The organism is Streptomyces sp. NPDC055103 (assembly GCF_053607625.1).
In genome coordinates this window covers 1-56586 of record NZ_JBSGTX010000020.1, presented here as the reverse complement: position 1 = coordinate 56586, position 56586 = coordinate 1, and the positions used below count along the sequence as shown (strand labels likewise).

The 56586-nt window shown below is 74.1% G+C and carries 48 protein-coding genes and 1 riboswitch (1 of these 49 only partly in view); of the genes, 19 read left to right on the top strand and 29 right to left on the bottom strand.

What is annotated here, in order from left to right; translation table 11 throughout:
* On the top strand, nt 1-57 hold the final stretch of the coding sequence (locus tag ACWFR1_RS15300) for an SDR family NAD(P)-dependent oxidoreductase (protein WP_453550932.1). It extends 297 nt beyond the left edge of the window; 57 of the gene's 354 nt are visible here — the last part of the coding sequence; its start codon lies beyond the left edge, outside the window; it ends in the stop codon at nt 55-57.
* Here the strand turns inward: ACWFR1_RS15300 and ACWFR1_RS15295 are convergent.
* On the bottom strand, nt 3-446 hold the full coding sequence (locus tag ACWFR1_RS15295) for an N-acetyltransferase family protein (protein WP_453550929.1): 444 nt from the start codon (nt 444-446) through the stop codon (nt 3-5). The two genes, ACWFR1_RS15300 and ACWFR1_RS15295, sit on opposite strands and share 55 nt — an antisense overlap.
* 88 nt (nt 447-534) lie before the next feature.
* Nucleotides 535-2400: an endonuclease/exonuclease/phosphatase family protein gene (locus ACWFR1_RS15290; RefSeq protein ID WP_453550927.1), complete on the bottom strand. Its 1866-nt coding sequence runs from the start codon at nt 2398-2400 to the stop codon at nt 535-537.
* Between the two features lie 216 nt (nt 2401-2616).
* Here ACWFR1_RS15290 and ACWFR1_RS15285 point away from each other — a divergent pair, with 216 nt between their 5' ends.
* From ACWFR1_RS15285 to ACWFR1_RS15270, 4 genes are all read left to right on the top strand, one after another.
* A complete protein-coding gene (locus ACWFR1_RS15285) occupies nt 2617-4110 on the top strand; it encodes a hypothetical protein (protein ID WP_453550925.1) in 1494 nt (497 codons plus the stop codon).
* A gap of 341 nt (nt 4111-4451) precedes the next feature.
* Nucleotides 4452-5900 carry an alkaline phosphatase PhoX gene (locus ACWFR1_RS15280; RefSeq protein WP_453550923.1) on the top strand — a complete coding sequence of 483 codons (1449 nt, stop codon included), beginning with the start codon at nt 4452-4454 and terminating at the stop codon, nt 5898-5900.
* 182 nt (nt 5901-6082) lie between these two features.
* Nucleotides 6083-6787 (top strand): GntR family transcriptional regulator, encoded by a 705-nt coding sequence (locus ACWFR1_RS15275; protein WP_453550921.1) that lies wholly within the window; start codon nt 6083-6085, stop codon nt 6785-6787.
* Nucleotides 6788-6876: 89 nt separating this feature from the next.
* Nucleotides 6877-7896 carry a 1-aminocyclopropane-1-carboxylate deaminase gene (locus tag ACWFR1_RS15270; RefSeq protein WP_453550919.1) on the top strand — a complete coding sequence of 340 codons (1020 nt, stop codon included), beginning with the start codon at nt 6877-6879 and terminating at the stop codon, nt 7894-7896.
* A gap of 21 nt (nt 7897-7917) precedes the next feature.
* Here ACWFR1_RS15270 and ACWFR1_RS15265 read toward each other — a convergent pair whose 3' ends face one another.
* Together ACWFR1_RS15265 and ACWFR1_RS15260 are read right to left on the bottom strand one after the other, a co-directional pair.
* Complete coding sequence (locus ACWFR1_RS15265) at nt 7918-9165, bottom strand: TerD family protein (protein WP_453550917.1); 1248 nt, start codon at nt 9163-9165, stop codon at nt 7918-7920.
* A 36-nt stretch (nt 9166-9201) separates the two neighbouring features.
* A complete protein-coding gene (locus ACWFR1_RS15260; RefSeq protein ID WP_453550915.1) occupies nt 9202-9441 on the bottom strand; it encodes a hypothetical protein in 240 nt (79 codons plus the stop codon).
* 55 nt (nt 9442-9496) lie between these two features.
* Between ACWFR1_RS15260 and ACWFR1_RS15255 the strand changes: the two genes are divergently transcribed.
* The gene (locus ACWFR1_RS15255) at nt 9497-10471 is read left to right on the top strand and encodes an AraC family transcriptional regulator (protein ID WP_453550913.1); all 975 of its coding nucleotides are present in this window, start codon (nt 9497-9499) and stop codon (nt 10469-10471) included.
* Nucleotides 10472-10654: 183 nt separating this feature from the next.
* Here ACWFR1_RS15255 and ACWFR1_RS15250 read toward each other — a convergent pair whose 3' ends face one another.
* Nucleotides 10655-11464, bottom strand: a complete 810-nt coding sequence (locus ACWFR1_RS15250; protein ID WP_453550911.1) for an NAD-dependent epimerase/dehydratase family protein — start codon at nt 11462-11464, stop codon at nt 10655-10657.
* A gap of 198 nt (nt 11465-11662) precedes the next feature.
* On the opposite strand from ACWFR1_RS15250, the gene ACWFR1_RS15245 reads away from it, so the two are divergent.
* A complete protein-coding gene (locus ACWFR1_RS15245) occupies nt 11663-12595 on the top strand; it encodes a 5-dehydro-4-deoxyglucarate dehydratase (protein ID WP_453550908.1) in 933 nt (310 codons plus the stop codon).
* A gap of 17 nt (nt 12596-12612) precedes the next feature.
* On the top strand, nt 12613-13746 hold the full coding sequence (locus ACWFR1_RS15240; protein WP_453551054.1) for a hypothetical protein: 1134 nt from the start codon (nt 12613-12615) through the stop codon (nt 13744-13746).
* On the opposite strand, the gene ACWFR1_RS15235 is transcribed toward ACWFR1_RS15240, so the two are convergent.
* From ACWFR1_RS15235 to ACWFR1_RS15200, 8 genes are all read right to left on the bottom strand, one after another.
* Complete coding sequence (locus ACWFR1_RS15235) at nt 13743-14438, bottom strand: GntR family transcriptional regulator (RefSeq protein ID WP_453550906.1); 696 nt, start codon at nt 14436-14438, stop codon at nt 13743-13745. The two genes, ACWFR1_RS15240 and ACWFR1_RS15235, sit on opposite strands and share 4 nt — an antisense overlap.
* A gap of 154 nt (nt 14439-14592) precedes the next feature.
* Nucleotides 14593-15855 carry an amidohydrolase gene (locus ACWFR1_RS15230; protein WP_453550904.1) on the bottom strand — a complete coding sequence of 421 codons (1263 nt, stop codon included), beginning with the start codon at nt 15853-15855 and terminating at the stop codon, nt 14593-14595.
* Nucleotides 15856-15929: 74 nt separating this feature from the next.
* The gene (locus ACWFR1_RS15225; RefSeq protein ID WP_453550902.1) at nt 15930-18773 is read right to left on the bottom strand and encodes a SpoIIE family protein phosphatase; all 2844 of its coding nucleotides are present in this window, start codon (nt 18771-18773) and stop codon (nt 15930-15932) included.
* Complete coding sequence (locus ACWFR1_RS15220) at nt 18770-20836, bottom strand: SpoIIE family protein phosphatase (protein ID WP_453550900.1); 2067 nt, start codon at nt 20834-20836, stop codon at nt 18770-18772. Before ACWFR1_RS15220 ends, ACWFR1_RS15225 begins: the two co-directional genes overlap by 4 nt.
* A gap of 20 nt (nt 20837-20856) precedes the next feature.
* Nucleotides 20857-22209 (bottom strand): MFS transporter, encoded by a 1353-nt coding sequence (locus tag ACWFR1_RS15215; RefSeq protein ID WP_453550898.1) that lies wholly within the window; start codon nt 22207-22209, stop codon nt 20857-20859.
* A 103-nt stretch (nt 22210-22312) separates the two neighbouring features.
* Nucleotides 22313-24376 (bottom strand): hypothetical protein, encoded by a 2064-nt coding sequence (locus tag ACWFR1_RS15210; protein WP_453550895.1) that lies wholly within the window; start codon nt 24374-24376, stop codon nt 22313-22315.
* The gene (locus tag ACWFR1_RS15205) at nt 24373-24843 is read right to left on the bottom strand and encodes a hypothetical protein (RefSeq protein WP_453550893.1); all 471 of its coding nucleotides are present in this window, start codon (nt 24841-24843) and stop codon (nt 24373-24375) included. Before ACWFR1_RS15205 ends, ACWFR1_RS15210 begins: the two co-directional genes overlap by 4 nt.
* A gap of 156 nt (nt 24844-24999) precedes the next feature.
* Nucleotides 25000-26448: a peptidoglycan D,D-transpeptidase FtsI family protein gene (locus ACWFR1_RS15200; protein ID WP_453550890.1), complete on the bottom strand. Its 1449-nt coding sequence runs from the start codon at nt 26446-26448 to the stop codon at nt 25000-25002.
* 101 nt (nt 26449-26549) lie between these two features.
* Between ACWFR1_RS15200 and ACWFR1_RS15195 the strand changes: the two genes are divergently transcribed.
* Entirely contained in the window at nt 26550-26933 is a 384-nt protein-coding gene (locus ACWFR1_RS15195; RefSeq protein WP_453550888.1) for a hypothetical protein, read from the top strand.
* Between the two features lie 30 nt (nt 26934-26963).
* On the opposite strand, the gene ACWFR1_RS15190 is transcribed toward ACWFR1_RS15195, so the two are convergent.
* Genes ACWFR1_RS15190 through ACWFR1_RS15180 form a run of 3 tightly spaced genes read right to left on the bottom strand, consistent with a single transcriptional unit; the run spans nt 26964 to nt 29904 of the window.
* Nucleotides 26964-27611, bottom strand: coding sequence for a response regulator transcription factor (locus ACWFR1_RS15190; RefSeq protein WP_453551052.1), 648 nt, complete (start codon nt 27609-27611; stop codon nt 26964-26966).
* Between the two features lie 59 nt (nt 27612-27670).
* Nucleotides 27671-28912, bottom strand: coding sequence for a sensor histidine kinase (locus tag ACWFR1_RS15185; protein ID WP_453550886.1), 1242 nt, complete (start codon nt 28910-28912; stop codon nt 27671-27673).
* On the bottom strand, nt 28909-29904 hold the full coding sequence (locus ACWFR1_RS15180) for a hypothetical protein (RefSeq protein WP_453550883.1): 996 nt from the start codon (nt 29902-29904) through the stop codon (nt 28909-28911). Before ACWFR1_RS15180 ends, ACWFR1_RS15185 begins: the two co-directional genes overlap by 4 nt.
* A 198-nt stretch (nt 29905-30102) precedes the next feature.
* On the opposite strand from ACWFR1_RS15180, the gene ACWFR1_RS15175 reads away from it, so the two are divergent.
* A complete protein-coding gene (locus ACWFR1_RS15175) occupies nt 30103-30600 on the top strand; it encodes a cupin domain-containing protein (protein WP_453550881.1) in 498 nt (165 codons plus the stop codon).
* A 9-nt stretch (nt 30601-30609) separates the two neighbouring features.
* On the opposite strand, the gene ACWFR1_RS15170 is transcribed toward ACWFR1_RS15175, so the two are convergent.
* Nucleotides 30610-31380 carry an IclR family transcriptional regulator gene (locus ACWFR1_RS15170; protein WP_453550878.1) on the bottom strand — a complete coding sequence of 257 codons (771 nt, stop codon included), beginning with the start codon at nt 31378-31380 and terminating at the stop codon, nt 30610-30612.
* 158 nt (nt 31381-31538) lie between these two features.
* Here ACWFR1_RS15170 and ACWFR1_RS15165 point away from each other — a divergent pair, with 158 nt between their 5' ends.
* Entirely contained in the window at nt 31539-33044 is a 1506-nt protein-coding gene (locus tag ACWFR1_RS15165; RefSeq protein ID WP_453550877.1) for an aldehyde dehydrogenase (NADP(+)), read from the top strand.
* 65 nt (nt 33045-33109) lie between these two features.
* On the opposite strand, the gene ACWFR1_RS15160 is transcribed toward ACWFR1_RS15165, so the two are convergent.
* On the bottom strand, nt 33110-33400 hold the full coding sequence (locus ACWFR1_RS15160) for a hypothetical protein (protein WP_453550875.1): 291 nt from the start codon (nt 33398-33400) through the stop codon (nt 33110-33112).
* A gap of 231 nt (nt 33401-33631) precedes the next feature.
* Between ACWFR1_RS15160 and ACWFR1_RS15155 the strand changes: the two genes are divergently transcribed.
* The 3 genes from ACWFR1_RS15155 to ACWFR1_RS15145 all read left to right on the top strand — a co-directional run bounded on the left by ACWFR1_RS15155 (nt 33632) and on the right by ACWFR1_RS15145 (nt 36073).
* Complete coding sequence (locus ACWFR1_RS15155; protein WP_453550872.1) at nt 33632-34117, top strand: N-acetyltransferase family protein; 486 nt, start codon at nt 33632-33634, stop codon at nt 34115-34117.
* Nucleotides 34118-34182: 65 nt separating this feature from the next.
* The gene (locus ACWFR1_RS15150) at nt 34183-34893 is read left to right on the top strand and encodes a DsbA family oxidoreductase (protein ID WP_453550870.1); all 711 of its coding nucleotides are present in this window, start codon (nt 34183-34185) and stop codon (nt 34891-34893) included.
* 121 nt (nt 34894-35014) lie between these two features.
* A complete protein-coding gene (locus ACWFR1_RS15145; protein WP_453550867.1) occupies nt 35015-36073 on the top strand; it encodes an aminotransferase class V-fold PLP-dependent enzyme in 1059 nt (352 codons plus the stop codon).
* Between the two features lie 40 nt (nt 36074-36113).
* Here the strand turns inward: ACWFR1_RS15145 and ACWFR1_RS15140 are convergent, their stop codons facing one another.
* The gene (locus ACWFR1_RS15140; RefSeq protein ID WP_453550864.1) at nt 36114-36659 is read right to left on the bottom strand and encodes a MarR family winged helix-turn-helix transcriptional regulator; all 546 of its coding nucleotides are present in this window, start codon (nt 36657-36659) and stop codon (nt 36114-36116) included.
* Between the two features lie 114 nt (nt 36660-36773).
* On the opposite strand from ACWFR1_RS15140, the gene ACWFR1_RS15135 reads away from it, so the two are divergent.
* On the top strand, nt 36774-37841 hold the full coding sequence (locus ACWFR1_RS15135) for an alkene reductase (protein WP_453550862.1): 1068 nt from the start codon (nt 36774-36776) through the stop codon (nt 37839-37841).
* A gap of 116 nt (nt 37842-37957) precedes the next feature.
* Here ACWFR1_RS15135 and ACWFR1_RS15130 read toward each other — a convergent pair whose 3' ends face one another.
* Nucleotides 37958-39058, bottom strand: a complete 1101-nt coding sequence (locus ACWFR1_RS15130; RefSeq protein ID WP_453551050.1) for a pyridoxal-phosphate-dependent aminotransferase family protein — start codon at nt 39056-39058, stop codon at nt 37958-37960.
* A 366-nt stretch (nt 39059-39424) separates the two neighbouring features.
* Nucleotides 39425-40624, bottom strand: coding sequence for an RNA-guided endonuclease InsQ/TnpB family protein (locus ACWFR1_RS15125; protein ID WP_453550860.1), 1200 nt, complete (start codon nt 40622-40624; stop codon nt 39425-39427).
* A gap of 155 nt (nt 40625-40779) precedes the next feature.
* On the opposite strand from ACWFR1_RS15125, the gene ACWFR1_RS15120 reads away from it, so the two are divergent.
* On the top strand, nt 40780-41865 hold the full coding sequence (locus ACWFR1_RS15120; protein ID WP_453550858.1) for an amidohydrolase family protein: 1086 nt from the start codon (nt 40780-40782) through the stop codon (nt 41863-41865).
* Between the two features lie 113 nt (nt 41866-41978).
* Here ACWFR1_RS15120 and ACWFR1_RS15115 read toward each other — a convergent pair whose 3' ends face one another.
* Nucleotides 41979-42545 carry a GNAT family N-acetyltransferase gene (locus tag ACWFR1_RS15115; protein ID WP_453550856.1) on the bottom strand — a complete coding sequence of 189 codons (567 nt, stop codon included), beginning with the start codon at nt 42543-42545 and terminating at the stop codon, nt 41979-41981.
* Nucleotides 42542-44707: a penicillin acylase family protein gene (locus ACWFR1_RS15110; RefSeq protein ID WP_453550854.1), complete on the bottom strand. Its 2166-nt coding sequence runs from the start codon at nt 44705-44707 to the stop codon at nt 42542-42544. Before ACWFR1_RS15110 ends, ACWFR1_RS15115 begins: the two co-directional genes overlap by 4 nt.
* Nucleotides 44708-44797: 90 nt before the next feature.
* Between ACWFR1_RS15110 and ACWFR1_RS15105 the strand changes: the two genes are divergently transcribed.
* Both ACWFR1_RS15105 and ACWFR1_RS15100 read left to right on the top strand, forming a co-directional pair.
* Nucleotides 44798-45517, top strand: a complete 720-nt coding sequence (locus tag ACWFR1_RS15105) for a siderophore-interacting protein (RefSeq protein ID WP_453550851.1) — start codon at nt 44798-44800, stop codon at nt 45515-45517.
* A 311-nt stretch (nt 45518-45828) separates the two neighbouring features.
* Nucleotides 45829-46851 (top strand): SCO1860 family LAETG-anchored protein, encoded by a 1023-nt coding sequence (locus tag ACWFR1_RS15100; RefSeq protein WP_453550849.1) that lies wholly within the window; start codon nt 45829-45831, stop codon nt 46849-46851.
* A 140-nt stretch (nt 46852-46991) separates the two neighbouring features.
* Here ACWFR1_RS15100 and cobC read toward each other — a convergent pair whose 3' ends face one another.
* Entirely contained in the window at nt 46992-48815 is a 1824-nt protein-coding gene (cobC, locus tag ACWFR1_RS15095) for an Rv2231c family pyridoxal phosphate-dependent protein CobC (protein WP_453550847.1), read from the bottom strand.
* A 24-nt stretch (nt 48816-48839) separates the two neighbouring features.
* Here cobC and ACWFR1_RS15090 point away from each other — a divergent pair, with 24 nt between their 5' ends.
* Nucleotides 48840-49568, top strand: a complete 729-nt coding sequence (locus ACWFR1_RS15090) for a ZIP family metal transporter (RefSeq protein WP_453550845.1) — start codon at nt 48840-48842, stop codon at nt 49566-49568.
* A 2-nt stretch (nt 49569-49570) separates the two neighbouring features.
* Here ACWFR1_RS15090 and ACWFR1_RS15085 read toward each other — a convergent pair whose 3' ends face one another.
* The 5 genes from ACWFR1_RS15085 to ACWFR1_RS15065 all read right to left on the bottom strand — a co-directional run bounded on the left by ACWFR1_RS15085 (nt 49571) and on the right by ACWFR1_RS15065 (nt 56324).
* On the bottom strand, nt 49571-50968 hold the full coding sequence (locus ACWFR1_RS15085; RefSeq protein ID WP_453550842.1) for a cobyrinate a,c-diamide synthase: 1398 nt from the start codon (nt 50966-50968) through the stop codon (nt 49571-49573).
* Nucleotides 50962-51570, bottom strand: coding sequence for a cob(I)yrinic acid a,c-diamide adenosyltransferase (gene cobO, locus ACWFR1_RS15080; protein WP_453550840.1), 609 nt, complete (start codon nt 51568-51570; stop codon nt 50962-50964). The genes ACWFR1_RS15085 and cobO overlap by 7 nt, the downstream gene beginning before the upstream one ends.
* Nucleotides 51570-53654 carry a putative cobaltochelatase gene (locus tag ACWFR1_RS15075; protein WP_453550837.1) on the bottom strand — a complete coding sequence of 695 codons (2085 nt, stop codon included), beginning with the start codon at nt 53652-53654 and terminating at the stop codon, nt 51570-51572. The genes cobO and ACWFR1_RS15075 overlap by 1 nt, the downstream gene beginning before the upstream one ends.
* A gap of 190 nt (nt 53655-53844) precedes the next feature.
* Nucleotides 53845-55353, bottom strand: a complete 1509-nt coding sequence (locus tag ACWFR1_RS15070) for a cobyric acid synthase (RefSeq protein ID WP_453550835.1) — start codon at nt 55351-55353, stop codon at nt 53845-53847.
* The gene (locus tag ACWFR1_RS15065; protein ID WP_453550833.1) at nt 55350-56324 is read right to left on the bottom strand and encodes a cobalamin biosynthesis protein; all 975 of its coding nucleotides are present in this window, start codon (nt 56322-56324) and stop codon (nt 55350-55352) included. The genes ACWFR1_RS15070 and ACWFR1_RS15065 overlap by 4 nt, the downstream gene beginning before the upstream one ends.
* 31 nt (nt 56325-56355) lie before the next feature.
* Nucleotides 56356-56501, bottom strand: a riboswitch (cobalamin riboswitch).
* Between the last annotated feature and the right edge of the window lie 85 nt (nt 56502-56586).

Here is a 56586-nt window from a genome sequence, read left to right as displayed (position 1 = left end):
GCTCAGAAGCGCAGTTTGAAGCCGTCGTGGCTGCGTGCGAAGCCCAGTGAGGCGTAGAAGCGGTGGGCCTCGGTCCGTCGCTTGTCGCTGGTCAGCTGGACGAGCGCGCAGCCGCGTGCGCGTGCCCGCGCCACGGCCCGCTCCATCAGCTCCCGGCCGAGTCCGCCGCCCCGCCGGTCGGCCCTGATCCGGACCGCTTCGAGCAGGGCCCGCTCGGCGCCGCCCTTGCCGAGTCCGGGGATGTACGTGATCTGGAGGCAGCCGAGGACGAGTTCGCCGTCCGCGAGGACCAGCATCTCGTTGCGCGGGTCGGCCTCGATGTCCGCGAAGGCCCGCTCGTACGCCTCGGTGACGACGACCGAGCCGGGGTCCACCACCTTCTCCTCGTCGGCGAGGAGGGCGAGGACGGCGGGCAGTTCGGCGCGGGTGGCGGGGCGAAGGATCACGGCGCGGAGTCTCGCACGGGCGGCGCCCCACCGGGTCCGGCGGTACACGCCCGCGCCGAGGCTCGACGCGGGCGTGTGACGGGGGCACTTACGGGCGGAAGCGCAGGACCTGCGGGTCGTGGTCGCTGTCCTGGTCGGCGAACTCGGCGTTGACGTGGACGCTGTCGTACTCGAAGTGGTGCACGCCCGGGCTCGTCAGGATCTGGTCGAGGACCTGGCTGTTGCCCTGGTAGACGTACGAGTACCGCTCGGAGCGCGGCAGCGACTTCACCGCCGGGTACAGCGCGCCGCCGTCCGTCAGCGCCTCCGTCGTCCCGGAGAACTCGAAGTCGTTGATGTCGCCGACGACGAGGACGTCCGCCTGCTTCTCGATCGCGGCGATGTCCTTCACGAAGGCGTTCACGGCCTGAGCCTGAAGCAGGCGGTCCGCTTCGGAGGAACGGTTCGGCGGCTGGTGGTGCGAGGTCAGGCCCTCGTCGCCGCCCTTCGAGCCGAAGTGGTTGGCGATCACGAAGACCGTACGGCCGCGGAAGACGAACTCGCCCGCGAGCGGCTTGCGGCTGTTGCCCCAGGCGGTGTTCGCCGGGTCGATCCGGCCGGGCGAGAGGGTCAGCGCGGCGCGGCCCTTCGCACCCGTCACCGCGGTGGCGGTGGTGGCGTCGCCACCCGCGCGGTCCGTGAAGGAGACCCGCTCGGGGTTGAAGAGGAAGACCTGGCGGATGTTGCCGCCGGGCTGGCCGCCGTCCTTGTTGTTCTGCGGGTCGATCGAGCGCCACTCGTACGCCGGGCCGCCGGCCGCGACGATCGCGTCCGTGAACTTCTTGACCGTCTGGTCGGCGGCGACCGTACCGTCGTTCTTGGCGCCGTTGTTGTCCTGGATCTCCTCCAGGGCCAGGATGTCCGGCGAGGCGAGGTTGTCGACGACCGCCTTCGCGAGGGCGTCGAACTTCTCCTGCGGGTCGCTCGGGTCGAGGTTCTCGACGTTGTACGTCGCCACGGCCAGCTCGTTCTTGTGCTGCTTGTCCGTGGTCTCGCGCTCCAGGCCGCCGTCCTCGACCGTGCCGAGGGTGCGCGCGGTCAGCGTGTAGCCGCCGAACTGGTTGAAGTCGAGCGGGCCCTCGGTCGTGCCCGTCAGCTGGTCGCCGACGTTCGCCTTCGGGAAGGGCTGCTGGGCGAGCGGGGTCAGCGACTGGATCTGGAGCCGGCCGGTGTTCTGGGACTCGTACGAGCCGTAGACCGTGCCGCCGCGCCAGTTGCGGTTCTCGAACGGCTTCACCGTCACCCACAGCTCCGCGTACGGGTCGGTGGCGCCGACCACCCGCGAGGAGCCGATCCGGACGTTGGTGCCCTCCAGGGACTCGTAGTAGTCCAGGGCGTACGTCTCCGGGTCGAGCGTCAGACCGTTGATCGAGCCGGCGGCGGCCGGGTCGCCCTCCGGGGCGTACGCGTCGGGGACGGACCAGGCGGAGATCGTCACCGGGGCCGGGACCGGGTTGCCCTTCGAGACCACCGTGATCACCGGCTTGGAGAGCTGCGTCAGCGACTGGTTGCCGGAGTTCAGGCCGCCCGGGACGTACTCGGTGACCGTGCCGTTCAGGCTGACCGCGTCGCCGACGGCGACCGTCGGGACCGAGCTGGTGAAGACGAACAGGCCCTCACTGGTGGCCGGGTTCGCGTCGGCCTCGGGGTCCTGGATCCAGAAACCGCGCGAGCCGTAGGTGCGGACACCGGTGACGATGCCCGTGACGCCGGCGACCTGCTTGCCCACGAGCGGGGAGACGCGGGTCGTGCCCTGGATGTCGTGGATCCGGACGCCGGCGGCGCTCTCGTCGGCGGCGGCGCTCGTCGAACCGGCGAGGAGTCCGGCGGCGATTGCTGCGGCGACCACGGCGGAGACGGTCAAGGGGCCTCCCCGGCGCAGCGAGGGGACAGATCTCGGTATGGAGGAAGGCATCAGGGCTCCGGAGGGTGCTTGGAGGATCGGCAGATGAATCTACGCGCGTCAATCTCTTGCGAGAGGGGGGAACTTGTCAAGAGTCGACGGGTGTACGAAGGCTGACAGATCCATGAACCGGCGGACGTCCCCCCGGATGCGTCTACGCTGAGTACCGCTCTTTCGCCACACTCCCCCACCCCCGTCCCACCCGTACGCGTCGAGGAGACACCCCACATGTCAGCGGAGCAGCCCACCCTTCCCCCCGTTCGGCTTCCCGCGGACGCGGAGCTGGCGCGGGACGCCCTGGCCGCGCCCCTCCTCGCCCGTGCCGTGCGGCTCGCCCTCTGGGCCGGACCCGAGACGCGGGTCGGCGCGGGCGGCGAGCTCGTCGACGAGCAACTGCCGGAGGCCGTCGACGTCCTGGACCTCACCGTCGGGGCCGACGGCACGTCCCTCGAAGGCGCCGAGTCCTTCGAGGAGTCCGTCGAGGAGGCCGAGATCCTCGCGGCCGACGCCTGGCGGCTCGCCGTCGACACCGGCCTCGTCGCCGTCGAGGACGGCGCGGACGACGAGACCCCCGGCGGGGCGGGGCCCGGCGAGAACCTGGCGCTGATCACCGGCGGTTCACCCCAGGACGTCCTCGGGATCTGGCTGGACGGCTTCGACGCGGTCTTCACCGACGCCCTCGTGCCCGTCCTCGACGACCTGGACACCCTCGTCGGCGAGGACGGCGAGATCGACCTGGAGTCGCTGGACTGGGACCCTGAGATGGAGGGCGAGTTCCTGGAGGGCGTGCTCGGCAACCTCTACCTCCTCACCGTCAGCGAGGGCGGCCCCGGCGAGGGACCCGTGCCGCTGCCCGCGCTCGCCGCGTCGATGGTCGTCCCCGACGACATGGGCGAACCGACCGACGACGTCCTGGAGCAGGTCTCGGACGCGATGATGCGGCTCGACGAGCAGTTCCGCCTCCTGGAGGCCATCGGGCTCGTCGAGTACCAGCCCGTCGACGAGGCCCTGATGGCCGAGGAGGGTGAGGAGCCCGCCGCGCCGGTCGACGACGACGACGTCTCGCGGTACGGCATGGTCCGGCTCACCCCGCTCGGGCTCTACGGCGTCCGGGCCCGGATGCTCGACGTCGGCGTGGACGCGCCCGCCGTCGGCGACCTCGCCGACAAGGGCGCCGACGCGCTCCTCGGCGGGATCGCCGGATACCCCGAGGCCGCCGCCCGTGCCGAGACCGCCGCGTGGCTCTCCGGCCGTGACGTCGTGACCGCGGCGCGGGAGCTGCTGGCCGCGGCGCGGGGCGCGGACGCGGGTTCGCCGCTGCGCCGCCTCCACTGCCAGCAGGCGCTCGCCCTGGTGGGCACCGAGGCGGAGCCCGCGGTCCGCGAGGTCCTGGACGACCCGGAGCTCGGCGGCCTGGCGCGGGTCTGGCTCGCGGAGCGCGGCGCGGCGGACGTGCCCGCGCCGTCGGAGTCGATGATCTTCTGGCTGGCGATCGACACGATCGCGGCGCAGCTCGACGCGGACGGCGACCTGGAGGAGCTCCAGGAGCTGATCGAGGGGCTCACGGGCCGGCACAGCGGCTTCTTCGAAGCGGCGTGGCGGGTGGAGCACCCGGCGACGGCGGAGGTCCTGGAGGCGATGGGCCGCCTGCACCGTGACAAGACGGCGGCGAAGGAGGCCCGCAAGTCGGCCTTCAAGGCCCGGTCGCGGTCTGGGTCCTGAGGATCCGGGGGCGACGGGTTCGGGGCGGGGTCCTGAGGGTGGGGGCGGCGGCGGGTTTCGGCCGGTGTCCTGAGCGTTCGGGCGTCTGAGGATTCGGGTCCGGTTCCCGGGGGTTCGGGCTTCGGCGGGACCCGGCGGGTTCCGGACGGTCCGGGCTTCAGTGGGACCCGGCGGGTCCCTGACGGTTCGGGCGGCGACGGGTCCCGGCCGGGTTCCGACGGTTCGGGTGGCGGTCTCTCGTGTGTTGCCCGGCGGGCGTTTCCGCCGTGTTCAGCTTCTGTTCGCGGGGGCGCGGCAGGGTGACCGGCGAGATCCGGCCGTCACAGGGAGACCCGCACACCATGCCTCTCAACCGCAGAGAGTTCACCAAGCAGTCCGCCGTCGCTGGTGCGGGGCTCGCCCTCACCGGTGTCGTCGGCGCTCTCGCCACCGCGCCCGAGGCGCTCGCCTCGGACGAGCCGGAGGCGTACGGAGCCGGGGACGGCCAGGATCACGGCCAGGGCCACGGGCACGGCCACGCGCTCGGTTACGGGCCGCTCGTCGCCGACCCCGAGGGTCTCGTCGCCCTCCCCGCCGGGTTCTCGTACCGCGTCGTCACGCACAGCGGCGTCACGCACCTGGAGAGCGGCGAGTTCACGCCGTCCAACCACGACGGCACCGCGGCCTTCGCCGGCCCGCGCGGCACCACGTACCTGGTGAACAACCACGAGCTCAAGGGCCCCCGCTCCAAGTGGGCCCACCCGGTCCCGCTCACCGAGGGCCTCGTCTACGACCCGGCCGCCGCCGGCGGCTGCACGGTCGTCGAGGTGCACCGCGACGGCACCGTCGCCGAGTGGGTCGGCATCGCCGGCACCTCCACCAACTGCGCGGGCGGCGCCACGGCCTGGGGCACCTGGCTCACCGGCGAGGAGAACTCCGACCTCGCGGGCGTCAACGGCATGACCAAGGACCACGGCTACATCTTCGAGGTCGACCCGCGCGACCGGCGCGCCAACCGCGACCCGCAGCCGATCAAGGCCTTCGGCCGCTACGACCACGAGGCCGTCGTCATCGACCCCCGGCGCGGCCACGCCTACCTCACCGAGGACGCCTCGAAGCCCAACGGCCTGCTCTTCCGCTGGGTGCCGCCGGAGGGCTTCGAGCACGGGCGCGGCAGGCTCCGTACGCTCGCCGACGACGCCGGCGTCCTCCAGGCCTTCAAGTGCACCGACTCCGGCGGCCGCTTCGTCGACGACCTGTCCCGCGCCACCCGGATCGGCACCGTCTACGGCGTCGACTGGGTCGACGTCCCCGACCGCGACGGCCGCACCGTCCCCGTCCGCCGGCAGTTCGGCCCGACCGAGGTCACCCGCGCCCGCAAGCTGGAGGGCATGTGGTGGGCCGACGGCGGCGCCTACGTCGTCTCCTCCTACGCGCGCGACGAGAGCCCGGGCGCCGCGCACGACGGCCAGGTCTGGTTCTACGACCCCAAGCGCCGCACCCTCACCCTGAAGGTGCTGCTCGGCGTGAACGCGGCCCCCGACGAGGACGGCGCCTACGACGGCCCCGACAACATCACCGTCTCCCCGTACGGCGGGATCGTCATCGCCGAGGACGGCGAGGGCGTGCAGCACCTCTTCGGTGCCACCGACTCCGGCCGGACGTACCCGATCGCCCGTAACGACCTCAACGACAGCGAGTTCACCGGGGTCTGCTTCTCGCCCGACGGCGACACACTCTTCGCCAGCGTCCAGAACCCGGGCATCCTGATCGCGATCACCGGCCCCTGGCGCCGCCAGCCCCGCCGCTGAGCCCCGGGGAGGGGCGGACCCCGGGGGCCCGGCCGCCCGAGCCCCCGGGCCCGGCCGCCCGAGCCCCCGGGACCGGCCGCCCGGGGCCGGCTCTCCGAGCCCCCGGCTGCCCTTTCGGCCCTCGGGGTGTGCCTCTCTGACCGCTGGTCAGGTCCATGGGCTGACATCTAACATGTCAGCCCATGGACGCACTGAGGCCCGTGGGCCGGACCCTTCTGCGCGACCGGGCGTACGAGGCGCTCCGCGAGGCCATCGTTCGCGGTGACCTCGCCCCCGGAGCCCCGCTGAAGGACGCCGACCTCGCGGAGCTCCTCGGGCTCTCGCGCGCACCCGTGCGCGAAGCCCTGGCCCGGCTCTGCGCCGAGGGGCTCGTCGAGTCCAAACCGCAGAGCTACACCCGGGTCACCCGGCCGGTCAGCCGGGTGGTCCGCGACGCCGCCTCCGTCGTGCGCGTGATGCACGAACTCGCCGCGCGCACCGGCGTACCGCTGCTCGGCCCCGAGGGCGTCCGGGCCATGCGCGAGGCCAACGAGCGCTTCGCGGCCGCCGTCCGCGACTCCGACGTCGAGGCCGCGCTCCGCGCCGACGACGAGCTCCACCAGATCCTCGTCGTCGCCAGCGGCAACCACGCGGCCGCCGCCACCATCGCCCGCTACACCCCGCTCATCCGCCGCGTCGAGCGGCGGCTCTTCGGCGACTCCGGCAGCTGCGGATCGGCCGAGCTGCACGCCCGGCTGATCGACGCGTGCGCGAGCGGGGACGCGGAGGCTGCGGTCCGGATCACCACGGAGATCTGGGCGGCGCTCGAACAACTCGCGGACGACGCCGTCGAGGTGGCCGAGGTCACCGGCATCCCGGCCCCCGCCGTTCCGCAGGACACCCCCTAGGGGCGCCCTGTCGATCGGCCGGGGGCCCGACCGGCTCGCGGGGCGATCGACAGGACCTCCCCGTCAGCCCTCAACCACCGGGAGCCGTTGTGCCGATCTCCGATTTCGAACGCTACCCGCTCCTCTTCGGGCCCTCCCCGGTCCACCCCCTGGAACGGCTCACCCACCACCTCGGCGGCGCCACGCTCTGGGCCAAGCGCGAGGACTGCAACTCCGGTGTCGCGTACGGCGGGAACAAGACCCGCAAGCTGGAGTACCTGGTCGCCGACGCCCTCGCGCAGGGCTGCGACACCCTCGTCTCCATAGGCGGGGTCCAGTCCAACCACACCCGCCAGGTCGCCGCCGTCGCCGCCCGCGCCGGGCTGCGCTGCGTCCTCGTGCAGGAGAGCTGGGTCGACTGGCCGGACTCCGTCTACGACAAGGTCGGCAACATCCTGATCAGCCGCCTCGCCGGCGCCGACGTGCGACTCGTGCGGGCGGGCTTCGGCATCGGCTTCAAGGAGAGCTGGGAGCAGGCCCTGCGGGAGGTCGAGGAGGGCGGCGGGAAGCCGTACGCGATCCCGGCGGGCGCCTCCGACCACCGGCTCGGCGGCCTCGGCTTCGCGAACTGGGCGTACGAGGTGGCCGAGCAGGAGCGTGAGCTCGGCGTCTTCTTCGACACGGTGGTCGTCTGCTCGGTGACCGGCTCCACCCAGGCCGGGATGGTCGCGGGCTTCGCCGCGCTCGCCGAGGAGGGCGGCCCGGCCCGCCGGATCATCGGCGTCGACGCCTCGGCGAAGCCCGGCCCGACGCACGAGCAGATCACCCGCATCGCCCGCGACACCGCCGCGCTCATCGGCGTCGAGCGGGAGGTGACGGCGGCCGACGTCGAGCTGGACGAGCGCTACCACGCCGGGGTGTACGGCGTCCCGGACGAGGCCACCCTCGACGCGATGCGGCTCGCCGCCCGCACCGAGGGCATGGTCACCGACCCCGTCTACGAGGGGAAGTCGATGGCGGGCCTGGTCGACCTGGTGGAGCGGGGGGAGATCGGCCGGGACTCGACCGTGCTCTACGCCCACCTCGGCGGCCAGCCCGCCCTCAACGCCTACAGCGCCCTGTTCTCGTAGCGGCGCGGGGGAGCCGGCCGCTCAGAGCGACTGGGCGGCCGGCTTCACCATGCCCCGGACCGTCCGCGACTTCACGAACTCGCCCATCGCCGTCATCTCCCACTCGCCGGTGAACTGCTTGATCAGCTTGGCCATCATCACGCCGGTCTGCGGCTCGGCGGAGGTCAGGTCGAAGCGGACCAGCTCCTCGCCGGTCGCGGCGTCGATCAGCCGGCAGTAGGCCTTGGCGACGTCGGTGAACTTCTGGCCGGAGAAGGAGTTGACCGTGAAGACCAGGCCGGTGGTGTCGGCGGGCAGCCGGCCGAGGTCGACGACGATCACCTCGTCGTCGCCCGCGCCCTCGCCCGTGAGGTTGTCGCCGGAGTGCTTGATCGAGCCGTTGAGGATGGACAGCTTGCCGAAGTAGCAGCTGTCGAGGTGGTTGCGCTGCGGCCCGTACGCGATGACGGAGGCGTCCAGGTCGATGTCCTTGCCGCGGTAGGCGGGCTCCCAGCCGAGGCCCATCTTGACCTGGGAGAGCAGCGGCCGGCCGCCCTTGACCAGGGACACCGTCTGGTTCTTCTGGAGGCTGACCCGGCCCTTGTCGAGGTTGATCTTGCCGGTGGAGACGGGGGCCCCGGCGGGGGCCGCCGGGGGAGCGGCCGGGGCCGGGGGCGCCGAGGCCGCGATCCGCGGGTCCAGCGGGGCGGCGACGGGCGGCGCGGGCGGGACCGGCGGGGCGACGGGGGCCGCGGCGACGGGCGCCGGGGCCGGGGCGGCGGCGGGCTCGTCGTCCACGGAGACGCCGAAGTCCGTCGCGATGCCGGCCAGCCCGTTCGCGTACCCCTGGCCCACGGCGCGGGCCTTCCACGCGCCGTTGCGCAGGTAGACCTCGACGACGACCAGCGCCGTCTCCGTGCCGAGCCGCGGCGGGGTGAAGGTGGCGAGGACGGTGCCGTCGTCCGCGTTGCGCAGGGTCGCCGTGGGCTCGACGCCCTGGAAGGTCTGGCCCGCGGCGTCGGGGCTCGCCGTGACGACGATCCTCTCGATGCCGGCCGGGATCGAGGCGGTGTCGACCACGATCGCGTCGGGCGCGGTGCCGCCGCCGGAGCGGTAGGTCACACCGGGCCCCGCGGGCTGGTTGTAGAAGATGAAGTCGTCGTCCGAGCGCACCTTGCCGTTGGCGCCGAGCAGCAGGCCCGAGACGTCGAGCCGCACCGGGGCGGCGACGTCCACCGCCACGCGCGCGGCGGTGAGAGGGATGTTCGAGCCGGGGGTCATAGCGGTCATGCCAGGAGTAACGATCCGGACCGCTTTGCCGTTCCCTTACCCTCGCGGGGTTCGGCCACCTTGGTTACGCGGATGGTTCCCGGCCTGCCGTTCGTTGCCGAAGCGGTAGGAGCCCGTCCAGCGGGCCATGACCAGCTGGGCGTCCCCCGACTCCACCTCCGCGAGGAACTTCTCGGCCCGGCCGCCCCGCAGCACGCCGGCGGCACGTCCGTGGTGGGTGAGGGCGACGGAGCCGTCGCGGCGGTGCTCGTACGTGAATCCCCGGGGTCTCGGCATGCCGGGCATCCTGCCGTTCCCGGTCAGATCCGTCATATGAATATTCTTTCGACCCATGGGGACTGTGGGTGGGAGCTCGTTCCGCACGGGGGACGTCGACGAGGCGCGTGAGGAGCTCGACGCGCGCTACTACGCGAACCGCATGGACGTCGTCGACCGGCGGAGGCCCTTCGCGGCGCGCTTCGACACCGTCGCGCTCGGACCGTTGGTCATCGGCGACCTGAGCTGCGGGGCCGACGTGCGGATGAGCTTCGGGGAGCTCGGCGCGTACCACCTGAACGCGCCGCTCAGCGGGACGATGGAGATGCGCCAGGGCGGCCGCGGCCCGGTCGTCGCGACGGCCACCGAGGCGCTGCTCCTCGACCCGGCGGGGGACACCTTCCTCGACCGCTGGAGCGGGGACTGCCGGACCCTCTCGGTGAAGGTCGGGGCGGCCGAACTGCGCGACCGCCTGGAACGGCTGCTCGGCCGGCCCGTGACCGGTCCGCTCACCTTCGCTCCCCGCCTCGACATCACGCGCGGCCCCGGCCTGAGCTGGGTCCGCTTCGCCCGGCAGGTCGCCTACGAGGCCCTCGCGGGGGAGGGCCTCGCCCAGCACGAGCTGGTCGCGCGGCCGCTCCAGGAGGCCCTGCTCAACGGCCTGCTCCTGGCCGCCGAGCACCCCTGGCGCGAGGCGCTCGCCCACCCGGGGGAGGCGCGCCGCCCGGCCCCGGTCAAGCGGGCGATGGACGCGGTGCGGGAGCGCCCCGAGCACCCGTTCACGACCACCGAGCTCGCCGCCCTGGCCCGGGTGAGCGTGCGCCGCCTCCAGGAGTCCTTCCGGGAGTACGTGGGGATGTCGCCGATGGCGTTCGTGCGGGAGGTCCGCCTCGACCGGGTCCGCGAGGAGCTGCGGGCGGCCGCGCCGGACCAGGTGACCGTGAGCGAGGTGGCCTGGCGCTGGGGCTTCGCCCACCAGGGCCGTTTCGCCGCGCGCTACCGGGAGAAGTACGGCGAGTCCCCGTCCCTTACCCTGCGCGCGTCCGGCTGAGGACGGAACGCCCGAGAGCACCGCGCATTCCGGACAGAGGCCGCGTTCCGCGGCTCGCGATGATCTTCGTTCACGCTTAACGTGGACATGTCCGGTCTGCCAGCGCGCGCCGTGACCCGGGCCCCGGCCGGCACCCCCGTATTAAGTCCGGCCGGGTCCTGCGTACTCCCGCCCGCGGTCCCGTCAGTGCGGCCAGCGCGGCGGGTCCACGCAGAAGTGGCCGCCCAGGTAGAGGTCGTCGGCGCTGCCCTCCTCGGGGAGGCCCTTCTCGGCGATCAGCTTCTCCGCGTAGACCTCCGAGTCGTCCCGCGGGTCGAAGCCGAGGGCCCGGGCCGTCGAGAGGTCCCACCACGAGCGGGTGTTGGCGGAGGAGCCGTACACCACCGAGTGGCCCACTGCTTCCGCGGTGAGCGAGGCGTGCAGGAGACGGGCGCAGTCGGCGGGGCTGAGCCACATCGAGAGCATCCGCACCGAGGTGGGCTCCGGGAAGCAGGAGCCGATGCGTACGGAGACCGTCTCGATGCCGTGCCGGTCCCAGTAGAGCTGGGCCAGGTCCTCGCCGAAGCACTTGGAGAGGCCGTAGAAGGTGTCCGGGCGGTGCGGGGTGCCGACGGGGACCTGCGGTTCGCCCTCGCGGGGGCGGTGGGTGAAGCCGACCGCGTGGTTGCTGGAGGCGAAGACGACGCGCCGGACACCCTCCTCGCGGGCGGCCTCGTACAGGTGGAAGGTCCCGGCGATGTTGGCGGCCATGATCTTCTCGAAGTCGGCCTCCAGGGAGATCCCCGCCAGGTGCACGATCGCGTCGACGCCCCGGACCGCCTCGCGCAGCGCCGCGCGGTCCGCGAGGTCGGCGACGATCGCGTCCGGCGCGTCCTTCACGGGCGCGACGTCCAGGAGGCGGAGCTCGTAGCCGTACGGGGGCAACAGCTCCCGCATCAGCGTGCCGACGCCGCCGGCGGCGCCGGTGAGGAGGACGGTGCGGGGTGCGGACATGGAGTGGTTCTCCTCCGTCGAGTGCCATGCGACTGACTGTCGTTCACAACCGTGGACACGGTAGGAGGGGCCCGGCAGAGCGTCAAGAGCCGATGAGAGGAAGGGCATTCTCCTTGACCGGTGCTTCCGTGCTGTTCAAGAATATGGATGACAGTCATAACTGTGCACGACGGACTTCGGACTTCCCTGGGAGCGCCCGTGACCACTGCACCGCTCGCCGGCCGGCTCGACGGCCTGCTCTTCTTCCCCGTCACCGCCTTCGGGCCGGACGGCTCCCTCGACCTCGACGCCTTCCGCGCCCACGTCCGAGGCGGCGTCGCCGCGGGCGCCGCGGCCGTCTTCGCCTGCTGCGGCACGGGCGAGTTCCACGCCCTCACCCCCGAGGAGTTCCGGGACTGCGTCGCCGCCGCCGTCGAGGAGACCGCCGGCCGCGTCCCCGTCGTCGCCGGAGTCGGCTACGGCACCGCGCTCGCGATCCGGTACGCCCGGCTAGCCGAGGAGGCCGGCGCCGACGGCCTCCTCGCCATGCCCCCGTACCTCGTCGTGGCCGACCAGGCCGGACTGCTCCGCCACTACACCGAACTCGCCGCCGCCACCTCGCTCGACGTGATCGTCTACCAGCGGGACAACGCGATCCTCACCCCCGCGACCGCCGTCGCCCTCGCCCGCACCGACGGCGTCATCGGCCTCAAGGACGGCCTCGGCGACCTCGACCTCATGCAGCGCATCGTCAGCGCCGTCCGCGCCGAGGGCCTCGACCTGCTCTACTTCAACGGCCTGCCGACCGCCGAACTCACCTGCGCCGCCTACCGGGGCATCGGCGTCACCCTCTACTCCTCCGCCGTCTTCTGCTTCGCCCCCGACCTCGCCCTCGCCTTCCACCGCGCCCTCGCCACCGGCGACGACGCCACCGTGAACCTGCTCGTCGACGGCTTCTACCGGCCGCTCGTCGAACTCCGCGCCCAGGGCCGGGGATACGCCGTCTCGCTCGTCAAGGCGGCGGTACGCATGGAGGGCCTCGACGTCGGAGAGGTACGACCGCCCCTCAGCGAGCCCGCCCCCGAACACCTCCGGGAGCTCGCCCTGTTGATCGAGCGCGGCCGGACCCTCCTCAAGGAGGCCGGGGCGTGAGCGCCGAGGGGACGAGCCTGCGCGCCGGAGCCTTCGTCTACCCCTGGGACGTCGACGGCGACCCCGCCGCGCCCGGGCTCCTCGCGGAGCTGGGCCTCGCGCAGGTCACGCTCGCCGCCGCCTACCACTCCACCCGGGCGCTCAGCCCCCGCCACCCGGCCCACCGGATCGTCACCGCCGAGCACGCCGCCGTGCTCTACCCGCCGGACCCCGACCGCTGGGCGGGCCGCGCGCTCCGCCCGTACCCGGCGGGGGAGTGGGCTCCCGGCGACTCCTACGGGCGGGCCGCCGAGGCCCTCGCCCCCACCGGCCTCGCCGTGCACAGCTGGGTCGTCCTCGCCCACAACTCCCGGCTCGGCGCCGAACACCCCGAGACCTCCGTCGTCAACGCCTACGGCGACCGCTACCCCTGGGCCCCCTGCGTCGCCCGCCCCGACGTCCGCGCCCTGCTCGTCGACCTCGCGGCCGAGGCCGCCGTCCGCCCCGGCGCGGCCGGCACCGAACTGGAGTCCTGCGGCTGGTACGGCCTCGCCCACCTCCACGCCCACGACAAGACCTCCGGCATCCCGCTGGGCGACCGCGAGCAGTACCTGATGTCGCTGTGCTTCTGCCCCTCCTGCCGCGAGGGGTACGGGAACGGGGGCGCCGACCCCGACGAACTGGCCGCCGCCGTCCGCGACGCCCTCGCGCCCGTCTGGTCCGGCTCCGGCCCGGCGGGCGGACTCGGCGAACTGGAAGAACCCGCCCTGGCCTGGCGCGCCGGGACGGCCCGCTCCTTCCAGGAGGCCGCCGTGGCCGCCGTACGGGCCGCCGCCCCGCCCGGCTTCCGCGTCCTGCTGCACGCCGACCCCGACCCGTACCGCTGCGGCGCCGACGCGGGCACGGACCCGGCACACGTCCTCGCCCTCGCGGACGGGGTGGTCGCCCGCCCCGCGAAGGTCGCCGCCTTCGCGGACCGGGCCCGCCCCGGGACGGTCGTCGCCGCCAACCTCTCCGTCGTCACCGGCATGGGTGGCGCCCCCGACCGGCTGGCCCACGACGCCGAACGGGCCCGCGAGGCGGGAGCGACCGAACTCCGGCTCTACCACGCGGGACTGGCCTCGGACGGCGACCTGGAGGCGGTCCGCTCCGCCTTGCGGAAGCTGGGCTAGACCGCGCCCTGCCGGTCCTTCAGACGGCGCAGGGTCGAGGCGCGGGTGGCCGCGACATGGGCGCGGGCCAGGGACTCCGCCGTGGCCTCGTCGCCGTCGCGGACGGCCTCGTAGAGCCGCTCGTGGGCGCCGCACATCGGTTCGCCGTCCGACGCGGCCGAGGTGAGCCGGAAGAGCCGGCGCAGACGGGAGTCGAGCGGGGCCATCAGCTCCACCAGGAGCGGGTTCCCGGAGAGCTCGACGACGGCCCGGTGGAAGTCGGCGTTGAGGGAGACGGCCTCGCGGACGCTGCCGGACTCCGCCGCCCTCCGCGCCCCGGCGAGGAGCTCCTCCAGGGCGCGGAGCTCCTCGGGGCCCGCGTGCCGGGCGGCGAGGCGGGCGGCCAGGCCCTCCAGGTTCTCCCGTACGTCGAAGAGGTGCTCGGCGTCCTCCGGACCGAACTCCGTCACCACCGAGCCCCGGCGCGGCCGCACCGACAGGAAGCCCTCCGATTCGAGGCGCTGCATCGCCTCCCGCACCGGCACCCGCGAGACCCGCAGCTCCTCGGCGATCTCCCGCTCCACGAGCCGCGTCCCCGCCGGGTACTCCGCCTCGATGATCCGTTCGCGCAGCGCCTCGTAGACCCGCTCCCGCAGGGACCGTGGGGTGTCCCCGGCGGACGGGCCGGGGGCGGCGGGGCGAGGGCTCGTCATGGGGAGGGCTCCAGTCCGGCGGGCGGCGAGGGGAGGGGAGGGGAGGGGAGGGGTGGGGTGGCGGTCCGATCTTCGCAGACCCGTGGCCGGGCCCCAGTCGTCAGAGCAGGCGTCCGTCCGTCGCCACCACCGGGCCGTGGCCGAGCCCCTGCTGTCAGAGCAGGCGTCCGTCCCTCGCCACCACCCGGCCCGCGCGGACCACCAGGTCGCGGCGCTGCCGGTCGACCACCACCTGGGGGAGGCACTCGCCCTCGACGAGCATGAAGTCGGCGGGGGAGCCGACGCTCAGGTCGGCCCTCGGGAGGCCGAGGAGTTCCGCGCCCCCGTCGGCCGCGAGCCGGAAGCAGGCCTCCAGTTCCTCGTCGAGCCGTGCGTCCAGGGCCCAGGCCGCGAGCCAGGCGCGGTGCAGCATGTCCGCGTCGCCGAACGGGCTCCAGCTGTCCCGGACCCCGTCCGAGCCGAGCCCGACCCGTACCCCGCGCTCGGCGAGCCGCCGGAACGGCAGGATCGTCGTCACCGACAGGGCGACCGTGGTGAGGGAGATCCCGGACGCGGCGAGCAGGTCCGCCGTCTCGTCCAGCTCCCCTGCGGAGAGACCGGCGACCGCGAAGGCGTGCGCGACGCTCACCCGGCCCTGGAGGCCGAGGGCGCGGGTGCGGGCGGCGATGTCCCGCAGCGGGGCGAGGCCCTGCTCGCCCCGGTCGTGGAGGTGGATGTCGAGCCCGAGGCCGTGCTTCTCGGCGAGCGCGAAGACCGTGCCGAGCTGATCGCCCTCCCCGCCGTTCTCCCCGTCTCCCCGCGCGTCGAAGCCGGCCGGGTCGATGCCGCCGATGTGGGTGACGAGCCCGCTCGCGGCGGCCTCCGCCAGGAGCTCGGCCACCCCCGGCGTGCGGACCACTCCGTGCTGCGGGAAGGCGACCAGTTCCACGTCGACGATCCCGGCCAGCTTCCGGGCCGCCTCGGCGACCCCCTCGATCCCGGAGAGGCCGTAGGCCGGGGCCACGTCCGCGTGGGCGCGCATCGCCCGCGTGCCCTGGGCGGCCGCGTGGGACATCAGCCGCAGTGCCCGCTCGGCCACCGGGGTCGGGAGCGCGCGGCCCAGCTCCACGTCCCCGGCGACGTACTCGGCGATGCCGTGCGCCGGCCGCCTGCTCTGCCAGGGCTCGCCCCAGGACGTCTTGTCGGGGTGGATGTGGGCGTCGACCAGGGTCGGCAGGGCCAGCCGGCCGCCCCCGTCGACCCGCTCGACGGCGGCGCCCGGCGGGACCTCGTCCACGAGGAGACCGTCCACGGCGATCAGCTCGCGGGCCGGGCCCCCGAAGGGCCGTACGTCGTGGAACACGGTCGCGGTGCGGAGCGGCGGCGCGGTCACGGGGTCTCCTCGAAGGTTCTGGTGGCGGGTGTGCGGAAGGGGCATCCCTCTGTCCTGGTATACCACTTGCTGGTATACCACTGCTCCTTCCGTGAGCGGCCGGCTCCCGCCCCCGCCCCTCACCAGGCCAGGTCCTCCAGCGCGTCCAGGTCCGGCACCACCGCCGCCGTCGGCTCCGCGTCCGTGTCGTCCACCCGCAGTTCGGCCCAGATCGTCTTGCCGCGCCGGCCGTACCGCGTGCCCCAGCGCTCCGCGTACTGCGCCACCAGGTACAGCCCGCGCCCGCCCTCGTCGGTCGTCGTCGCGTGCCGCAGGTGCGGGGACGTGCTGCTGCCGTCCGAGACCTCGCAGATCAGCGAGCGGTCGAGGTCGTGGAGGAGCCGCACCCGGACCGGATCGGCGCCGTACCGCACCGCGTTCGTGATCAGCTCGCTGAGGATCAGCTCCGCCGTGAACGCGAGCCCGTCGAGCCCCCACTCCGACAGCTTCGCCGCCGCCGCGTTCCGTACGGGCGAGACCGCCGACGGGTCGCGCGCCACCTCCCACTCCGCGATCCGCTCCCGGTCGAACAGCCGGGTCCGCGCCACGAGCAGCGCGATGTCGTCGCGCGGCGAGGGCGAGAGCAGCGTCGCCAGGACGTCCGCGCAGGTCTGCTCCGGGGTCCGGTCCTGGCGGGCGAGCGTGGACCCCAGCAGCGCGAGACCGGCGTCCACGCCCCGCCCCCGGTCCTCCAGGAGCCCGTCCGTGAAGAGCACCAGCTTGCTCCCCTCCGGCAGCCACAGCTCCGTGGTCTCGAAGGGCGCGTCGCCCAGACCGAGCCCGAGCGGCAGCCCCGGGGACAGCTCGGGGAACTCGACCCGCCCGTCCGGGCGGACGAGCGCCGGTCCCGGATGTCCCGCGCTCGCCACCGCGCACCGCCCGGAGGCCGGGTCGTAGATCGCGTACAGACAGGTCGCGCCCGTGATGCCCTCGTCCCGCCGCCGTCCGTCGGGGTCCGGGCCCTCCCACTCGCGGTGGTCGATCCGGGCCGTCAGCTCGTCGAGATGGCCGAGGAGCTCGTCCGGCGGCACGTCGAGCGTCGAGAAGTTGTGCACGGCCGTCCGCAGCCGCCCCATCGTGGCCGCCGCGTGCAGCCCGTGCCCCACCACGTCCCCCACCACCAGCGCCACCCGCGCCCCCGGCAGCGGGATCACGTCGAACCAGTCGCCGCCCACCCCCGCCTTCGCCGGGAGGTAGCGATACGCCACCTCCACCGCGCTCTGCTCCGGCAGCACCCTCGGCAGCAGGCTCCGCTGGAGCGTCACCGCCATCGCGTGCTCCCGCGTGAACCGGCGCGCGTTGTCGATCGCCACCGCCGCCCGCGCCGCCAGCTCCTCCGCGAACGACAGGTCCTCCTCCCCGAACGGCTCCGGGGTGTCCGCGCGCCAGAAGTTGGCCATCCCGAGGACCACCCCGCGCGCCAGCAGCGGCACCGTGAGCAGCGAGTGCATCCCGTACGCGAGGGCCTGCGCCGCCCCCTCCGGGTCCTGCGCCCGCCAGCCCTCAGCCGAGGCCAGCTCCGCCTCCGCCACCGCGTGCCCGGCTGCCAGCGCCGTCGCCATCGGCGTGCTTGGCACGTCGAAGCTGATGGTGTCCCCGACCGGCTGGAGCGGCTGCTCGGGCCGCAGCCCGCTCAGTGCCGTCCGCCGCATCTCCGTGGCCGTGGCCGCGTCGCCCGGGGGCTCCTCCCCGCGCAGCACCGGTTCGAGGAGCTCGACCGTCGCGAAGTCCGCGAACCGCGGCACCGCCACCTCCGCCAGCTCCTCCGCCGTCCGTACGACCTCCAGCGTCGTCCCGATCCGCACCCCCGCCTCGTACAGCAGCTGGAGCCGGCCCCGGGCCACCGCCGCCCGGCCGGTCACGGCGGCCAGCTCGGTGGTGTCCCGCATCGTCATGACGCTCCCGGACTCGGAGTTGCCGGGGAGCGTGGGGCGGACGCTCACCGCGAGCAGCCGGTCGCCCGCCCGGTGCACCTCGTCCGTGGCCGCCCGCCCCGAGGTGAGGAGGTCGACCGTACGGGGATCGAGACCGAGCTCCGAGACGTGCCGCCGCTCCGAGTCCGCCGACAGACCGAGCAGCCGGCGCGCCTCGTCGTTGGCGAGCAGCAGCCGGTGGTCCGGGCCCACGATCAGGACGCCTTCGCGCACGGCGTGCAGGACCGCCTCGTGGTGCTCCTTCATGCGGGTCATCTCGGCGGGCCCGAGGCCGTGCGTCTGCCGCCGCAGCCGGCGGCTCACCAGGGCCGCCCCGCCCACGGCGAGGACCAGCGCGCTCGTTCCCGCGGCCGCGAGCACGAGGAGGCGGCCCTCCACGGACTGCGAGATGTTCTCCACCTCGATGCCGCTGCTGACCAGGCCCACGATCCGGCCCCGCTCGTCCACCACCGGGACCACGGCCCGTACCGCGTCGTTCGGCGCGCCCCGGAAGATCTCGGTGAAGGAGTTGCCGTCCACCGCCGCGCGCGAGAGGTCGCCGGTCGCCTTGGTGCCGATCAGGGAGGGATCCGAGTCCGTGTACCGCACCCCGTCGGGGCTCAGCACCGCCACGAAGTCGATCCGCGTGGCCAGCCGGATCTCCTCCGCCCTCTTCTGGAGCTCCGCCGTGGGATCGGGCGAGGCCAGCGCATCGGCGATGCCCGGGGAGCGCGCGACGGACTCCGCGACCGCGAGGGACCGGATCCGGGCGTCCTGCTCGGTGTCCTGCCGGGCCTGCTGGAAGGTGATGAACACCGCCGCCACGATCACCAGGAGGGCGATCAGCGCCTCCAGGGCGAAGACCTGGCCCGCGACGCTGCCCAGGCCGGTCCTGCCCTCCCGGCCGTCCCGGCCGTCCCGCCCCGCCCGGTCCGCCCTGCCGCCCCGGTCCGCCCCGCCGTCCCGGCCCGTCCTGCCGTCCCGGCCGCCGCGGCCCGCCCGGGCGTTCATCCCGTGCTCCGCGCGAGGAGCAGTGCCACGTCGTCCTGCGCGCCCGGCCGCCGCAGTGCCCGGAGCAGCATGTCGCAGGTCTCCTCCAGGGGCCCGCGCGCCCCGTCGAGCAGCCCGACGAGCACCGCGAGCCGGTCGTCGATCGCCTCGTCGCGGGTCTCGACGAGACCGTCCGTGTAGAGCACGAGCACGTCCCCGGGACGGAACGGGACCCGGGCCGTACGGAACGTGCCGCCGCCTACCCCCAGGGGCACCCCGGTCGAGAGCCGCACCAGCTCGGCCGGGCCCTCCGCCGGGATCCGCACGGGCGGCAGATGGCCGGCGTTCGCGATCCGGCACCGTCCGAGGCGGGGATCGTGCACGGCGAAGAGACAGGTCGCGATGTAGTGCTCCAGGCCCGCCGTGATCCGGTCCAGATGCCGCAGGACCTGCGCCGGCGACAGGTCGAGGTCCGCGAACGCGCAGGTGGCCGTCCGCAGCCGTCCCATCGTCGCCGCCGCGTCGATCCCGCTGCCCATCACGTCCCCGACGACGAGCGCCGTCTTGTCGTCGGGCAGCGGGATCACGTCGTACCAGTCGCCGCCGACCTCGCTCGACGCCTGCGCGGGCTGGTAACGGGCCGCGACCTCCAGACCCGCCCGGTCGGGGGGCGTGCCCGGCAGCAGACTGCGCTGGAGCGTCACCGCCGAGTTCCGCACGCTCTGGTACCAGCGGGCGTTGTCGATGCTGACCGCGGCGCGGGCCGCGAGCTCCGTCGCGAGCAGCACGTCGTCGCTGTCGAAGGGCAGCGGATTGCGGTCCCGCTTGAGGTCGAGCGCGCCGAGCACCTCCCCGCGCGCGATCAGCGGCACCGCCAGGTACGAGTGCACCCCGGCCCGCCGGAGCTGCTCCGCGGCCTCCGGGCTGCGCGCGATCCGGGGCAGGTCACCTGGGCCGACGCGCTCGATCAGGACCGGCAGTCCGGTGTGCACGCACCGGGTGACGAGCCGGTCCGCCCCGTACATCGCGACCGCCCCGGGCGGGTCCGCGGCCGGCAGCGCCTCCGTCGGACCCGAGGCCTTCACCGCGAGCGCCCGGAACAGCTCGGGGCCCGAATCGGGAGCGCCGGGCCTGCGCAGCGCGAGGACGGAGTCGAGGACGTCGACGGCCGCGATGTCCGCGAGCTCCGGCACCACGACCCCGGCCAGTTCGTCGGCCGTCCGGTCCACCTCCAGGGTGGTGCCGACCCGCGCCGAGGCGTCCGCGATGAGCGCGAGCCGCCGCCGGGACCGGCCGGCCTCCGCGTCCGCGTCGTGCCGCTCGGTCACGTCGATCACCGAGGCCGCGACCCCCAGGACCCGGCCCTCCGCCCCGTCCAGGCGGTAGAACGACACCGACCAGCTGTGCTCGCGGTCGGGATCCGCCGGGGTCCGCCCCCTCGTCTGGTGGTCGAGCAGCGGTCTGCCCGTGGCGAGGACCGTGCGCAGCGCCGCCTCCAGCGCCGCGCCGTCGACCTGCGGCAGCATGTCGGCGATCCGGCGCCCGAGGTGCAGCGCGGCCGGGATGCCGTTGATCCGCTCCAGGGCCGGGTTCACGAGGACGTACCGCAGGTCGGTGTCCAGGACGGCGAGGCCGATCGGCGACTGGGAGACCAGCCGGTCGGAGAGGGCGAGGCCGGTCTCGATCCGTTCGACGACGGAGTGGTCGGCGGCGATCCCCAGCGCGTACAGGCCGCCGAGGTCGTCGGTGAGCCGCATGTTGCGGAACTCCACGTCGACGGTGCTGCCGTCCTTGTGCCGTACGGGGAAGGTGCCCGCCCAGGCCGTGCCGCCGTGCAGCACCTCGCCGAAGAGGCGCATCGCCTCCTCGCGGTGCGCGGCGTCGACGATCAGCCGGGCCACGTACCGGCCCAGGGCCTCGTCGGTGCGGTAACCGAAGAGGTTCTCCGCCTGCGGACTCCAGAGCACGATCCGGCCGCGTGCGTCGACGACGACGGCCGCGACCCCGAGGACGTCGAGGAGCCCCTTGCCGTCGAACGGCACACCCGCCCGCCCCGCCGTCTCCGGGAAGGAACCGGCCGTCACACTGCCCTCCTCCCGCCGCGCTACGCGCCTCCCTCCATGCTCCCCGCCCCCCGGCCGCCCCGCACTGCGAGCCCGTCCACCCGGACGGCGCGCGCGCCGGCGCAGGGGCCCGTGCCCGCGTTGGCGCCCGTGTCCTCGTCCGTGTCTGGGCCCGTGCCCTGATCCGTGCCCTGATCCGTGCCCGCCTCCGGGCCTGCGCCCGTGCCCGCGCCCTTGTCCTCACCGAAGCCCCCGCCCCGGAACGCCAGTCCGGCCGCCCAGGCCGTGCCCGCCACCGCCAGGACCGGCAGCAGGACGTGGACGTCGACCACCGCTACCAGGCCGGCGCCGAGCGCGACGGCCAGCGCGTTCGGCGCGAAGACCAGGGTGTTCGCGGTCGCCGCCACCCGGCCCACCGCCTCCGCCGGGGCCTCCCGCTGGACCGCCGTCATGGTGGCGACCAGGACCCACGGCAGCCCCAGGCCGATCACCGCGCTCGCCGCCAGGGCCGACGCCTCGTACGGCAGCGCCCGCACCCCCACCGCCACCGCGAACAGCGCGAGACCGGCGGCGGCGAGCACCCGCTCCGGGACCCGGCGCAGCACCGGGCCCGTGAGCAGGCCCGCGAGGACCGAGCCCGCGCCCTGGACGGCGTACAGCACACCGGCGTACGCGGGGGAGCGGCTGAGCCCGCTGTCCACCACGGCGTAGATCGCGGCCCCGTTCACCCCGGCGAGCAGCATCGTGAACCCGCCGGTCGCCACCAGCGGCCGCAGCACGGGCGAGGCCCGCAGGAGCCGTACGCCCTCGGCCGTCTCCCGCCACCAGTCCCGCTCCCCGGACCTCTCAGGGCGCTCCTCCCGGACCGGCATCAGCGCGAACAGCACCGCCGCGAGCGCGAAGCTCGCCGCGTCGAGGAGCGCGACCGGGCCGCCTCCGTAGCGGGCGAAGAGGCCCGCCGCCACCAGCGGGGCGATCAGCTTCATCGACTCGTTCGCGGTCATCCGGAGCCCGTTGAAGGTGCCGAGCCGCCCCTCGTCGAGCGTCGTCGCCACGAGCGCCTGCTCGGCGGCCTCGTGGACGGCGCCCTGGGCCCCGTACAGCACGAGCACCGCGAAGAGCAGCCACACCCGGTCCGCCGACTCCACCCACAGGAGCACGGGCAGCAGGAGCGCCATCGCGGCGTTCAGGACGACGAGGAGGGGCCGCCGCCTGACCCGGTCGGCGAGCGTGCCGAGCAGCGGCCCGAGGAGGACGGGCGCCCACAGGGCGAAGGCGGCGAGTGCCGCCAGACTGTCCGAACCCGTCAGGGACTTGATCCAGATCCCGGAGACCAGCCACATGGCCGTCGTGCCGAACCCGGACACGACGATGCCTGTCAGATACCAACGCATGGCCGCAGCCTGGTCCCTGAGGAGGCCCTCACGGATCGGGCACCTGCCCTATTCCCGGGCCGGGGCCGGGCCGAAGCCGGGGAACAGGGCAGTCCCCCCGGTGTCAGTCGGCCCCGCGTGCCCGGTCCCGGAGCCGGGCCCAGAGACCGGGCCGGGCCCTCTCCACGGGCATGGCGCCCGGATCCGACACGGCGAGCAGCGCCGCGCCCGCCGCGGCCGTCAGTTCGTCGTCCTCCGGGACGGAGCGCCAGCTCCCGTGTTCCACGGGTCGCTCGTCCGCGTCGAGGAACGCCCGCAGGACGGGCGCCGCCGCGGCGGCCGGCGGGCCGATCTCGCCGAGGAGCCGGACCGTCTTCGTGACCGCCGGGGTGGCACCGCCCCCGACGAACGGCTCGACCGCCCCCACCAGGACCGGCACCACCTCCTCCGCCAGGCCCGTGATCCGCCACAGCGCCTCCCCGGCCTCCAGCGGCTGCCACCCGTGCGGGTGGGCGTGGAGCAGTTCGCGCAGCCGGTCGACGTAGGGGGCACCGGCAGCGCCCAGCGTGCCGAGCAGGGTCGGCAGGGTCCACTGCCCGCTCGGGTCCGTTCGCAGCGTCCGCAGCAGGGCGAGCCCCGGCCCCGGGTCGCCGGTGAGCCGACCGTACGCGAGGGTCAGGGAGCGCGGCGCGAACGTCTGGCCCGGAGGCGGGGAGGCGATCAGGGCCCGCAGCCTGGCCGGGTCCACGGCGGCAGCCGCCTCCGGGCCGATCGCCGCGAGCGCGTCGAGGGCCCAGACCGCGCCGTCGGTCTCCAGGGTCGCGACCAGCTCGGGGATCGCGGGCGCCGCCGCCGGGCCCCAGGCCGTCAGGACCTGGCAGAGAGCACGCCGGTCGTCGACCGAGCCCGTGGCGGCGAGTCCGGCCCGCAGCGGCGGCAGCAGCACCCCGGCGTGGGCCCCGAGCGGGCCGAGGGTCTTGCTCAGGCTCAGTTCATGGGTCCACCAGCCCTCGGAGTGGACCGAGTACGTCACGAACCCGAGGCGCTCCCCGGCCAGCCGCCGGGCCAGCGGGGCGGCGCAGCGCGGGTCTCCCGTCCGGGAGAGCGCCCACAGCATGTGGTCCTGCGCGGGCAGGTACGGCTCGCCGTCGTCCGTGATCCTCGCGGCCAGCGCGTCCGCCCAGGGGCGGGCCGCGGTGCCGCACATCCCGAGGACCCGGGCCGCGAAGAGCCGGTTCTCCGGCTCGGGGTCGTCGAGGCACCCGGCCACCGCGGGGAGCAGGGCGGGAACGGCCGAGCGCCGGCGGCTCAGCTCCTCGGCCGCCGCCTCCAGGGCGCTGCGCCGGGTGGCCGTGTCGGTGTGCCCGAGCAGTTCCAGGAGCAGGCGGACGGCCGGGGCGCGGTCGTCGCCGAGGAGCCGGATCGCTCCGGCGACCGACCAGCCGTCGAGGTCGCCGCCGGTCAGGACGTCGGTGACCACGCGCGCGTACCGGGCGTCCGCCACGTCGGGACGCGCGGAGTGCAGGGCCTGCACGGCCAGGAGCCGGGCCCCGGGCCCGGCCTCCGGCTCCGTCAGCTCCCACAGCCGCCGTACGGTGTCGGTCCGCTCCCGGTCGGCGTGGGCGGCGAGGCGGCCCGCCGCGACCACGACCGACTTCCGCGTGTCCGGGTCCCGCTCGACGGGCCGGCGGGCCCACAGCGCGATCAGGACCTCGTCGGCCCGCCCCCGGGCCTCGCCGAGGGCGCGGGCGACGGTGTTCCGTATCTCGGCGGAGGGGTCGTGGAGGAGGGGGAGCAGGGTCGGGATCGCTCTGTACCAGGCCTCCGCCCACCCCGGGGCGATCCAGCGCTCCTTGACCAGATTGCCCTCGGAGGCGAGGGAGCCGACCAGGTCCAGGAGGTCGACACGTACCGTGACGGCCGGATCGGTTGCGGCCCGGACCAGGAACGGCAGCGCGGCCACGGCGGCCGAGCAGACCGTGCCGCCCTGGTGGTAGAGGCTCGCGAGGAGTGCGTCGGCGGCGTCCTCCGCGCTCGTGAGGAGCGCGCGCGCGTCGGCGGCCCTCTGCGCCTCCTCCTCCGGCCGGTACAGGGCCCGCAGCTGGTCCGGCACGTCGCCGGCGGAGCCGTACGCGTGCTCCAGGGACCCCCAGGCGATGGCCTCCAGGGCGTCGGTCCCGTCACTCATCCGCGCTCGCCTCCCCGCTTCTCGTACCGCAGCGCGAGCCCCGTCACCACGGCCCCGAGCCCCTCCCACAGGCCCACACCGAGGAAGCCGGCGGGGGCGCGGCCGGTGACGACCGCGAGGGTGAAGACCGCGCAGGTGAGGAGCCGGAAGGGGACCGTCCAGCGGAAGAAGGGCTTCCAGTCGGCGAGCGCGGCGAGGACGTAGTAGACGCCCATGTTGAGCGCGGCCATCGAGGAGGCCGTGAGGAAGACGAGGGTGTGGTCGGCGTCCGCCCGCCCGCCCTCGGGCACCGGCTCGAAGCCCATGACCGTGAGCAGGGCGTCCGGGGCGACCAGGCCCACCACCCCGAGCGCGGCGGCGAGCACGCCGAAGACCGCCATGGTCCAGCCGGACAGGGAACGGGGCAGGCGCACGGCGGTCCTCCGTGGGACGAGAGCAGGGGCACGCCCCACGATTCGAGTACGCATGCGAATCGTGGAGTGTGGCCCCTGCATATCGCGTGACGGGGCACGACGGCCAATCGGCCCCCGCCCCATGTCATTTCGGCCCCCGCCTCACGTCATTTCCGTGCCCGCCCCACGTCGTTCGGCCTCCGCCCCACGTCGTTCGGCCTCCGCCTCACGTCACTTCAGCGCCGCCACCATCATCTTCTGCGCCACCGGCGCCGCCAGGCCGTTGCCGCTGACCTCGGAGCGGGCCGCGCCCGAGTCCTCGATCATCACCGCGACGGCGACCTGCTTCCCCGTCGAGGGGTCCTTCGCGTAGGAGGTGAACCAGGCGTACGGCGTCTTGCTGTTGTTCTCGCCATGCTGTGCCGTGCCTGTCTTGCCGCCGACCTCGGCCCCGGCGATCGCCGCGTTGGTGCCGGTGCCCTTGTCGACCACCGTCCGCATCGCGCTCCGCAGCTGCTCCGCCGTCGAGGAGGAGACGATCCGCGTGCTGTCCCCGTCGTCGAACGCGGTCAGGGCGTCGCCGTCGGAGTCGACGACCTCCGACACCATGTGCGGGGCCGACAGGAGGCCGTCGTTGGCGATCGCGGCCGAGACCATGGCCATCTGGAGCGGCGTCGCGGTCACGTCGAACTGCCCGATGCCGGTCAGCGCCGTCTGCGCCTTGTCCATGCCCGACGGGTACACGCTCGCGTACGCGCGGACCGGGACGTCGAGCGCGTCGTCGTTGAAGCCGAACTTCTCCGCCATCCCCTTCACCTTCTCCTGGCCCAGGTCGGCGGCCATCTTGGCGAAGACGTTGTTGCAGGAGTACTGGAGCGCGGTCCGGATCGTCGCGTTCTCGCAGGGCGCGGAGGCGTTCTCGTTCTTCAGCACGGTCCGGGTGTTCGGCAGCGTGTACGGGTCGGGGCTCTTCGTCGCCGTGTCCACGGAGCCGTACAGACCGTTCTCCAGGGCCGCCGCCGCGACGACCAGCTTGAAGGTGGAACCGGGCGGCAGCGGCTGGCGCAGGGCCCGGTTCACCAGTGGCTTGTCCTCGTCGTTCAGCAGCGCGTTCCAGGCGTCGCCGTCCGTCGTCCCGGCGATCTTCGACGGGTCGTACGACGGGGTGGACACCATGCCCAGGATCCGGCCGGTGGCGGGGTCGACCGCGACGGCCGCGCCCTTCTTGTTCCCGAGCGCCTCGTAGCCGGCCCTCTGCACGTCGGGGTCGATCGTGGTGACGACCGTGCCGGGCTCCTGCTGCTGGCGCGTGACGGCGTCCACCGGGTTCTTCAGCCGGGTGTCGGTGCCGTCGAGGACACTGCCGTAGATGCCCTCCAGCTGCGTGGCGCCGTACGCCTGCGAGCTGTAACCGGTGACCGCCGCGTACAGCTCGCCGTCCGTGTAGGTGCGCTTGTACGCGAGATCGCCTCCCTCCGTCCTCTCCGAGCCGGTGACCGGCGAACCGGCCACGACGATGTTGCCCAGCGGCTGCGCGTACTGCGCGATGGTCTTCCGCCGGTTCTTCGAGTCGTCCGCGAGCGCCTTGCCTTCGTACGCCTGCACCCAGGTGGCCCGGCCCAGGAGGGCGAGCACGAGGACGAGGACGAAGACCGAGGTGTGCCTGATCGTCTTGTTCATCGCACTACGGGGGACGAACGGGGCGGTGGGGGACGTTCCGGATGCGTCCCGTTTCTCAGGGAACCTTCATCCCGGCCGGAGGGGCCCTCTACAGTGCGCGCATGATCGATTACGCGGTGCCCGAGGAGTACGTCGTGTGGGCCGTCCTCGTGGAGGAGGAGACCTGCCGGGGGTACGAGGACCACCGCTGGGAGCTCACGCAGAGGCACCTCGTCGAGGAGGGCGGCCGGGCAGCCGCCGACGTCCTGGCACGGAAGCTGGCGATGGAGCACGTGCCCGCGGAGGCGCGCCCGCTGAGCGGCGCGACCCCCGGCCGGAGGGTGTTCCGGGTCGCCGACGGGTCCTGGCTCGTGGAGGTGAGGGCCCCGCAGGCGGTGCTCTGCAGGATCACCACCGCCGAGCAGGTGCACGTCCAGCCCTACGAGGCTCCCCCGAAGGAGGAGGCCCCGCCCGCCAGGGGGAAGGGCCTGTTCGGCAGGCGCTGACTCCGCCCGCTCCGTCACTCCGCCCCCCCGTCACCCCGCCCGCACGAACCCCGACTCGTACGCCAGGATCACCGCCTGCGTCCGGTCCCGGGCGCCGAGCTTCGCCAGGACCGCGGCCACATGCGATTTGACCGTCGCCGGGCCGACGCCGATCCGCTGCGCGATCTCGGCGTTCGTCAGACCCGTCGCCACCTGCCGCAGCACCTCCGCCTCCCGCTCGGTGAGCCGCGCCACCCAGGGCGGCGCCGCCGCCGGAGCGCGCCGGGCGTGCTCGGCGGCCAGGCCCCGTACCGCCGCCGGGTAGAGCAGCGAGTCGCTCCTGGCGACCAGCCGGACCGCGGCCACGAGGTCCTCCGCCGCCGCCCGCTTCAGCAGGAAACCGGCCGCGCCGACCCGCAGCGCGTCGTACACGTAGGAGTCGTTCTCGAAGGTCGTCACGACCACGATCCGGGGCGCCTCGGCCATCCCGCCGAGGATCTGCTCGGTGGCCCGGATCCCGTCGATCTCGGGCATGCGGACGTCCATGAGGACGACGTCCGGCCGCGTCGCCCGCACCACCGACACCGCCTCGGCGCCCGACGCGGCCTCGCCGACGACCTCCAGGTCGGGCTCCGCGTCCAGGATGACCCGCAGGGCCGTCCGCACCATGCGCTCGTCGTCGGCGAGCACCACCCGAATCGCCGTACTCGCCGCACCCGCACCCGCACCCGCACCCGCACTCGCCGTACTCACCGCGCTCACCGGGGGATCCTCACCACGAGGCGCCACACGCCGTCCACCGGGCCGGCCTCGGCGGTGCCGCCGAGCAGCCGGGCCCGTTCGCCGACGCCGCGCAGGCCGCGCCCGCCGTGCGGGCGGGCGACCGGGGGCCGCTCGGGCAGGGGGTTCTCCATGGTGATCTCCAACTCCTCGGTACGGGCGTCGAGCCGTACGGTGACGGGCGTGCCGCCCGCGTGCCGGGCCGCGTTCGTCAGACCCTCCTGGACGATCCGGTACGCCTCCCGCGACAGGGCATCCCGTACGGGGGCGAGCTCCCCGTCCACGGTGAGCGCCACCCGCGGTCCCGCGCCGCGCACGAGGGCCTCCAGGGCGTCGAGCCCCGGCCCCACTCCCTCCTCGGCCCCCTCGCCGCGCCGCAGCAGGCCGAGGACCCAGTCCAGCTCCCCGACCGTGCGGCGGGTGGTCTCCTCGATCGCGGTCAGCGCCTCCCGGACGAACTCCAGGTCGGCGGCGTCGCCCGTGTCGAGGACCCGGCGCGCCGCGCCCGCCTGGAGGGTGACCGCGCTCAGGGCGTGGCCGACCGAGTCGTGCAGCTCGCGGGCGAGCCGGTTGCGCGATTCCGCCTCCGCCGCGCGCCGCTCGGCCGCCACGAGCCGGTCCGCGGGGCTCGGCCCGAGCAGCCGGGGCGCCTGCGCCGCGAGGAGCGCCCCGGTCGCGGCGGAGGCGGCGGCGAGCGCGAGCAGCATCAGCAGGCCCGCCGGGAGTGCCGCCCAGACCCACCAGTCCCGGTCGAGCCCCCAGTACCGGCCGATCTCCGACTCCCGGAGGGCCAGTGAGAAGGGCAGCGCCATCAGCGTCACCGCGAACGGCGGCAGGGCCAGGGACGCCCCGCTGATCAGCGCCCCCGCGCCCACGTGCAGCGTGAACCAGCCGGCCGTCCTGGCCTTCGCGTCGCGGCCGCGGGCCGGGCCGTCCGCGAGCCGGTCCGCCGGCACCCCGCAGAGCATCCGCGCCACCGCCACCGACATCGGCCGGGCCGGCGGGAAGAGCGCGGTGACGGCGGCGAGCGGCAGCCCCACCGCGTACGCCCCGAACTGCACGGCGAGACTGCCCCCGAACATGCCCGGCGAGTCGAGGAACACCCCCAGGACGACGGTGCCGACCAGCCAGTACGGCATGAACAGCGCGCCGCCCAGGACCAGATGGACCCAGCGCAGCCTGGCCCGCTGCCCGAACAGGGCGACCGCGCACCGCCTCACGCCTCGGCGCTCTGCCGCCGCAGGAACACGGCCACGCACGCGGCCAGCAGGAACCCGGTGATCATCTGGCCAGCGTAGGACAGCTGTGCGAGGGCCGGGACCTGCTTGGCCGGATCGGTCTCCGGCATGAGGCAGACCAGCGACATGTACGCGCCCCAGCACCCCACCGCGCCGGTGGAGACCCAGGCCAGGGAGAGGACGGGCCGCACCCCGAGCCGCGCGGGCCGCCGCAGGACGAGGAGGAGGGTGAAGACGACGGCGACGGCGAGGAAGGTGAGCCCGACGGCGCTCAGGACGTAGAAGTCGGAGTTCCGTTCGGCGGCCCGCTGGGGGGCGAGGCCCCTGACCGAGCCGGCGAGCCACATCAGCTGGACCGTCGCCGGGACGAGCGCGACCACCGCGCCGGCCACGGCGGCCGCCCGCACGCCGGGCCCGGAGAAGCGGGCGGAGACCTCGCCGAGCCGGCCGCGCCAGACGTGGCCCCAGCGGTCCCGCGCGTAGAGGACGAAGAGCGCGCCGAGGGAGAGGCCCTGGAGGATGAAGCCGCCGTAGACGACGGCGAAGACCCAGTCGTCCAGGAAGGGTTCGCTGGGAGCGGCGGCCCGGTCGTCGCCGCTGAGGAGCGCGACCGCGAGCTGCGCCGGGTACCCGGCCATGATCGGGGCGAGGAGCCCGGTCGCCGCCCACATGGGGAAGGCCAGCAGCCAGGCCCGTACCCGCAGGCCCCACGCCTGGGTGAGCAGCAGGGCGAGGACGATCACGACGATGTCGGCGAGGACCGAGACCGAGTTGGCGACGGCGAGCAGCGTCCGGTGCTCCAGGAGCACGCTCCCGGCCGGGATGCCGGTCTCGCCGCCCGCCACCCAGACGACCTTGAGCGCGATGTACGGGAGGCAGGCGACGATCGCGAGGACGCGCAGCACCCGGCGGAGGAGGCTGGGGCGGTACGCGGCGGAGGGTGTCGGCGCGAAAGAGTGCGCGGTCGGTGTCATGGCTCCACGCTCCCGCGCCGGGCGCCGGTGCCACGTCCTGCCGTGTGGTGAACCGTCTCCGCCGCGCGGGGGAGCCGGCCTCCGCCCAGCCTCCGTCCACAGACCGTCCGCCGGCCGTGACCGAGGCGGAATTGACCCATGATTCTGATGATCGATTGACCCCTTTATCTGGGTCAATGCCTCACTAGAGTAGTGATCATGAACGAGAACGCGACCTTCGCCCCGCTCCTGACCCGCGCCGCCACCGCCGAGACCACCGCCGACCCGAGCAGCGTGATGACGCTCCTCGCCGACTCCGACACCACCGGTGGGCAGCTCACGAGCTACCGGTCCTCGTTCGCGAAGGGCGCGGTCGGCGCCCCGGCGCACTTCCACACCAAGGCCTCGGAGATGTTCTTCGTCCTCGGCGGCTCGCTCCAGGTCCTCGTCGACGAGGAGCTGACCGTCCTGGAGCAGGGCGACTTCCTCCTGGTCCCGCCGCACACCCCGCACGCCTTCGCGGCGGCGCCCGGCGCCGAGGCCGACGTCCTCTTCGCCTTCACCCCCGGCATGGCCCGCTTCGACTACCTGCGCCTCCTCGGCCGGGTCATGCGCGGCGAGGCGAGCTTCGAGGAGATCAAGGCGTCCTCGGAGCAGTACGACAACCACTACGTGGACAGCCCGGTGTGGCAGAAGGCCCTTGCCGAGCGGGGCTGACCCGAGGGCTCAGAGGCGGCGGGTCGCCAGTGTCAGCCGGTCCCGCGCATCGAACAGCGCGTCCTTGATCAGCTGTTCGTGGGCCGGGGTGAGCCGCGCCACCGGCACCGAGCAGCTGATCGCGTCCCGCGCCGGGGTCCGGTAAGGGATCGCGATACCGAAGCAGCGCAGCCCGAGCGTGTTCTCCTCGCGGTCCACCGAGAAGCCCTGCTCGCGGATGACGTGCAGCTCCTCGATGAGCTTCTCGCGGTCGGTGATCGTGTGCTCGGTCAGCGCCGGCAGGGTCTCGGGGAGCAGCTTGCGCACCTGCTCGTCGGTGTGGGTGGCGAGCAGCGCCTTGCCGAGCGAGGTCGAGTGCGCGGGCAGCCGGCGCCCGACCCGGGTGAACGGCCGCAGGTAGTGCTGGGACTGACGGGTCGCCAGATAGACCACGTTGGTGCCGTCGAGCCGCGCGAGGTGGATGGTCTCGGTGGTGTCGTCGGAGAGCCGGTCCAGCGTCGGCCGGGCGGCGGCCACGACCTCGTCGCCGTCGATGTAGGACGTGCCGACGAGCAGCGCCCGCACCCCGATGCCGTACCGCGTGCCCGTCGCGTCCGTCTCCACCCAGCCCAGCTCGACCAGGGTGCGCAGCAGCATGTACAGGCTGGACTTGGGGTAGCCGACGGCCTCCTGGACGGCGGCGAGCGAGTGCATTCCGGGGCGCCCGGCGAAGTACTCCAGCAGCTCCACGGTCCGCACCGCGGACTTCACCTGCGCCCCACCCGCGTCTGCAGTCGCCATGACCCTCGCCCCTTTTCCGTTGTCCCCGTCGTCCGGCCGTCCGGTGGCCGCCAGGCTGAGCGGGCCCCTTGTGGAGACGGCCGGGCCGTCAATAGAGTCCCTCGCAGACGCGTTCATCTACGGGAACGGCGTTCAGAATAGCGAACAGGGGCGTAGCGGTGGCGGCAGAACCAGTGTGGAGTGTGGACCCCCGGACGGGGAAGCCGCGCGAGCAGGTTGCGGTGGAGGCCACAGCGGAGGAGGTCGACCGGGCCGTCCGGGCCGCGCACGGCGCCCGCGCCGCGCTCGCCGACCGCACGGTGCGGGCCGCCTTCCTCCGTACCGCGGCCGACCTCCTCGACGGCGCGCGCGAGCACGTCATCGAGGCGGCCGACGCCGAGACCGCCCTCGGGCCGGTCCGCCTCACCGGCGAACTCGCCCGGACCACCGCTCAGTTGCGGTCCTTCGCCGAGGTCGTCGAGGAGGGCTCCTTCCTCGACATCCGGATCGACCTCCCCGACCCGGCCGCCACCCCGCCCCGGGCCGACATGCGCCGCTGGAAGATCCCGCTCGGCGTCGTCGCCGTCTACGCCGCCAGCAACTTCCCGCTCGCCTTCTCCGTCCCCGGCGGCGACACCGCGAGCGCCCTCGCGGCCGGCTGCCCCGTCGTGGTCAAGGCCCACCCCGACCACCCGGCCACCTCCGAACTCTGCGCCTCGCTGCTGCGCCGGGCCGCCGCCAAGGAAGGCCTCCCCGAGGACGTCGTCGTCCTCGTCCACGGCTTCGACGCGGGCGTGGAGCTCGTCCGTCACCCGCTCGTCGCGGCGGCGGGCTTCACCGGTTCGGTACGCGGCGGGCGGGCGCTCTTCGACGCGGCCGCCGCCCGGCCCGTACCCATCCCCTTCCACGGCGAACTCGGCTCCCTCAACCCGGTCGTGCTCACCCCGGCCGCCGCCGAGGAGCGCGCCGGAGAGCTCGGCACCGGCCTCGCCGGCTCCATGACCCTGGGCGCGGGCCAGTTCTGCACCAAGCCCGGCTTCGTCCTGGCCCCCCGGGGCGAGGCCGGCGACCGCTTCCTCGCCGCCCTCACCACCGGGGTCAGCGAGACCGAACCGGCCGTGATGCTCGACCACCGCATGCGGGACGCCTTCGTCGCCGGGGTCGCCGAGCGCGGCGCCCTCGACGGGGTGGACACCCCCGTCACGCCCGGCCCGGGCGGCGCGCACACGGTCAGCGCCGGCGTCCTCGCCGTGGACGCCGACCGGCTCACGGGAGGCGCGCCGGGAGACGGCCACGACCTCCTCCTGGAGGAGTGCTTCGGACCGGTCACCGTCGTCGCCCGCTACTCCTCCCGCGAGGAGATCACCGCGGTCCTCGGCCGGCTGCCCGGCAACCTCACCGCCACCCTGCACATCGCCGAAGAGGACGGCGACGCGGCCTCGCTCCTCGCCGAACTGACCCCGCTGGCGGGCCGCGTCCTCGTCAACGGCTGGCCCACCGGCGTCGCCGTCGCCGCCGCCCAGCACCACGGCGGCCCCTACCCGGCCACCACCTCCACCAGCACCTCCGTCGGCGCGACCGCGATCGAGCGCTGGCTGCGCCCGGTCACCTACCAGTCGACCCCGGACCACCTGCTCCCGCCGGAACTCCGCGACGGCAACCCGCTGGGCCTGCCGCGGCGCTGACCCCCGCCGGGTGCCTCAGTGCCGCGCGCGCACCACGAACTTCCCGGTGTGCGTGCGGGACTCCATCAGCCGATGGGCGTCGGTGATCCGCTCCAGACCCTCGAAGGTCTCGGCGTGGAATGCAGGAGCGCGGCGAGCGCCAGCGTGTACGCGTCGGCCACCCACTGGAGACCGGTCATGCCCGTACCCAGGTCGGCGCCGACCGCGGGCAGGGCGACGTTGACCACCGAGGTGTCGAGGGTGATGAGGGCGAAACCGAGCGTCGCGGCGGCGAGGGCGGGACCGGGGGAGGAGGGGGCTCCGGCAGGGGCGTGGGGGCGGACGGCGGAGGCTTCGGTGAGGTCGGTCGATGACATGCCTCCACCCTTGTGACCGGCGCGGACGGAGAGGAGTGACCCGGACGCCATATGCGGGGAGGTTCCGGCCATACCGGCGCCGCGCGTCTCCCGAGTCGTCCGCGTCCCCCGCCCGGTTCCGCGCGCTGCCCTCCGGACGGGGCCTCCCCTCCGGGACCGTGCCGCGCGCTGCCCTCCGGACGCGGTCCGCCCTCCGGAACCGCGCCGCGCGCCGCCGCGTCCTGACATTTCATGATCCGATACGCGACCGCGGCCGATCTCGACGCCGTCACCGCCCTCCACGCCGAGGCCCGGGCCACCTACTACCGCGGCCACCTCCCCGAGGCCGCCTACGCGGGCCCCGAGGAGCTGGCCCGCTCCCGGGCGGGCTGGGCGGGCGCGATCGAGCGCGGGGCCGTGCTCTGCGCGGAACCGGACGGCGAGGGCACGGGGATCGCCGGGATCGCCGCCTACGGCGAGCGCGACGGCGTCATGGTCCTCAGTCAGCTGCACGTCGCCCCCGCCCAGTGGCGCAGGGGTGTCGGCCGCGCCCTCCACACGGCCTGCGTCGAGGCCTGGCGGGCCGCCGGGGTCACCACCGCCGTCCTGGAGGTCTTCGAGAAGAGCGCGCGCGCCCAGGCCTTCTACGCGGCCCAGGGCTGGACCCCCGACCCGGACCGCCCGCGCTCCGACGACCACGTCGTGCTCCGCCTCACACCGGGGCCGGAATCGGAATGAACCGGGCCGGCGGGGACGTTCCGTCGACGAACACCCGTACCGCCAACCCCTCGGAGAGACTTCACATGCGCGTCGAGATCTGGTCCGACATCGCCTGCCCCTGGTGCTACGTCGGCAAGGCCCGCTTCGAGAAGGGCCTGGCGGCCTTCGCCCACCGCGACGACGTCGAGGTCGTGCACCGCTCCTTCGAGCTCGACCCCCACCGCGCCAAGGGCGACACCGGCCCCGTCCTGGAGATGCTGGCGAAGAAGTACGGCCGGACCCTCGACGAGGCCCGCGCCATGGAGGCGCACGTCGCCACGAACGCCCACGCCGAGGGCCTCGGCTACCGCGTCGACGGCCGCGACCACGGCAACACCTTCGACATCCACCGGCTGCTCCACCTCGCCAAGGCACGCGGCCTGCAGAGCGAGCTGCTCGACCTGGCCTACCGCGCCAACTTCGCCGAGGAGCGCTCCGTCTTCGACACCGAGATCCTGGCGACGCTCGGCGTCGAGGCGGGTCTCGACGAGGCCGAGGTCCGGGCCGTCCTCGCCGACGAGTCGGCCTACGCCGACGCCGTACGGGAGGACGAGCGCGAGGCCGCCGAACTCGGCGCCAACAGCGTGCCGTTCTTCGTCCTCGACCGCCGCTACGGAGTCTCCGGCGGCCAGCCCGCCGAGGTCTTCACCCAGGCTCTGGAGCAGGCCTGGCAGGGCCGCGCCCTCCAGCCGGTCGGCGGCGACGCCGACGCCGAGGGCTGCGGCCCGGACGGCTGCGAGGTCCCGCAGGCCTGAAGGCCGCACCTTCCCCGAGCCGCCCCCATTCGCTCTGACCTGCGGAGATAAGGGCGGCTTGGAGTTCCCCCACGGTCGGATCCCCATTGACGGGTGATCGTGGGGAACCCAGGGTGGGGGTATGGATTCCCTGCATCAGCCGCTCGGCGGCACCGAGTTCGCGCCCAAGAAGACCTATCTGAACACCTCCGCCTGCGGGCTGCTGCCCCGCCGGACGATCGACGCCGTCACGCTCCTCGCCGAGGAGACCGCCGACGGCCGTTCCGACGGCGCGGGCAGCTTCGCGATCGTCGGCGAGGCCAGGGCGGCCTTCGCGCGGCTCGCCCACGTCGCGCCCGAGCGGGTCTCCGTCGGCAGCTCCGTCGCCGTGCACTGCGGGATGATCGCCCAGTCGATGCCCGCCGGTTCCGAGATCCTCTTCCCCGAGGGCGAGTTCTCCTCCGTCGTCACGCCGTTCACGATCCGCGGCGACCTCAAGGTCCGCTTCGTGCCGCTGGAGCTGCTCGCCGATTCCGTCCGTCCCGGGACGGCGCTCGTCGCCTTCTCGGCCGTGCAGTCGGCGGACGGCCGTACGGCGGACTTCGCGGCGATACGGGCCGCGGCGGCCGCCCACGGCGCCCGGACGCTCCTGGACGCCACGCAGTCGGCCGGCTGGCTGCCGCTGCACGCGGGGGAGTGGGACTACACCGTCGCCGGTGCCTACAAGTACCTGCTCTGCCCGCGAGGGGCGTCCTTCCTCACCGTCACCGAGGAGGCGCAGGACTCGCTCCTCGCGATCCACGCCAACTGGGTCACGGGCGAGGAGCTGTGGGTGAACAGCTACGGCCCGGTCCGTGAACTGGCCCGCTCCGCGCGCCGCTTCGACGAGCCGGTGGCCTTCCTCTCGTACCACGGGGCGGCCCGCTCGCTCGCCCTCCTCGAAGAGGTCGGCATCGACCGTATCGAGGCCCACAACAAGGGGCTCGCGGCCCGCTTCCGCACCGGGCTCGTCGAGCTCGGCCACACGCCGGTCAGGGACGACTCGACGGTCGTCGCGGTCCCCGGCCTCGGCGACCGGGCGGACGCGCTCCGCGCCGCCGACGTGCTGCTCTCCGCCCGCGCGGGCAACCTCCGGGCGTCGTTCCACCTGTACAACACGGCGGCGGACGTCGACCGCGTCCTGGAGGTCCTGGCGGGCTGAGCGCCCGCCCGGAGGCCGGCGGGCCGAGCGCCCGCCGCCGTCAGCAGCTCTTCGGCAGTGGCGGGCAGTCGCCCTCCTCGCCCGCCTCCTCGTACAGGTTCTCCGCCACGAGCCCGAGCAGGCGGGCCAGCTCCGCCCGGTCGTCCGGGGCGAGGCCGCCGAGCGAGAGGTCCTCCAGGTCCTTCCAGGCGCCCTCGACCCCGGCGCGCAGCGCCAGGCCCGCGTCCGTGGTCTCGACGAGGACCGCGCGCCGGTCGGCGGGGTCCGGGCGGCGGCGGACGTGGCCGCACTGCTCCAGGCGCTGGAGCATCTTCGTCACCGTCGAGGGGTCGAGGCCCAGGGACTGGATCAGCTCGGACTGGCGGACCGGCCCGGAGTCCCAGAGGCGCATCATCATCAGCTCCTGCCCCGGGTAGAGGCCGAGGTCCCGCAGCCGCCTCCCCATGGCGATCCGGTGCATCCGGGCGACCCGCGCCAGGGTGTGGCTGACGGGTCCGCCGCGCGCGGCGGCCGGCAGCGGTTCGCCGCACACACCGAGGGGCGCTCCGGCGCGGGGCTCGGTACGGACGGGGTCGGTTCCGGACATCGTTGCTCCTCGGGACGGCTCTCCCCCAAGATTACCTTGGTCGGCCAATGAATCGGTTACAGTGGCAACGGCCCAATTAGTTGGCCGACCACATATTGATGTGAGGGAACCGCCATGACCACTGCCTTCGACCCCGTCGACCTCGCCGGCACCCGTCTCGCCAACCGCATCGCCATGGCCCCCATGACCCGCAGCCGGGCCGACGGCGCCGAGCGCACCCCCACCGCGCTCGTCGCCGAGTACTACGCCCAGCGCGCCTCGGCCGGCCTCATCATCACCGAGGGTGCCCAGCCGACCGCCATAGGCCAGGGTTACCCCAACACCCCCGGTCTGCACAGCGCCGAGCAGATCGCCGCCTGGCGCGAGGTCACCGACGGCGTCCACGAGCGCGGCGGCCGCATCTTCGTCCAGCTGATGCACGCCGGCCGGATCAGCCACCCCGAGGTCCTCGGCGACGGCCTCCACCCCGTCGGCCCGTCCGCCGTCGCCCCGGCCGGACAGCTCTTCGCCGGCTCCGGGCTCATCGACTTCGTCGCCCCGCGCGAACTCACCGCCGACGAGGTGCGGGAGACGATCGCCGGCTTCGCCACCGCCGCGCGCAACGCCGTGGAGGCCGGCTTCGACGGCGTCGAGATCCACGGCGCCAACGGCTACCTGATCCAGCAGTTCCTCTCCGGCAACTCCAACCACCGCACCGACGAGTGGGGCGGACCGGTCGAGAACCGCATCCGCTTCGCCGTCGAGGTCGTCAAGGCCGTCGCCGCAGAGATCGGCCCCGAGCGCACCGGCCTGCGCGTCTCCCCGGCCAACACCTACAACGACATCGCCGAGACCGACACCGCCGAGATCTACCCCGCCCTCGTCGCGGCGATCGACCCGATCGGCATCGCCTACCTGCACGTCACGGAGGCCGCGCCCGAGGTCCGCGAGCTGACCCTCGCCCTGCGCAAGGCCTTCGACGGCACCCTCATCCTGAACCCGGCCACGGAGGGACCGACCGGGCCCGACGCCCTGGCCCTGATCGAGGACGGCACCGCCGACCTCGTCGCGTACGGGGCGCTGTTCCTCGCCAACCCCGACCTGCCGGCGCGGCTCCGGGCCGGCGGCCCGTACAACACCCCCGACACCGCCACCTACTTCGGCGGCGACCACCGCGGCTTCACGGACTACCCCGCGCTGTAGGGGATGCCCCCCGCACGACGAAGGGCGGGGCCCGTTCAGCCGGACCCCGCCCCTCCCTCGTGCACCGGTACGTCGGTACGGGCCCGTACGCCGGTACGCCCGTACTCCCGTACGTCCTACTTCCAGGCCTCCGTGACCGCGCGCCGCGCGCCCTCCAGATCCACCGTGCGGCCAGTGTCGCCGAGCGCCGCGCCCAGCGCCGCGAGCGAGGACTGCACCGCACCCGGCGTCGCGTCCACCCCGTAGTGGTTGACCCGGATCATCTCCTTGGCCAGCGCCCCGCCGCCCGCGATCAGCGGCAGCGACGGATCGGCGGCGAGGGCCTTCGCGACCAGCTCCGAGGCGTCCACCCCGGACGGCACGCGCAGCGTCGTCGCGACCGGCGCCGCGTCCCCCGCCTCGTACACATACGGCTCAAGACCGCCGCCCAGGGCAAGCGCACCCGCCCGGGTCGCCGCCGCCGCCGAGGCGTGCCGGGCCATCAGCGCGTCCAGACCCTCCGCCTCGATCCGCTCCACGCACGCCTCCAGGGCCAGCATCTCCAGCTGCGCCGGAGCGTGGAGCAGCGCCTTACGGCCGCTGTCGATCCACCGCTCCTTCCAGTCCAGGAGGGAGAGGTACGAGCGGCGCGGCGCGGCCGGGTTCGCGGCGAACCGCTCCCACGCCCGCACGCTCACCGAGACCGCCGAGACGCCCGCGGGGCCGCCCATCGCCTTCTGCGCGCCGATGATGCACATGTCCACGCCCCACGCGTCCGGCAGCACCGGCTCCGCGCCGATCGACGCCACCGCGTCCAGGTAGAACAGCGCGCCGTGCGCCCGGACGACCTCGCCGATCTCCGCGACCGGGTTGGTGTTGCCGGTCGCCGCCTCCGCGTGCACGAGCGACACGAAGTCGATCTCCGGGTGCGCGGCCAGCGCCCGCTCGACCTGCTCGGCCGTCACCGCCGTGTGGAAGGGCACCTCCAGGTCGACCACGGTCGCCCCGCAGTCCCGCAGCCAGTTCCCGAAGGTCTGCCCGTACGGACCGGTGACGACGTTCAGCGCGGTCGAGCCGGCCCGCGCCCCGCTGCGGATGCACCCCTCCAGGGGCAGCAGCGCCTCGCCCTGGGTGATCACCACGTCCTGCTCCGTGGAGAGCAGCGCGGCCACCCGCCGCTCGATCGACGCGAAATGCGCGGCGGTCAGCGGGGCCAGGTCCAGGAGCGGATGTGTCACGGTCACGGCGGTGCCTTCTTCGACTCGGTGCGGTGCGGGGTGGAACCCGGAACTCCCGATCAGGGTACCGACGGACGCCCCGCGCTCCCCTTGGCCCATCCGTACAAAAGGGATCTTCGTTCTGATGCAACCGTCAAGGGACATCAGGTGTCCAACAGGGCGACGGACCGGGCGCGGGCCCCGTCCGGCGCCCCCCCCGCAGCCGCCCGGAACCCTCCGGCCGACGCCCGCTACCGGCGTGCGATCGATGAGTGACCCGGTGAACCGGGAACCGCATCCCCGGCGGGGCCGCTCTCACCGCCAGACACCAGCAGCTGCTCGTACAGTGCAGACTTGACTTCCTCCCCCTCTTGAAGGAGGGGAGTCCTACGGCTTGCGCCGTGGGGATTTCTGCTTCATCGCCGACTGCCCGCCCGGAGTTCTCCGTTGGGGTCTTACGCCGGCTCCACAGACCGACACCGCCAGCCCGGCGGCCTTGAGGTTCTTCGCGGCGTTCACGTCCCGGTCGTGGGTCGTGCCGCAGCCTTCGCACGTCCAGGTGCGGACGTGCAGCGGCATGCTCTGGGCGAGCTTGCCGCATTCGGAGCACAGCTTGGAGGAGGGGAAGAAGCGGTCGACAGCGATCACTTCCCGCCCGTACCAGGCGGCCTTGTACTCCAGCATGCTCCGGAACTCCGACCATGCCGCATCGCTGATGGCACGGGCCGGACTCCGGTTCTTGAGCATGCTGCGCACGGTCAGGTCCTCGATCACGAGCGTTTGGTTCTCACGCACGAGTCGAGTCGTCAGCTTGTGCAGCCCGTCCCGCCGCCGGTCCGCGATACGGGCGTGGATCCTCGAGACCTTCCGCCGGGCCTTTCGGCGGTTGGCGCCATCACCCGGAGCCTTACGGGCAAGAGTCCGCTGAGCCCTGGCCAGGGCGGCACGGTCACGGCGCTCGTGCCGAGGGTTAGCGACCTTCTCCCCCGTGGACAGGGTCAGGAGGTGGTCCAGGCCAACGTCAATCCCGACCACCGCGTCCGTGACGGGGAGCGACTTGACGGACGGGTCCTCGCACAGCATCGAGACGAACCAGCGCCCCGCCGCGTCCTGCGAGACGGTCACCGTAGACGGCTCCGCCCCCACCGGCAGAGGACGGGACCACACGACGTTCAGTGGCTCCGCCATCTTCGCCAACGTCAGCCGACCGTCCCGGAACCGGAAACCGGACGTGGTGTACTCGGCCGACTTCCGCGACCTCTTGCGTGACTTGAAACGCGGGTACTTCGCCCGCTTGCCGAAGAAGCTCGCGAACGCGGACTGCAAGTGCCGCAGCGTCTGCTGCAACGGCACCGACGACACGTCATTGAGGAACGCCAGCTCCTCAGTCCGTTTCCACGCGGTCAGCATGGCCGAGGTGGCGTTGTAGTTGACCCGCTCCTGGCGCGCCCAGGCCTCCGTACGCGCCACGAGCGCCAGGTTGTAGACCTTGCGCACGCATCCGAATGTGCGCGACAGCTCAGCCGCCTGCGCATCGGTCGGATAGAAGCGGTACTTGAACGCCCGCTTCACAGGGCTCACGGTCATGCTCACAATTTAATGCGGCAACTGGTTAAGATCAAACCTGCGGGTCAGAGCACTGCGATCCACCCTTGCGGGCCCATCACAGCCCCTTGTCCGGTTCCGCAGGAATTCAGCTTCTCCCCCGACTGAAGCCGGGGGTGTCCACGAAAGGGACTCCGATGAGCGATCACGCGGTGCTGCATGTGAAGGGGCGGGTGCTCGTCGGCCCTGAGGACGTACGGGACGAACTCTGGTGCGTCGACGGACGGATCACCTTCGACCGGCCCGCAGCCGAGGCGGTGACCGTCGAGGGCTGGGTGCTGCCCGGTCTGGTCGACGCCCACTGCCACGTCGGCCTCGACCGGCACGGCCCGGTCGACGACGCCACGAGCGAGAAGCAGGCCCTCACCGACCGGGACGCGGGCACCCTGCTGATCCGGGACGCCGGTTCGCCCTCCGACACCCGCTGGATCGACGCGCGCGAGGACCTCCCGAAGGTCATCCGCGCGGGCCGCCACATCGCCCGCACCCGTCGCTACATCCGCAACTACGCCCATGAGATCGAGCCCGTCGACCTCGTCGCGTACGTCGGCCGGGAGGCCCGGCGCGGCGACGGCTGGGTCAAGCTCGTCGGCGACTGGATCGACCGCGAGGCGGGCGACCTCACCGCCTGCTGGCCGCGCCCCGAGGTCGAGGCGGCCATCGCCGAGGCGCACCGGCTCGGCGCCCGCGTCACCGCGCACTGCTTCGCCGAGGACTCGCTCCGCGACCTCGTCGAGGCGGGCATCGACTGCATCGAGCACGCCACGGGCCTCACCGAGGACACGATCCCGCTCTTCGCGGAGCGGGGCGTCGCCATCGTCCCGACCCTGGTGAACATCGCGACCTTCCCGCACCTCGCGGACGGCGGCCAGGAGAAGTTCCCGCGCTGGTCGGACCATATGCGCCGGCTGTACGAGCGGCGGTACGACACCGTCCGCGCCGCCTTCGACGCCGGCGTCCCCGTCTTCGTCGGCACCGACGCGGGCGGCTCCCTCGCCCATGGGCTCGTCGCCGAGGAGGTCGAGGAGCTGACCCGCGCCGGCATCCCGCCGATCGACGCGCTCGCGGCCACCGCCTGGGGAGCCAGGGCCTGGCTGGGCCGCCCCTCCCTGGAGGAGGGCGCCCCCGCCGACCTCGTCGTCTACGGCGAGGACCCGCGCGCGGACGTCCGCGTCCTCGCGGCACCGCGCCGGGTCGTCGTCAACGGCCGGGTGGTGGGCTGACCACCGGAGCGTCAGCAGGACGGCCCGACCGGCTCACCGGCTCAGAGGTTCAACGTCTCGGTCGGTCACCAGCTCGGACGCTCACCGGCTCGGACGGTCACCAGCTCTGACGCTCACCGGCTCAGGAAGGCGAGCCGGGCCCTCTTCTCCGGGATGAAGACCTCCGGCAGGTCTACCTCGGGCAGGACGACCTCCGGGCCCGGCTCGAAACCGGCCCGGACCATCCGGGCGATCGCCTTCTCGTTGGCGGCGTCCGGCTCGACCACGACACGGGTGCGGTCGAGCAGTGAGAAGTCGATCAGCACCCCGAGGAGCCGCGTCGAGAAGCCCGGCTCGGGGGAGGCGATCGGCGCGAGCATCAGATGGACGCCGATGTCGCCGGGGAGGACCTCGTAGCACTCGCCGACCCGGTCGGCCTCGGGGTCGTACGTCTGGAAGAGGGCGACCGGCTCCCCGTCCCGGCTGACCAGGTAACCGTGGTGCGTGGTCAGCGAGTCGAGGTGCGCGTAGATCTCCCGCACCTGCTCGACGGTGGTGCCGCCCATGCCCCAGAAGCGGGCGCGCTCCTCGTTCACCCAGGCGTGGATGAGAGGGGCGTCCCGGTCGGGGTCGACGGGGGCTACGCGAACGGTGCCGAAGCCTTCGACGGCCTGCTCGTACACGGTGGTGGCGGTGGTCATCGGGTTCCCTCGTGCTTCTCGGGCTTCTTGGGGTGCTCGTCGTGCTTGTCGTGCAATTCGTGCAATGTGTGGAGTTCGCGCTGCTCGCGCTCTTCGGTGAGCAGGTTCCAGTCGGTGGTGACGGGGGCGAGCTCGCCCCGCAGCCACAGGGGGAGCTGGTCGCGGTGGTGCGGGTCGCCGGGTACCCCGGACGCCCCGAACGGCACGATCCAGCCGCTCCGTTCGCGGTCGGCGAGGTCCCAGACGTAGCGGGCGGCGGAGGCCCGGGCGCTGCGGTCGGTCCAGCCGGGCACGCTCGACGTGGACAGGACGCAGTCGTGGTCCCCGGCGAGCCCGGGCCACTGGGCGTCGTCGGCGTCGGGGAGCGCCTGCCAGGGTGCCAGGCGGTGGGTCACGCCCCAGGCGGCGGGCGGATCGCCGGCCCCGACCTCCTCCAGGGCCTCGCGCACGCTCAGGTCGACGTCCCCGGCCGGTACGGGACCGGCCGTGAGCAGGGTCTCCAGGGCGAAGGCGACCCGGGGCCCGAGGGCCAGCCAGGGGCGGAAAAGCTCCGGGTACGGGGCGGGTTCGCGTAGCGCCGCGAAGGCCTCGTGGCCGGCGAGCCGCCGCACGACAGCGCCGCGCACGGCCGCGTACAGGCCCGCGTCGGCGCTCTCCGCGCCCATCCGCCGGTCCCAGCCGAGCAGCCGCGCGCGCACGGCGGAAGCGGCCGGGGAGAGGCCGTCGGCCGCCCGCTCCACGGCGGCGAGGAGCCGGGCCGCCGAAGGGTTGTCGGTGTCGGTGTGGACGGCGGTCGTGGACTCCGGGGTCCACTCCGCCGAGGTGCCGAGGAGCTCGTCGATGCGGGCCGCCCGGTGCGGCGGGGCGAACTCGACGCCGAGGGGCGCGGCGAGCCCCCGCGCGTTGGCCATGACGGCGTGGCCGTGGACCTCGGCGCGGGGCAGGGGCGCGGGCCCGGGCTCCCAGTCGTGCGCCGGATCCCAGGCGGGCACGAGCCGCAGGGAGTTGGCCCGCTGCCTTACGGGTACGTGGCCGGCGACCCGGTGCAGCAGCCCGCCCCGGGTGTCGGCGGCCTGGACGACGTTCACGGGCTCGACCCAGCCGTCGAGGGCCGCGTCCACGTCGGCGACGGTCCGGGCGCGCAGCAGCCCGGGCAGGGTGCCGAAGCCGAGCTCCCCGGTGACGCGCGGCGGGTACCGCAGGGCGACGGCCTCCCACTCCGGGGCGTCGTGTCGGGGCTCGTCGTCCACCCCGATGATCACGGGGCCGCGGTCCGTCTCCACCACCTCGATCACGACGGGCTCACCGCCCGCGACCTCGATCGTCTCCGGGTGCGCCGCGGCCGGGCGCCAGCCGTCGGGGCCGAAGGCCTCGACACCGCCGCCGGGGACCCGGCGGAGCCGCTCCCGGTAGAGGTCCTGGTAGTCGGCCATGGCGTTGGTGATCGCCCAGGCCGCGGAGCCGGTGTGGCCGAAGTGGGCGAGGCCGGGGACGCCGGGCACGGCGAGGCCCACCACGTCGTACTCCGGGCAGGCGAGCCGGATCTGCTGGTAGACGCCCGGCGCCTCGATGAACCGGTGCGGGTCGCCGGCCACCAGGGCCGCGCCGCTCGCGGTCCGTTCGCCGGACACCAGCCAGCCGTTGGAGCCCGCGGTGCCCGGGCCGTCCGTCGCGAAGAGCTCCGTCCACTCCTCGCCGAGCCGTGTGGCGACCTGCTCCCGCCACAGCTTGGTGGGGAAACCGGCGAGGAGGATGTGGGTGGAGAGCCACACGGCCAGCGGGGTCCACGGCTCCCACCGCCCGGGCGCGAGACCGGTCTCCGCGAACTCGGGTGCCCGCCGGGCCCCGTCCGCCAGACCGTCGTTGACCCCGTCGACGTACGCCCGGACCCAGGCGGCCGTGGCCGCGTCGGTGGCTTCGAGCCGTTCATGGCAGCGGCGTGCGGTGTCGGCGATCCGGGCCCGCCGGACGAAGGTGTCCCAGCCGAGCTCGGCGGCGCCGAGGAAGGCGGCCGTGGTGCCCTGGGCCCGGTGCCGCTCCACCTCCAGCTGCCAGGCGCGGTCGCGGGCGGTGACCCGCCCCTGGGCGAAGGCGAGTTCCTCCGGGTCCGTGGCGCGCAGATGGGGGACGCCCCAGGTGTCCCGGTAGACCTCGATGCTCACGGAGAACCCCGCTCCCGTCCGTATCTCTTACAGAACCTTAGGTTAGGCTGACCTAAGTGAATCTACAGGAGTCCAGGGGAGGAGATCACGGTGGGGCACGGTTGGCAGGGGGCGGTCCTCAAGCTGTTTCGCGGCAAGGACTTCACGTTCACGGTGACGGGGGCCGAGCAGGTCACCGAGGACTACCGCAGGGTGCGCTTCACGGACGGCGGCCTGCTCGCCGCGGCCGGGATCCACCCGACGATGTGGGTCCGCCTCTGGTTCGACGACGGGGGCAAGCCGCACCAGCGCGCGTACACCCTGGTCGACCCCGACCTGGCCGCGGGCGCCTTCAGTCTCGAATTCGCCCTCCATGACGGCATCGCCAGCCGCTGGGCCCGCGCCTGCGCTCCCGGCGACACCGTGGAGGCCACGCTCCAGGGCACCGGCTTCGAGGCGCCCGACCCGCTCCCCGCGCGGCTGCTCGTGGTCGGCGACCCCGCCTCCCTGCCCGCCGTCAACTCCCTGCTCGACGCGCTTCCCGGCGTCCCCGCCACCGTCTGGTTCGAGACGCAGCACGCCTCCGACGACGAACTGCCGGTCCGGCTCGACCCCGAGCACCACGAGCTGCGCCGGATCCCGCGCCAGGGCGGCGGCGCGGAACTCGTCGCCCGCGTCAAGGCCGAGCTGCCCGAGCTCGCGGACGCGACCTCGTACGTCTGGATCGCCTGCGACACGACGACGACCCGCACCCTCGCCGCGTACGCCCGCAGGGAGCTCGCCCTGCCCAAGGAGCGCGTCCACGCGCTCGGGTACTGGCGCGCGAGCTGACCGCTCCGGCCGTGCGCGCCAGGTTGACGATCCGTTACCCAGGGCCGTAGCGGGTCGTTCTCACTCTTCACACGCCTTCCCGCACGCGTGCGCTCGTACGAAAGACGCGGGGCGTACGGGAACGGTTGTGTCGAGAAAAATCGAATATGAGCACGGAAACCCCCCTTTGGAGTGAACTCACGTCAGGCGACTGTCAGTTCACTCTCCGTGCGTAAAGATTCCGGTGTCTCAAGTCGCCGAGGCCGCGCCGACCCACCGTCCCCGTGGTGAGCGGCCGGCGACGCCATGTCTCTTGTGGGGGTTCCACCATCTTGAACAGCAACACCTTCCGCGCGCCCGTACGCCGCACCGCCGCCGCCGCGACCGTCGCCGCCCTGGTCGTCGGTCCCGTGCTCCTCGCGGCCCCGGCGGCGCACGCCACGGGCGGCGAAGGGCGTGCCACCGCCGTCGTCCTGCGGGCCGGCCTCGACGTCTCCCTCCTCGACGAGAAGGTGAAGGTGCCGGTGCGGGCCTCGCTCAACGAGGTCAAGGCGCCGCGGACGGAGAGCGAGACCGCGCTCACGGTGAAGGTGCAGGGGGCCGAGGGCGGACAGCCGATCGACATCCTCGCCGCCGACGTCGCCACCTCCAAGGCCACCGTGGACGAGGAGAAGGCCGAGGGGTACGTGAACCTCGTCAAGGCGCAGGTCCACGTCCCCGGCATTCCGCTGCTCTCCCTCATCGAGGTCGAGAAGGTCACCTCCAAGGCCCTGTGCGAGGTGGGGAAGGAGCCGGTCGCCGAGTCCAACGTCCTCGGGCACGTGATCGTCTTCGGCAAGAAGACCACCCTCTCCACGGGCGGCCGGACCCAGGTGGCCGTGCCGGGCGTCGGCAAGGTCACCCTGGACCTCTCCCGTACCTCCACGACCTCCCGCACCGCGGCGGCGACGGCCCTCGAACTGAAGGTGGAGGTCAACCCGCTGGAGCTGGGCGTGGCCAAGGTCAACGGCACCGTGACGCTCGCCGAGGCGACCTGCGAGACGCCCGAGGGCACGGCCCCGACGGCGGAGCCCACCCAGGAGCCCACGGAGCAGCCGACCGGGAAGCCGACGGAGCAGCCCACCCAGGAGCCCGGCGAGCGGCCCTCCGAGCAGCCCACGCAGCGGCCCAGTGTCGAGCCGAGCGGCGACGGCGGCGTGAAGACCAACAACGGCGGCACCACCCCGACCCAGAACCTCGCCGAGACCGGCGCCGGCTCCACCACCACGTACATCGCGGCGGGCGCCCTCGCCCTCCTGGTGGCGGGCGGCGGCGCGCTGGCGCTCACCCGCTCCCGCGCCCGCTCGCGCGGCTGACGGCCCGAGGGGGAGGCGCCGGGGGGTGCCGAAGAAGTGGGGAAGCGGGGGTGCGGGGTGGGTGACGTGACGACGTCACCCACCCCGCACCCCTTCCCGATCGGCGCCGCCGTCGCCCGGAGTCCTACCGGCCCAGAGCCCTACCCGCCCAGCAGCAGCGCCTGGTCCAAGGCCTGGAGGAAACGGTTCGTCGTGGCCCGGTCCCGGACCGCGAGCCGCAGCCAGTTCCGGTCGAGCCCCGGGAACGTGTCGCCCCGGCGGGCCGCGAAACCGAGCAGCCGCAGCCGGTCCCGTATCGCGTCCGCCCCGTCGATCCGTATCAGGACGAAGGGGCCCTCCGCCCCGTCGACCGTCCGCACCTCGTCGAACTCCGCGAGACCGGCGAGCAGATGCGCCCGCTCCACGCCGATTCGGTGCGCCGCGTGCTCGGCCTCCGCCAGCGCCACCCGCGACATGCAGGCCTCCGCCGCCACCAGCGCCGGTGTCGACACCGGCCACAGCGGCTGCGCCCGCTCGAGCAGCGCGATCGTCTCCGGCTCGGCGAGCACGTACCCGATCCGCAGGCCCGCGAGCCCCCAGGTCTTGGTGAGGCTGCGCAGCACCACGAGCCCCGGTACGTCGGTCCGCCCGGCCAGCGACTCCCGCTCGCCCGGCACCGCGTCCATGAACGCCTCGTCGACCACCAGCGTCCGCCCCGGCCGGGCCAGGGCGGCGATCGCGGCGGCGGGATGCAGGACGGAGGTCGGGTTCGTGGGGTTCCCGATCACCACCAGGTCCGCGTCCTCGGGCACCGCCGCCGGATCCAGCCGGAAACCGTCCTCCTCGCGCAGCAGCACCCGGCCCACCTCGTGCCCGGCGTCGCGCAGCGCCGCCTCCGGCTCGGTGAACTGCGGATGCACCACCACCGGCCGCCGCGCCGGCAGCGCTCGCGCGATCAGCACGAAGGCCTCCGCGGCGCCGGCCGTGAGCAGCACCCGGCCCGGCCGCACGTCGTGCCGCACGGCGACCGCGGCCCGCGCGGCCCGGCCGTCGGGATAGGCCGCGAGGCCGGTCAGCGAATCGGCGATCCGCTCCCGCAGCCAGTCCGGAGGCGTGTTCGTCCGGACGTTGACCGCGAGATCGATCAACTTCTCGTCCCGGACCTCGGCGTCACCGTGGTGGCGCAGGTCGTGGGCGTCGGAGTGCGTGTGCGTGTCCATGGCCGCCGTCGTGTGGGGGGTGGGGATGGTGGGGGGTGAGCCGGGCTCGCCAGCGATGTACCCGTGAGCCAGGTGCAACAACCGTACGCCTGGGGCATGTTCGTGCGGACAAACCGGTACGCAGGTGGCGATCGCGCACGTAACGCTCCGCGATTTCCGCTTGGGCACGAGCAGCACGGCCCGCGAACCCCCGCCGCCCGACGCGCCGGCCGCCCCGCCGCCCGACGCGCCTGTCGACTCGCCGACCGCCGCACCGGCCGATCCGCAGGCCGCGGCTTCGGCCGCCCCGCCGCCCGACGCGCCTGTCGACTCGCCGACCGCCGCACCGGCCGATCCGCAGGCCGCGGCTTCGGCCGCCCCGCCAGTCGGCCCGCCGGCCGCCCCGCCCGCCTCTGCCCCCGCCCCCGCCCCCGCCCCCGCCTCTGCCCCCGCCTTCGCCCCCGGGCCCGCCCCCGCCCCCGCGCCCGCCGTGAGCAGCGCGGCCGCCTCCGCCACCGACGGAGTCCCCGTCGCGTCCGCCGCCCGCGCCGACGGCTGCGGTACGGCGACGGCGGCCAGCTCCCTGGCCGCGAACCCCCGCACCGGAACCCCCAGCTCCGCGCCCGCGCCCACGAGACCCGGCTCCGCGGCCCGCGCGTCGAGCGTGGCCAGCGACCGCACGGCCGCCCGCGTCAGCCCCGCCTCCCGCAGCACCGCGTCGACCAGCGCGAGCACGTCGCCCACCCCGGCGCCCGGCCGGGCCCCGACGCCGAGGTGCGCGCACACCGCCCCATCCGATAGCAAAGGCCCATGGCTGTGGTCGTCGCGCTCGGCGCGTTCCTCATGACGCTCTTCGGCGGGTGGGTCGCTGGGCGCGTCACCGACCGCCGCCACCTCGTCCTCGGCCTCGCCGGCGGACTGATGCTCGGCGTCGTCGGACTCGACCTCCTGCCGGAGGCCCTGGAGGCCGCGGGGGAGGAGGTCTTCGGTGTCCCGGAGGCCCTGCTGCTCTTCGTCGGCGGCTTCCTCTTCGCCCACGTGGTGGAGCGGCTCCTCGCCGTCCGCCAGGCGGCACACGGGGTCGGCGCCGACGAGAGGGTCCCGCAGGTCGGTCTCACCGCGGCCGCCGCGATGGTCCTGCACAGCCTCATGGACGGCATCGCCCTCGGCGCCGCCTTCCAGGTCGGCGGCGGCATGGGCGCCACCGTCGCGCTCGCCGTCATCACCCACGACTTCGCCGACGGCTTCAACACGTACACGATCACGAGCCTCTACGGGAACGCCCGCCGCAAGGCCATCGGGATGCTCGTCGCCGACGCCGTCGCCCCGATCCTCGGCGCCGCCTCCACCCTGCTGTTCACTCTTCCGGAGGAACTCCTCGGGAGCTATCTCGGCTTCTTCGGCGGCGCCCTGCTCTACCTCGCCGCCGCCGAGATCCTGCCCGAGGCCCACCACGAACACCCCGCCCGCTCGACCCTGCTGTGCACGGTCGCGGGCGTGGGCTTCATCTGGCTCGTGGTGGGCGTCTCCGGCGGCTGATCTCACGCGCGGTGCTCCACCGCGCAGTGCTCCACGAACCGCGCGGCGACCTCCGGGGACCCCGCCCAGTGCGTGTGGACGTAACTGGCGTGCACCCCGCCCTGTACGAAGCCCTCGACGCTCCCCCGAGCTCCTCGAGCAGGGGGGACCCCCACCGGCTGCCGCAGCCCCCAGGCCGCCCGCGCCCCCGCACCCGGCTCGATCACGGTCCGGTGGAACTCGTGCCCCCGCAGCCGCGCGCCCGCCGGAGCGAGCACGCTGTCGCTCACGGCGACGGCGTCCCGGTACCCGAGCGTGAGCCGCTCCGACATCCGCGCGTCCGCGTCGAGCACGCCGCACATGGGCGTGCCGTCGAGGGAGCGCGCCAGGTACAGCAGCCCGGCGCACTCGGCGGCGATCGGCGCACCGGAGGCGGCGAGCTCGGCGACGGCCTTCCGCAGGGGCTCGTTGGCGGACAGCTCGGCCCCGTACATCTCGGGGAAGCCGCCACCTATGACGAGCCCGGACGTCCCTTCGGGCAGGCTCTCGTCCCGCAGCGGATCGAAGGTGACGACCTCGGCGCCGGCGGCGGTGAGCAGCTCGGCATGCTCGGCGTACGAGAACGTGAACGCGGCCCCGCCGGCGACGGCGACCCTCGGTGTGGGCACACCCGGACCACCGGCGCGCAGCCGCTCCCCGACCTCCGGCACCCACGGCTCGGCGTGCAGTTCCGGCGCGCTGCGGGCCAACGCGAGCAGCGCCTCCAGATCGCACCCGGCGAGAACCTGCTCCGCCTGCGCCGCCACAGCGGAGACCGCCGCTGCCTGCCGCTCGGCGACCGGCACGAGCCCCAGGTGCCGCGAAGGCGTCGCCACGGCAGGCGCCCGCCGCAGCACGCCGAGCACCGGCACCCCCGACTCGCCAAGGGCTTCCCGCAGCAGATGCTCGTGCCGATCGGTAGCGACCTTGTTCAGGATCACGCCCCCGATCCGCACCTCCGGATCCCACGAGGCGAACCCGTGCACGAGCGCCGCCACCGACCGCGACTGCGACGACGCGTCCACGACGAGCACCACCGGCGCCTTGAGCAGCTTCGCCACCTGCGCGGTGGACGCCAGCTCGCCCTGGTCGGCGGCCCCGTCGTACAGGCCCATGACCCCCTCGACCACGGCCAGGTCGCAGCCGCGCGACCCGTGCGCGAAGAGCGGCGCGACCAGCCCCGTACCGCACATGTACGCGTCGAGGTTGCGGCCCGGCCGGCCGGTCGCGAGCGCGTGGTAGCCCGGGTCGATGTAGTCGGGGCCGACCTTGTGCGGGGACACGGCCAGACCACGGCCGGCGAACGCGGCCATCAGGCCGGTCGCGACCGTGGTCTTGCCCGCGCCGGACGACGGCGCGGCGATGACGAGACGTGCTACCACTCGATGCCCCGCTGGCCCTTCTGACCGGCGTCCATCGGGTGCTTGACCTTGGACATGTCGGTGACGAGATCGGCGAAGTCGAGGAGCTCCTGCGGCGCGTGGCGGCCGGTGATGATCACGTGCTGGTGCCCGGGACGGTCGCGCAGCACCTCCACGACCTCCTTGACGTCGATCCAGCCCCAGTGCAGGAGGTAGGCGAACTCGTCGAGGACGTAGAACGTGTACTTCTCCTCGGCGAGGTCCCGCTTGACCTGCTCCCAGCCCTCGCGGGCCTTCTCCTCGTGCGACTGCTCACCCTCGGCGACCTCGCGCTGGATCCAGGACCAGCCCTCTCCCATCTTGTTCCAGGTGACAGTGCCGCCCTTGCCGGTCTCGCCGAGCGCCTTGAGGGCGTTCTCCTCGCCGACCTTCCACTTGGCGGACTTGACGAACTGGAACACCCCGATCGGCCAGCCCTGGTTCCAGGCGCGCAGCGCCATGCCGAACGCGGCGGTCGACTTCCCCTTGCCGACGCCCGTGTGCACCATCACGAGTGCGCGGTTGCGGCGCTGACGGGTGGTGAGACCGTCGTCGGGCACGACGGTCGGCTGTCCCTGCGGCATTAAGCGGCCCTCCTGGTTGTCTGATCTGCCTGTACGTCCCTGACGAGGCCGGCGATCGAGTCGGCCCGCAGCTCGTCCAAGGTGACGGCGGTGCCGCCGAGTTCGCGTGCGAGGCTCCCGGCGAGACCCAGCCGCACCGGACCGGTCTCGCAGTCCACGACCACGCAAGCCGTGCCGTCGGCGGCGTGCAGCCGCGCCGCGCGGGCGGCCAGCGCCACCGGGTCGGCGCCGCCGCCCGTCGCGCGCCCGTCGGTCACGACGACGAGCAGCGGGCGGCGCGAGGGGTCCCGCAGCCGCTCGATCCGCAGCACGTCATGGGCCTTGAGGAGCCCGGCCGACAGCGGTGTACGGCCACCGGTCGGGAGCTTCTCCAGGCGTGCGGCGGCCGCGTCCACGGACGAGGTCGGCGGCAGCGCGAGGTCGGCGGTACGGCCCCGGAAGGTGATCAGGCCGACCTTGTCGCGCCGCTGGTAGGCGTCGAGGAGCAGGGAGAGGACAGCGCCCTTCACGGCGCTCATCCGCTGCCGGGCCGCCATCGAGCCGGAGGCGTCCACCGCGAACAGCACCAGGTTTCCCTCGCGCCCCTCGCGGGTCGCCTGCCGCAGGTCGTCCCGCCGGACGACGAGCCCGGGACCGGTCCGCCCGCGCGCCCGCTGGTGCGGGGCGGCGGCCTGCACGGTCGCCGCGAGGTGCAGCTTGGTGAGCGCGCCCCGGGGCCGGGTGGCTCCGGTGGTGCGGCCGTGTTCGGTACGCGCCCGGGAGCGGCGCCCGGCGGCGCCCTCGCCCAGACCGGGCACGCTCAGCATCCTCGTACGGAAGGGCTCGGCGGCCTGGACGGCCGCGCGCTCACCGGCGCCGGAGCCCTGCGCCTGCGGGGCGGGGGCCGGGGCGGGCGCCTCGGCGGGAGCGGAGGTGTCCTGGGGAGCGGGGGCGTCCTCGGGCGAGCCGTCCTTCTCGGGGCCGGGGCCTTCGCCCTGCGGCGGAATCCCTCCACCACCGCCGGGACCGCCGTCACCCGGACCGTCCGGGCCGTCCGGCTCGGGGTCGTCGTCGGGCTCGGTCCGCGGCTCCTCGCCCTTGAACTGCTCCAGGGTCTCGTCGAGTTTGTCCTCGTCGAGGCCGGGCGCGTCGAAGGGGTTGCGGCGTCGCCGGTGGGGGAGGGCCAGGAGCGCGGCCTGCCGCACGTCCTCCGAGGTGACCTCGGTCCGCCCGGCCCAGGCGGCGAGGGCGGTCGCGGCCCGCGCCATGACGATGTCGGCGCGCATGCCGTCGACCTCGAACGCGGCGCAGGTCGCGGCGATCTGGAGGAGCGCCGCGTCCCCGAGGACCACCTTCGGGAGCAGGTCGCGGGCGGCGACGATCCGCTCGCGCAGATCGGCCTCCTCGCCGGCCCAGCGTGCGGCGAACGCGGCCGGGTCGTCCTCGAAGGCGAGCCGCCGCCGGACGACCTCGACCCGCTGCTCGGGCACGCGGGACGCGGCGACCTCCACGGTCAGCCCGAACCGGTCGAGCAACTGCGGCCGCAGTTCGCCCTCTTCGGGGTTCATGGTCCCGACGAGCAGGAACCGGGCGGCGTGGCGCACGGAGACGCCCTCGCGCTCGACGTGGGAGGCGCCCATGGCGGCGGCGTCGAGGAGGTGGTCGATCAGGTGATCGCTCAGCAGGTTGACCTCGTCGACGTACAGGATGCCCCGGTGGGCCGCCGCGAGGAGTCCCGGCTCGAAGGCCTTCACGCCCTCGGCGAGCGCCTTCTCGATGTCGAGCGCGCCGACGAGCCGGTCCTCGGACGCGCCGACGGGCAACTCGACCATCCGCGCGGCCCGTTCGGTGCCGGGGGCGTCGGAGTGCGGCCCGTCCGGGCAGCCCGCGTCGGGCGACGACGGATCACAGCTGAACCGGCAGCCGGCCACCACCGGAACCACCGGCAGCAGATCGGCGAGCGCGCGGACGGCCGTGGACTTGGCGGTCCCCTTCTCGCCCCGGACGAGCACACCGCCCACCGCCGGACTGACCGCGTTCAGCAGCAGCGCGAGCCGCAGATCGTCCATGCCGACGACGGCGGTGAACGGAAACCGGGTGCTCATCGGTGGGTCCTTCCCTCAAGTTCGATCGACTGATGCGAACGGGCCTGCCAGGCCCGGCCGCACGGGGTGTACTCCACCGGCCCGGCGGCCGCCGACGGCGGGCGACCACCCACGGGGGCCACCGGCAGCCGTCCCGCGCGGCCCGCCCGCGCACCACGCACGCCCCCGACCCCGCCGCGCACGCGCCGCGTCACGGCGCACCCGGCGGCACGAACGGCAGCCCCGCCGGGGCCCCCTCCTCGATGAGCCGCAGCAGCGCGTCCGTGTCCGCGTGCTCCTCGATCAGGTCGCCGAGCCGGTCCAGCTGCTCTTCCCGCAGCGTGCCGAACGACGTGTCGGGGGCCGGCACGAACCGCCGCCCCGCCGCCGCCGCGACCTCCCGCAGGAACGCCCGGCGGAACCCGTCGCTCTCCAGGGAGCCGTGCCAGTGCGTACCCCACACGGAGCCGACCCGGCACCCGTCCAAGAACGGCTCGCCACCCTCCACCACCGCGACACCGTGATGGATCTCGTACCCCTCGACCCGCTCCCCGAGCGCCTCGCCGACCGGCCGGGCGAGGGTCTTCTCGCGCGCGAACCGCACCCGTACGGGCAGCAGTCCGAGCCCGGAGACGGCCCCGGCCTTCGACTCGACCTCGTCCTCGATGTGCTCCCCGAGGGCCTGGAACCCGCCGCAGATCCCGAGGACCGGACGCCCTTCGGCCGCGCGCCGGGCGAGCTCATCGGCCAGCCCCCGTTCCCGCAGCCACGCGAGCGCCTTCACCGTCCCCCGGGTGCCGGGCACGACGACGAGGTCCGCGTCGACGAGCTCCTCGGGCCGGTCCACGAACCGGACGACGACGCCCGGCTCGGCGGCCAGCGCGTCGACGTCCGTGAAGTTCGACATGAGCGGTACGGCGCAGACGGCGACCCGCAGCACGTCCGCGCCGACCGGCGGCGCGACGACGGACTCGCGCACGGTGCCGCGCAGCGAGACGCGGAGCCCGTCCTCCTCGTCGATGCCGAGCCCGTGCGCGTACGGCAGGACACCGAAGGTCCGGCGCCCGGTCAGCCCGTGGAGCATGTCGAGGCCCGGTTCGAGGAGGGTCACGTCACCCCGGAACTTGTTCACGAGGTATCCGGCGACGAGCGACTGGTCCTCGGGGCTCAGCAGCGCCGTCGTCCCGAAGAACTGGGCGAAGACCCCGCCCCTGTCGATGTCGCCGACCACGACGACGGGCAGCTCGGCCGCCCGCGCGATGCCCATGTTCACGATGTCCGTGCGCCGCAGGTTGATCTCGGCCGGACTGCCCGCCCCCTCGCAGATCACGGCGTCGTACATGCCCCGGAGTTCCTCCAGGCACGCCATCACCGGCTCGAAGAGCTCCTTCTGCCGCCCCCCGTGGTAGCCCCTGGCGCTCAGCTCACCCACCGGCTTGCCCATCAGGACGACCTGGCTGGAGCGGTCGCTGCCCGGCTTGAGCAGCACCGGGTTCATGAGCGCGGTCGGCTCGACCCGGGCGGCCTGCGCCTGCATGGCCTGGGCCCGCCCGATCTCGGCGCCCTCGCGGGTCACGAAGGAGTTGAGGGACATGTTCTGCCCCTTGAACGGCGCCACCTTCAGGCCCTTGCGGACCAGCCAGCGGCAGATGCCGGCCGTCACGACGCTCTTGCCGGCGTCGGACGTGGTCCCGGCGACGAGCAGGCCCCCACCCCTCATGCGTTCCTCCGCTTCAGCGCGTTGACGATCAGCCGGCCGCTCACACAGGCGGCCAGGGCGAGTCCGGTGACCCGGCGGGACAGTCGTACCGCCCGGTCGATGTCGGCGACCTCGACGGGCCGCCCCTCGCCGTTGAGCACGGGCCGGTGCTCGACCCGCCCGCCGTACGAGAGGGTCCCCCCGAGCCGTACGCCGAGGGCGCCCGCGAAGGAGGTCTCGACGGGGCCCGCGTTGGGGCTCGGGTGCTTGGCCGCGTCCGCCCGCCAGGCCCGGACGGCGCCGCGCGGATCGTCTCCGGCGAGCGTCGCGGCGACGGCCGTCAGCCGGGCCCCGGGCCAGCCGGCCACGTCGTCGAGCCGGGCCGAGGCCCAGCCGAAGCGGCGGTGGCGCGGGGACTTGTGGCCGACCATCGCGTCGAGGGTGTTCACGGCCCGGAAGGCGAGGAGGCCCGGCACGCCCGCGACCGCGCCCCAGAAGAGGGCGCCGACCACGGCGTCGGAGGTGTTCTCGGCGACGGACTCGACGACCGCGCGGGCCATCGCGGGACCGTCGAGGGACTGCGGGTCGCGCCCGCACAGGTGCGGCAGCCGCTCCCGGGCGACGTCCAGGTCCCCGACGGCGAGCGCCCCGCCGATCGCGCGGGCCTCCCGCCCCAGGGTCGTCCCGCCGACGACGGCCCAGACGGAGGCGGCGGTCAGCGCCACGGCGGCGGCCGGCCGGTCGCGTACGGCCCGGGCGGCGAGTGCGCCCAGGGCGGCGGTGGAGCCGGCGCAGACGGCGGTGTGCAGGGTGCCCCAGCCGCGGTGGTCGTGGTGGAGGCGCTGTTCGACGGCGGCGGCCGCGCGGCCGAAGACGGCGACGGGATGTCCGCGGCGGGGATCGCCGACGAGCTGGTCGACGGCGAGCCCGAGGGCCGCGCCGTACGCGAATCCGTCCGGGGCGAGGCGGCTGGCTCTGATGCGGCCGGGCATGGCGCAGGTCCTCACTCAGGGTCCGCGCCCTGGATCGACGTGACCGGCGGCGAGAGTTCCTGACTTCCGGACCCTTCGGATCCGGTCACAGTGGCGGGACCGCGCCGGATTCGCACCGGACTTCCTCTGCTGCCGCCGTAATGGCCTCGGCAGTCCACCACGGCCCGCGAACACCCGTCAACTCACCCTTGACCTGCGACAGGTCACTGTGCGAAGCACCACAAACACGGCGGCCGGGCGGCCGGCACCCGAAGGTGCGGAC

Coding starts and splice junctions, on each gene's coding strand:
- ACWFR1_RS15290 (WP_453550927.1), bottom strand. CDS start 2,400: ATGCCTTCCTCCATACCGAGATCTGTCCCCTCGCTGCGCCGGGGAGGC.
- ACWFR1_RS15285 (WP_453550925.1), top strand. CDS start 2,617: ATGTCAGCGGAGCAGCCCACCCTTCCCCCCGTTCGGCTTCCCGCGGAC.
- ACWFR1_RS15280 (WP_453550923.1), top strand. CDS start 4,452: ATGCCTCTCAACCGCAGAGAGTTCACCAAGCAGTCCGCCGTCGCTGGT.
- ACWFR1_RS15275 (WP_453550921.1), top strand. CDS start 6,083: ATGGACGCACTGAGGCCCGTGGGCCGGACCCTTCTGCGCGACCGGGCG.
- ACWFR1_RS15265 (WP_453550917.1), bottom strand. CDS start 9,165: ATGACCGCTATGACCCCCGGCTCGAACATCCCTCTCACCGCCGCGCGC.
- ACWFR1_RS15260 (WP_453550915.1), bottom strand. CDS start 9,441: ATGCCGAGACCCCGGGGATTCACGTACGAGCACCGCCGCGACGGCTCC.
- ACWFR1_RS15255 (WP_453550913.1), top strand. CDS start 9,497: ATGGGGACTGTGGGTGGGAGCTCGTTCCGCACGGGGGACGTCGACGAG.
- ACWFR1_RS15250 (WP_453550911.1), bottom strand. CDS start 11,464: ATGTCCGCACCCCGCACCGTCCTCCTCACCGGCGCCGCCGGCGGCGTC.
- ACWFR1_RS15235 (WP_453550906.1), bottom strand. CDS start 14,438: ATGACGAGCCCTCGCCCCGCCGCCCCCGGCCCGTCCGCCGGGGACACC.
- ACWFR1_RS15230 (WP_453550904.1), bottom strand. CDS start 15,855: ATGCCCCTTCCGCACACCCGCCACCAGAACCTTCGAGGAGACCCCGTG.
- ACWFR1_RS15225 (WP_453550902.1), bottom strand. CDS start 18,773: ATGAACGCCCGGGCGGGCCGCGGCGGCCGGGACGGCAGGACGGGCCGG.
- ACWFR1_RS15215 (WP_453550898.1), bottom strand. CDS start 22,209: ATGCGTTGGTATCTGACAGGCATCGTCGTGTCCGGGTTCGGCACGACG.
- ACWFR1_RS15210 (WP_453550895.1), bottom strand. CDS start 24,376: ATGAGTGACGGGACCGACGCCCTGGAGGCCATCGCCTGGGGGTCCCTG.
- ACWFR1_RS15205 (WP_453550893.1), bottom strand. CDS start 24,843: ATGCGTACTCGAATCGTGGGGCGTGCCCCTGCTCTCGTCCCACGGAGG.
- ACWFR1_RS15200 (WP_453550890.1), bottom strand. CDS start 26,448: ATGAACAAGACGATCAGGCACACCTCGGTCTTCGTCCTCGTCCTCGTG.
- ACWFR1_RS15195 (WP_453550888.1), top strand. CDS start 26,550: ATGATCGATTACGCGGTGCCCGAGGAGTACGTCGTGTGGGCCGTCCTC.
- ACWFR1_RS15180 (WP_453550883.1), bottom strand. CDS start 29,904: ATGACACCGACCGCGCACTCTTTCGCGCCGACACCCTCCGCCGCGTAC.
- ACWFR1_RS15175 (WP_453550881.1), top strand. CDS start 30,103: ATGAACGAGAACGCGACCTTCGCCCCGCTCCTGACCCGCGCCGCCACC.
- ACWFR1_RS15170 (WP_453550878.1), bottom strand. CDS start 31,380: ATGGCGACTGCAGACGCGGGTGGGGCGCAGGTGAAGTCCGCGGTGCGG.
- ACWFR1_RS15160 (WP_453550875.1), bottom strand. CDS start 33,400: ATGTCATCGACCGACCTCACCGAAGCCTCCGCCGTCCGCCCCCACGCC.
- ACWFR1_RS15155 (WP_453550872.1), top strand. CDS start 33,632: ATGATCCGATACGCGACCGCGGCCGATCTCGACGCCGTCACCGCCCTC.
- ACWFR1_RS15150 (WP_453550870.1), top strand. CDS start 34,183: ATGCGCGTCGAGATCTGGTCCGACATCGCCTGCCCCTGGTGCTACGTC.
- ACWFR1_RS15145 (WP_453550867.1), top strand. CDS start 35,015: ATGGATTCCCTGCATCAGCCGCTCGGCGGCACCGAGTTCGCGCCCAAG.
- ACWFR1_RS15140 (WP_453550864.1), bottom strand. CDS start 36,659: ATGTCCGGAACCGACCCCGTCCGTACCGAGCCCCGCGCCGGAGCGCCC.
- ACWFR1_RS15135 (WP_453550862.1), top strand. CDS start 36,774: ATGACCACTGCCTTCGACCCCGTCGACCTCGCCGGCACCCGTCTCGCC.
- ACWFR1_RS15125 (WP_453550860.1), bottom strand. CDS start 40,624: ATGACCGTGAGCCCTGTGAAGCGGGCGTTCAAGTACCGCTTCTATCCG.
- ACWFR1_RS15120 (WP_453550858.1), top strand. CDS start 40,780: ATGAGCGATCACGCGGTGCTGCATGTGAAGGGGCGGGTGCTCGTCGGC.
- ACWFR1_RS15115 (WP_453550856.1), bottom strand. CDS start 42,545: ATGACCACCGCCACCACCGTGTACGAGCAGGCCGTCGAAGGCTTCGGC.
- ACWFR1_RS15090 (WP_453550845.1), top strand. CDS start 48,840: ATGGCTGTGGTCGTCGCGCTCGGCGCGTTCCTCATGACGCTCTTCGGC.
- cobO (WP_453550840.1), bottom strand. CDS start 51,570: ATGCCGCAGGGACAGCCGACCGTCGTGCCCGACGACGGTCTCACCACC.
- ACWFR1_RS15075 (WP_453550837.1), bottom strand. CDS start 53,654: ATGAGCACCCGGTTTCCGTTCACCGCCGTCGTCGGCATGGACGATCTG.
- ACWFR1_RS15070 (WP_453550835.1), bottom strand. CDS start 55,353: ATGAGGGGTGGGGGCCTGCTCGTCGCCGGGACCACGTCCGACGCCGGC.
- ACWFR1_RS15065 (WP_453550833.1), bottom strand. CDS start 56,324: ATGCCCGGCCGCATCAGAGCCAGCCGCCTCGCCCCGGACGGATTCGCG.